Raw genomic sequence first — 55,467 nt, 5'->3', positions numbered from 1 at the left:
GGGCGTCCCGTGGCCACCGCGTAGAAGGCGACCGCTGCCGCCGCGCCGACGTTGAGGGAGTCGACGCCGTGGGCCATCGGGATGCGGACCCATTCGTCGGCGGCGACCAGGGCCTGGGTGGAGAGGCCGTCGCCCTCCGCGCCGAGCATCAGGGCGACGCGGTCCATCTTGTGCGGGGCGGTCTCGTCGAGGGTCTTGGCCTTCTCGTCCGGGGTGAGGGCGAGGAGCGTGAAGCCGGCCTCGCGGACCGACTCCAGGCTCTTGGGCCAGGTGTCGAGACGGGCGTAGGGGACGGAGAAGACCGCGCCCATCGAGACCTTCACGCTGCGGCGGTAGAGCGGGTCCGCGCAGTCCGGTGAGAGCAGCACCGCGTCCATGCCCAGGGCCGCCGCCGAGCGGAAGATCGCGCCGATGTTGGTGTGGTCGTTGACCGACTCCATGACCACCACCCGGCGGGCCGTCTGGAGGAGGTCGGTCGCCGTCGGGAGCGGTTTGCGCTGCATGGAGGCGAGCGCGCCGCGGTGCACGTGGTAGCCGGTGACCCGCTCGGCGAGTTCCGGGCTGACGGCGTAGACCGGCGCCGGGAGCTCGTCGATGACGTCGCGCATGACGTCGACCCACTTGGCGGACAGCAGCATCGAACGCATCTCGTAGCCGGCGTCCTTGGCTCGTCTGATGACCTTCTCGCCCTCGGCGATGAACAGGCCCTCGGCCGGTTCGCGCTTGCGGCGCAGCTCCACGTCGGTCAGGCCTGTGTAGTCGCGCAGGCGCGGGTCGTCGGGGTCCTCGACGGTGATGAGATCGGCCACAGGGTGATACTGCCTTGCTCTGGGTGCGGTGCCAACGGCTGGGAACGAGTTGTGTTACCCGGGGTTACTCGGATGCCCGCGGGCCTACGGTGACGACCTCGCCGATGACGATCACCGCGGGTGGCTTCACGTCCTCGCGTACGGCCGTCTCGCCGACCGTCGCGAGGGTGGCGTCCACGCGGCGCTGGGCGGCGGTGGTGCCCTCCTGGACCAGGGCGACCGGGGTGTCCGGGGACTTGCCGTGGGCGACCAGCGTCTCGGCGATCCTGCCGATCTTGTCGACGCCCATGAGGATCACCAGGGTGCCGGTGAGCTTGGCCAGGGACGCCCAGTCGACCAGGGAGCGCTCGTCGTCAGGGGCGACATGGCCGCTGACCACCGTGAACTCGTGTGCGACACCGCGGTGGGTGACCGGGATGCCGGCCGCGCCCGGGACCGAGATCGAGCTGGAGATGCCGGGGACGACGGTGCAGGGGATGCCGGCCTCGGCGAGAGCGTGCAGCTCCTCCATGCCCCGGCCGAAGACGTAGGGGTCGCCGCCCTTCAGCCGTACGACGGACTTGCCCTGCTTGGCGTGCTCGATCAGCGCGTTGTTGATGGCCTCCTGGGCCATGAAACGGCCGTACGGGATCTTCGCCGCGTCGATCACCTCGACGTGCGGCGGGAGTTCGGCGAGGAGGTCGCGCGGGCCGAGGCGGTCGGCGATGACGACGTCCGCCTCGGCGAGCAGGCGGCGGCCGCGGACCGTGATGAGGTCCGGGTCGCCGGGTCCGCCGCCGACGAGGGCGACGCCCGGGGTGCGGGTGCGGTGGTGGGGGGCGACGAGGGTGCCGTCGCGGAGTCCCTCGACGACCGCGTCGCGGATGGCGGCGGTGTGGCGGGGGTCGCGGCCGCGCGCGTCGGTGGTGAGGACCGCGACGGTGACGCCTTCGCTGTGGCCGGTGGCGGGGGTCCAGGCGGTGGCCTGGTCGGCGTCGTCGGAGCGGACGCACCAGACGCGGTGCGCCTCGGCCTCGGCGGAGGCGGCGGTGTTCGCCTCGGGGTCGCTGGTGGCGATGAGGGCGTACCAGGCGCCGGTGAGGTCGCCGGTCGTGTAGGGGCGCTTCTCCCAGGTGATCTCGCCGGCGTCCGCCATGGCTTCGACGGAAGGGGTCGCCTCGGGGGACACGAGGACGATGTCCGCGCCCGCCGCGATCAGGGCCGGGAGGCGGCGCTGGGCGACCTGCCCGCCGCCGAGGACGACGACCTTGCGGCCGGTGAGGCGGAGGCCTACGGGGTAGGCGGGGTTTTCGGCCATGAGGGTGCGGCTCCTCTGGGGCGTGGCGGGGCCCTGACGTGCAGATTTTAAGGGGCGGGGGGTCTTGGCGGCTCAGGTGTCCGGTGGCTGGGCATCGTGGCCGGGTGCGGGTGCGTGGGGCTGTGCCCACCCGTTCCGCCCTGCGGAACGACGGCCCACAGCCCCACGGCAGCTGACAACGGACCGGGCGCCGGCGTACGCAGCGCCTCCCCGTGTCGGAGCAACCGCTACTTCTCGGTTACCCCCGCCGAGTCGAACGTCGCCACCTCGTGCATCGCTCTCGCCGTGCTCTGGACGAGCGGGAGGGCCAGCAGGGCTCCGGTGCCCTCGCCGAGACGCAGGTCGAGGTCGACCAGGGGCCGCAGACCGAGCTTGTTCAGGGCGGCCACATGGCCGGGCTCGGCGCTGCGGTGGCCCGCGATGCAGGCCGCGAGGACCTCGGGGGCGATCGCACGGGCGACCAGCGCGGCGGCGCCGGCGCTGACGCCGTCCAGGATCACCGGGGTGCGCAGGGAGGCGCCGCCCAGGAGGAGGCCGACCATCGCCGCGTGCTCGAAGCCGCCGATCGCCGCGAGGACGCCGATCGGGTCGGCCGGGTCCGGCTGGTGGACCTCGATGGCACGGCGGACGACCTCGGTCTTGCGGGCGAGGGTCTCGTCGTTGATGCCCGTGCCGCGGCCTGTCACCTCGGCCGGGTCGGTGTCCGTGAAGACCGAGATCAGGGCCGCGGACGCCGTGGTGTTGGCGATGCCCATCTCACCCGTCAGCAGCGCCTTGTTGCCGGCCGCCACCAGGTCGCGGGCCGTCTCGATGCCGACCTCGATGGCCTGCTTGGCCTCCTCGCGGGTCATCGCGGGGCCGGCGGTCATGTCGGAGGTGCCCGCGCGGACCTTGCGGGGCAGCAGACCGGGGGTGGCGGGGAGGTCGGCCGCGACGCCCACGTCCACCACGCAGACCTCGGCACCGACCTGGCTCGCGAACGCGTTGCAGACCGCGCCCCCGCCCAGGAAGTTGGCCACCATCTGGGCCGTCACCTCCTGCGGCCAGGGGGTGACACCCTGCGCGTGCACGCCATGGTCGCCGGCGAAGATCGCGACGGCCGCGGGCTCCGGGATCGGCGGCGGGCACTGCCGGGACAGACCGGACAGCTGGGCGGAGATGATCTCCAGCATGCCGAGCGCGCCGGCCGGCTTGGTCATGCGCTTCTGCCGCTCCCAGGCCTCGCCGAGCGCCTTCGCGTCCAGCGGGCGGATCTGGGCGACCGTCTCCGCGAGCAGGTCGTGCGGCTCCTCGCCGGGCAGCGCGCGGCGGCCGTACGTCTCCTCGTGCACGACCCACGACAGCGGGCGGCGCTTGGACCAGCCGGCCTGCATCAGCTCGGGCTCGTCCGGGAACTCGTCGACGTACCCGACGCACAGGTACGCGATGACCTCCAGGTGCTCGGGCAGGCCCAGGGCGCGGACCATCTCGCGCTCGTCGAAGAAGCTGACCCAGCCGACGCCGAGGCCCTCCGCGCGGGCGGCGAGCCAGAGGTTCTCGACGGCGAGCGCTGCGGAGTACGGCGCCATCTGCGGCTGGGTGTGCCGGCCGAGGGTGTGGCGCCCGCCGCGGGTCGGGTCGGCGGTGACGACGATGTTCACCGGGGTGTCGAGGATCGCCTCGATCTTCAGTTCCTTGAACTGCTTGGCCCGGCCCTTGGGAAGGGACTTGGCGTACGCGTCACGCTGCCGCATCGCCAGCTCGTGCATGCTGCGCCGGGTGTCCGCGGAGCGGATGACGACGAAGTCCCACGGCTGCGAGTGGCCGACGGACGGGGCCGTGTGGGCCGCTTCCAGGACGCGGAGCAGCACCTCGTGCGGGATGGGGTCGCTGCGGAAGCCGTTGCGGATGTCGCGGCGCTCGCGCATGACCTTGAGGACGGCCTCGCGCTCGGCATCGTCGTAGGCGGGCGCGGCCGGGCCGGTGGACTGACGTACTTCTTCCACGGTGGCCGTGCTTTCTTCCTGATCGGCGGCCCGGGTGTCCAGGTCGTCGGCGTTCTGTGCGAGTTCTGGTTCTGCTTCTGGTTCTGCGAGTTCCGGGGCGTCGCCGTCCCGGGGGGCGGGGACGGCGGGCTGGTCCTGAGCCGAGGCGGCCTCGGCCGCGCCGTTCTCGCCGGTTGCGGGTGCCTGCCCGGTCTCTGTGGTCTCCGCCGCTTCGGCGGGGAGGACGAGCGGCTGCGGCGGCGTGGGGGCCAGGTGCGGTGTGGTCGGCACCGAACCCTCCACCGGGACGAACTGGCCCATGGGCTGCTCGGGGTCGGAGGTCCACGGGGCGCCGGACGCGAGGTCCGGGGCGACCGGGGTGTGTGCGGGCGTGGCCTGGTCCATGAACAGGACCTGGGGGCCTGCGGGTTCGTTGACGAGATCCTGCCGGGGCGAGGGCGAGGGCAGGGGCGGCTGGGGGGCGTCCGGCTGTACGGAGGCCGCAGGGGCGGACGCGGCAGCGGGGGCCGGCTCGGAAGCAGGGGTGGGCTCGGAAGCGGGGGTGGGCTGGAGGTCGGCGGAGTGGGATGCGTCCGCCGGGGACGCGGGAGCCGGGGCGTCCAGCGGGGTTGCTGCCGGGGTCTCGGGCTGCGAGGCGTCCGGGGTGTGGGACGGGGCGACCGCGTGGTGAGATGCGGTGGTCTCGTCCGGCTGAGCGGCGGGGGCGGCCGGCTGCTCGGTCTGCGCCTGCGCGAGGTCCGCGGGACCGGGCAACGGCTCGGCGCCGGGAGTGGCTTCGGCCGGCGGTTCTACGACGGTGGCTTCGGCCGGCGGTTCTACGACGGCGGCTTCGGTCGGCGTTTCCACGACGGTGGCTGCGGCGGCGACGGGTTCGGCGGGCGTGGCCGGGGCGGCTTCCGGCTGCGCGAGCTGGTCGGCAGCGGGGGCGGAGGGGGTCGTGGCGGCGGCCTCGGCGGTTTCGGGGGCCGTGGGGTCGGCTTCGGGAGCCGTGGCGAGCGGGGGCTCCGGCGCGGACTGCTCCGCGTCTGCCTCCGAGGGGGCCGGTACGGCCTCGGCCCCGGGCACGATGGCCTCGGGCAGGGCGGCGGCAGGGTCGGAGGTCTCAGCCGCGACGGCCTGTCCCGCGTCAGCGGCAATGTCGGCAACCGGCACCTGCTCGGTCTCGGCCGCCGGTGCCTCGTGAGGCTGCGGCGCAGAGGCCTCGTCGGTCTCGGCAGTCTCCGCTGCGACCGGAGGCTCGACGTCCTGAGCCGCGTCGGCCGTGTGGGCGGCCTCAGCCTCGGGGGCCGCCTCGGCAAGCTGGGCCTGACCGGCGTCCGTGACGGCGGCGTCGACGACGGGCTGCTCCGCGACACCCGCATCGCCGGTCTCGGACACCGCAGCCGGAACCTCCCCGGCCGCCGGCGCCTCGCCACCGTCCGGAACCTCCCCAGAGGCCGCGGAGTTCACAGGAGCCGCAGGAGCTGCGGAAGCGGCAGGAGTGTCAGCGGCCGTAGGGACCGTCTCACCGTCCGTGTCACCCCCTGCACCGGCCACGGGCACACCCTCGCCCTCGACCGGAACGCCTTCTGACTGCACGCCCTCCGGCTGAGCCCCCTCCGGCCGCACACCTTCCGACTGCGCCTCCACCGGCTGTCCCGCCCCACCGACAGCACCCGCCTGTGTGGTCAGGCGGGCGACCGCGGCCTGGGCCGCGCCCACCGGCTCGGGGGCGTGCTGGGCCGTGGGGCCGGCGGCCGGAACAACCGTTTCGGCAGCCTGGGCCACCGCGCCCGCCGGAGCGGGGGCACCCCAGGCGGTGGCGCCCTGTGGGGCCATCTCGCGCAGGGGCTGGGAGACGTCGAGATACTCGGGACCCGTGGTCGGCGGACCCGCGTGACGGGTCGGCGCGCCCGCGGGGCCGCGGTCGGCGAGGGAGCGGACCGGGCTCGCGGAGGTGTCGGGGATGGGCGGGCCGAGGTGCAGGGGCCGACGGGGGGTGATCGGCGGGATCGGCGTCGTCGGAGCCGACGGGGCCGTGGCGACGGGCTGCGGGGCGGGCAGACGGACGCCGCCGAGGTCGACCGAGCCGCTGTCGCGACCGGACATCTCGTGCGGACCGGGCTCGTGCACACCGTCCCCGTAAGAGGCGGCCGGCACCGGCTCCCCGAGGGATGCCTGCGCGGGCTCGGCGAAGGACTGGTGCGTCCCGTCAGCCAGGGGCTGGTACGCCGCGTCAGCGAGGGGCTGGTGCATCGCGTCTGCGGGAGACTGGTGCGTCCCGTCAGCGAGGGGCTGGTGCGCCGGGTCCGCGAGGGGCTGATGCGCCGGGTCCGCGAGGGGCTGATGCGCCGCGTCCGCGAAGGCTTGGTGCGACGGGTCCGCGAAGGGCTGGGGCGTCGGGTCCACCGGCGGCTCCTGTGCGGCGGCCTGCGCCGACGGCTCCTGCACGGTCTCCACGACGGGCTCCGGTGCGGGCGGGGCGACCTCGTTGCCCCACGCGCCCTGGGCACCCGGCAGCAGCAACAGGTCTTCGTCCTCGGCGGTGGTCTCGGAGAGGTAGGTGTACGCACCGTGCGCAGGGACGCCCGGCTGCTCCACCATGCCTGCGTTCTCCGGCAGCCCCTCGCCCGGGACCTGGCCGGTGTCGGTCATGCGTACCCCTCGCCCATCGGTTAGTGCTTCTACGACCAGCTCACCGGGAACGGCGCACCGACCGCCCCCGCAGTGAAGAACGAGCGTGCGTGCCCAGCGGCACGAACGGCCCGCCGAGAAAGACGACAAAGCCATTAACTGGCATTGTCCCGGCCGTTCCCCCGTCGCGACAGGTTGATCCGCGACAGCCCGCTGTGGACTGCGCCACGTTGCGCGTCCTCCGGTTCTGCCGTACCACACCCACCCCAAAACGGGCGCGTTTTCCGGACATTGACGAACGAAAGACCGGGCCACCGGGTGCGGTACAACAGTCCGCCAGCCTACCGCGCGCGGTACGACAACAGGATCACCGGGACGGCGTACAGAGTCACACCGTGCGGTCGGCGAGCGCCCCGCTGAGCAGGAACGCGACGCTCCGTTCCTTCTCCGTCCAGGCCCTGGTGTCGAGTTCGAGGGACTGCAGGAGGGCGCACTCGACGCGGTAGCCGTGCTCCGTCAGGTCGCGGCCGAGGAGTTCGGCCTCGTCGCGTGTCGAGGCGTGGGCGACGATGCGCTGCGGGCGGCGGTCGGCGACGGCGGAGACGACGGCGAGGCCCCCGCCGCCGACGCGGACGACGTCCGGTTCGGGCAGGTTCTCCAGGACGTGCGGGGCGGTGCCGCGGACGATCTGGAGCTGGACGCCGAAGCGGCGGGCGGCGGCGTCGGTGCGGCCGCAGGCGGTGAGGTCGTGGTCGACGGCGATGACGGCGGCGCCGGCCCGGGCGGCCTCGACGGCGAAGGCGCCGCTGCCGCAGCCGATGTCCCAGACGAGGTCGCCGACGCGCGGGCCGAGGCGGGCGAGTTGGGCCGCGCGCAGCAGATCCGTCTCGCCCTCGCCGAGCGGGCCGTCGTAGGCCTCGGCGGGCTGGGTCCAGCCGCGCGGGCCGGTGCCCGGGTCGCGTCCGGAGATCCAGCCGCCGTCCTCCCCCGCGCTGACCGGGCCGCCGATGACGATGACCACGTTGGGGTCGCGCCAGGTGTGGTCGGCGGCCTTGTCGGAGGTGAGGATGGTGACCTGTTCGCGGTCGGTGCCGAGTTCCTCGCAGATGACGAAGGTGCGGTGGACGCCCTCCATGAGCAGGCCGAGTTCGGCGGGGCCCGCCCCGGGCGAGGTGAGGACGGCGACCTTGGTGTGGGCGCGGCACACGTTCACCGCGCGGCGCAGGGTGCGGCGGTGTGCGACGACCACCTGGGCGTCGTCCCAGGGCATGCCGGCGCGGGCGAAGGCGGCGGCGACCGAGGAGACGGCGGGGACGACCTCGACCTCCAGGCCGAACTCGGGTGCGCGCAGGGTCCGTACGACTCCGAAGAAGCCGGGGTCGCCGTCCGCGAGGACGACCGCGGTGCCGCGGTGGCCGGCGATCCGGCGGGCGGCCAGCGAGACGCTGCCGAGGCGGATGCGCTCGGCGGCGGGCGGCACCTCGGGCAGTGCCAGGTGGTGGGGGGCGCCTGCCACCAGCGTGGCGGCGCCGAGCGCGGCGCGTGCCGCGGCCGTCAGGGGCGAGCCGTCCCAGCCGATCACCGTGACCCGGTCGGCCATCTTCGTCAGTCTCCAGGTTTGCGCAGGTCGTCAGCGGCGGGCTTGGTGAGGGTACCTGGTCGACCCGGCGAACGCGGCAGCGGTACCGTCCGCCCCCTGGTTCAGTTCCAGTCGCCGTACGACGTGAAACCGCTGGTGTCGGCCAGCTGCTCCCCGGCGCCCTCCAGGTCCTCCGGCAGCAGGCTCCAGACGATGAAGTCGGTGCGGACGTCGGCCCAGGTGTCGTCCTCGGTGCGGACGCGCGCTATGCAGGCGTTGCGCAGGACGCCCTCGCTGATGCAGCCGATCTTCTGGGCGACCTGCTGGGAGGCGGTGTTGTCGGCGGCCGTGCGGAGCTCTATGCGCTCGAACTTCTGGTCGGTGAACAGCCATTGGGCGGTGGCGAGCGCGGCCTCGGAGGCGTAGCCCTCGCCGCGGGCCCAGGGGGCGATGATGTACGACAGCTCGGTGGACCTGATGTGCCAGTTGGTCTTGGTCAGCTGGACGATGCCGACGAGGCGCTGGGTGAGGAACTCGGTGACGGCGAGGTCGAGGCCGCGGCCCGCGGCGCGTTCGGTGGGCGCGTACTCGGTGATCCAGCCGCGCGCGTTCTCCTCGGTGAAGGGCTGGGGGACGTCGGTCCAGGCGGTGATCTGCTCATCGTTCATCATCTCGGTCAGGGCGGGCACATCGTCCTCGTCGAGGGGACGCAGCACCAACCGCTCCGTGCTGATGGAGATGTTGGGGAAGGTGCTAGTCATGCGCCACTCCGTAACCTTCGGAAAACCTTCAAGTCCTGCCGGGCTCCTGCTGAACTGCCCAGCATGCAGCATGAAAGCACTGGACCGCACTACAGGGTCCACCCGGGGTGAGCGAGTGGACCCTGTGCGTGGCGATACGCGGTATACGCGCCGTCAGCCGGTGGTGACCGGCAGGACGCTGCCCTGGTACTTGTCCTCGATGAACTTCCTGACCTCCGCGGAGGTCAGGAGCTTCGCAAGCTTCTCGACCCGGGGGTCGTCCTCGTTGCCGCGCTTGACGGCGAGGAGGTTGGCGTAGGGGTTGTCCTTCGCCGCCTCCAGGAGGATCGCGTCCTCGGTGGGGCTGAGGCCCGCGTCCTGGGCGTAGTTGTTGTTGATGACCGCGGCGGCCACGTCGTCGAGCGAACGCGGCAGCTGGGCGGGTTCCAGCTCCTTGAACTTCAGGTGCCGGGGGTTGGCCGCGATGTCCGCGGGGGACGCGTCGGTGGCCGCGCCGTCCTTGAGCGTGATGACGCCCTTGGCGGCGAGGAGTTTCAGCGCGCGGCCCTCGTTGGTGGTGTCGTTGGGCACGGCGACGGTGGCTCCGTCGGCGAGCTTCGTGACGTCCGTGACCTTCTTCGAGTAGACGCCCATGGGCGGCAGGTAGGCGTCCACGACCGGAACGAGGTCGGTCCCCTTGGACTTGTTGAAGTCGTCCAGGTAGGGCTTGTTCTGGTAGAGGTTCGCGTCCAGCGAGCCCTCCTGGAGCGCGGTGTTCGGCAGGACGTAGTCCGTGAACTCCTTGATCTCCAGCTTCAGGCCCGCCTTGTCGGCGAGGTTGTCCTTGATGTACGCCAGGACCTCGCCGGCCGGGACGGCGGTGGCGCCGACGACGAGGGTGCCGTCGTCACCACCACCGCTGTCACCGGAGTCCGAGCCGCAGGCGGCGAGCCCGAGGGCGAGTGCGAGGACCGAGGCGGCGGTGAGTGTCTTGCGCATGCCGGGGCCTCAGAAGGACGCGATGACGGAGCCGTCGTACTTGTCCTCGATGAACTTCTTGACCTCGGGCGAGGTGAGGAGCTTCGCGAGCTTCTTCACGCGCGGGTCGTCCTCGTTGCCGTCCTTCACCGCGAGGAAGTTGCCGTACGGGTTGTCCTTGGCGGACTCCAGGACGAGGGCGTCCTTGGCCGGGGACAGGTCGGCCTCGATGGCGTAGTTGCCGTTGATGACGGCGGCGTCGACGTCGTCCAGGGAGCGCGGGGTCTGGGCCGCCTCCAGCTCCTTGAACTTGAGGTTCTTGGGGTTCTTGGTGATGTCGGCGGGCGTCGCCTCGTTGCCCACGCCGTCCTTGAGCGTGATGATCCCGTTGGCGGCGAGCAGCTTGAGGGCGCGGGCCTCGTTGACGCTGTCGTTCGGGACCGCGATGGTCGCGCCGCTCTTCAGCGCGTCGGCGCTCTTCACCTTGTGGGAGTAGAGGCCGAGCGGCTCCAGGTGGACCGTCACGACGGGCACGATGTGGGTGCCGTTCTTCTTGTTGAAGTCGTCGAGGTACGGCTGGTTCTGGAAGTAGTTGGCGTCGACCGAGCCGTCCTCCGTCGCCGTGTTCGGCGTGACGTAGTCCGTGAACTCCTTGACCTCCAGGTCGAGGCCCGCCTTCTTCGCCAGGTGGTCCTTGACGTAGGTGAGGATCTCGGCGTGCGGGACGGGGCTCGCGGCGACGACCAGCGGGCCGCTGGAGTCGGAGGAGCCGGCGGAGGACGAGTCCTCGGAGCCGCAGGCGGTGAGCCCGAAGGTGAGGGCTCCGGCGGCGAGGACGGCGGCGGTGAGCTTTGCGGTGTTACGCACGAAAAGTGCCTTTCCTTTTGGGCAGAGCGACCCCGCGGTTGTGGTGCGGGGAAGTTTTCGGGAGTGAGAGGGCGGGTCAGACGGTCTTGGTGTCCGCCGTCGCGGCCTTCAGCAGCCGCAGCTTCGGCGCCGGTCCCGTCTTGCCGCCGCGGCTGTGCAGCGAGCGGGCCGCGAAGTCGCCGGCGAACTGGATCAGCGAGATGACGACCGCGAGGATCGCGACGGTGATCCACATGAGCTGGGTCTCGAAGCGCTGGTAGCCGTAGCGGATGGCGATGTCGCCGAGGCCGCCGGCGCCGACGGTGCCTGCCATGGCGGAGTAGCCGATCAGCGCCACGATCGTGGTCGTGGTGCTGGCGATCAGCGAGGGCAGCGACTCCGGTACGAGGACCTTGCGGACGATGGTCCAGGTGTTGCCGCCCATCGACTGCACGGCCTCGACGAGTCCGCCGTCCACTTCGCGGACAGCCGTCTCGACCAGACGCGCGAAGAACGGGATCGCCCCGATGGCGAGCGGCACGATCGCGGCCTCACGGCCGATGGTGGTGCCGGTGATGGAGCGGGTGAAGCCCATCAGCGCGACCATCAGGATGATGAACGGCATCGAGCGGGCGACGTTCACGACCTGCCCGATGACCTTGTTGGCGACGACGTTCTGCAGGAGCCCGCCCCGGTCGGTGAGGACGAGGAGGACGCCGAGCGGAAGGCCGCCGACGACGGCGATGACGGTGGACCAGCCGACCATGTAGAGGGTGTCCCAACACGCCTGGGACAGCAGGGGCTGCATCTCGGACCAGGTCACTTGGCACCTTCCTTCACCAGCAGGTCTTCACCGACGACATCGATCTGGAGGCCCTGCTCGCGCAGGAAGCCGACCGGAACGACGTTGTCCTCGTAGCGGCCGGGCAGTTCGATGCGCATCCGGCCGACCTGGAGTCCGCCGACGGTGTCGATGGCGGCGCCGAGGATGGAGATGTCGATGTTGTAGGTGCGCGACAACTGGGAGATGACCGGCTGGGTCGCGGCCTCGCCGTGGAAGGTGACGTCGACGACGGTGCGGTCGGCGCCGGTGGCCTCGCCGCCTACCGGGAAGAGCGCGGTGGCGAGCTCGGAACCGGGCGTCGCGAGCAGCTCGCTCACGGTCCCGGACTCGACGATGCGGCCGTTCTCCATCAGTGCCGCCGAGTCGCAGATCGACTTCACGACGTCCATCTCGTGCGTGATGAGCAGGACGGTCAGGCCCAGCTGCCGGTTCAGGTCGCGCAGCAGCTGGAGGATGGAGCGGGTGGTCTCCGGGTCGAGGGCGCTGGTGGCCTCGTCGGAGAGCAGCACCTTGGGGTCGCCGGCCAGGGCGCGGGCGATGCCGACGCGCTGCTTCTGGCCGCCGGAGAGCTGGGCCGGGTAGGCCTTGGCCTTGTCGGCGAGCCCGACGAGGTCAAGGAGTTCGAGGGCCTTGCGCGAGCGCTCCTTCCCGGACTTGCCGAGGATCTCGAGCGGCAGCTCGACGTTGTCCTGGACGGTCCGGGAGGACAGCAGGTTGAAGTGCTGGAAGACCATGCCGATACGGCTGCGCGCCTCACGCAGTTCCTTGCCGGCCCGCGGGCCGCGCCCGGCGAGGGCGGTGAGGTCCTGGCCGGCGACGGTGACCGTGCCGGCGGTGGGGCGCTCCAGCAGGTTGACGCAGCGGATCAGGGAGGACTTGCCGGCACCGGACTGGCCGATGACGCCGTACACCTCGCCTTCGCGGACGTGGAGATCGACGCCGTCGAGGGCGGTGACCTCGCGGCCGCGTGAGCGGTAGACCTTGGTGAGGCCCGATGTGGTGATCACTGGGATTCCATCACTGTCGAGTTCGTACGCGGGCGTGGGTGTGCCCTGGTACGAGAGGAACGGGTGTGCGCGGGGCAGCACGGTCACGTACGGCGGGGCCGGTACGGACATGCCACAGCTGCTCGCTTCGGGGCGCGAGGCTCAAGGGGTGGTGCGGGGGCCCTCTAGAAGGCGCACATTCGACACATACAGCGAGCACCGGGCGTCATGGTCGCCTCGGTCGCAAAGGTGCGGCAGCTCGTCGTGGTCATGGAATCAGTAAAGCAGACGCATGGTCCTTACCAACCGCCGCTGTCCGCATGCTGGACAGCGGCGGACAGGGGTCAGGCGCGGACGGAGATCTCCACTCCCCCGGCGGTGACCAGTGCGGACAAGGCCGACAGGTTCTCGACCACCAGGTCGGCGTCCAGTTCGTGGGCCTGGTGGGTTGTGGTCAACGCCACGGTGGTCATCCCGGCGGCGCGACCGGCCGCGAGACCGGCGGGGGCGTCCTCGAAGACGACGCAGTCGGCGGGGTCGACGCCGAGTTCGCGGGCGGCGAGGAGATAGGGCTCGGGGTCGGGCTTGCCGCGGGTGATGTCGTCGGCGGTGACGAGGGTCTTGGGGAGGATGCCGACGGCGTCGAGGCGGGCCTCGGCGAGCCGCCGGGTGGCGGAGGTGACGACGGCCCACCGGTCGGCGGGCAGCGCGGCGAGGAAGTCCCGGGTGCCGGGGAGCAGTTGGACGCCGTCGTTGGGTACGTCCTCGACCTCGAGCTTCTCGATCCGCGCGAGGGCCTCGGGCACGATCTCGGCGGGCAGCAGGTCGGCGGCTATCTCGACGGCCGGCCGCCCGTGCAGCTCCACGCGCGCGAAGTCGTCGGCGGTGATGCCGTACTCCTTCGCCCACTGCCGCCAGCAGCGGTCCACGGAGGCGAGGGAGGAGACGAGCGTGCCGTCGTTGTCGAAAAGCATGGCCTGTGCACGGATCTTCATGCCCTCGACCCTACGGGGTCGTGTCCCTTGCTCGAATCTCGCTGCACAAGGGCTCGGGGCGAGGCCGGGGCCGACCCCGGTCTGTCTTCCGCGCCGTAATAAGGTCGCTGCATGCTTGATGCCCTGACGCTCGTGACCGGCGTCGCCGCGCTGCTGCTCGCCGCCTGGTGCGGCTGGGCCGCCTACCGTGACCAGCCGACGAAGGACTGGCACTTCATCGGGATGGGCGTGGTGTCGCTGCTGGCGACCGTCCAGCTGGTCGTGGGGATCGTGCAACTGGCCCGGGGCGAGAAGCCGGAGCAGGGGACGACGATCTTCGTGGCGTATCTGCTGGGCGCGTTCGCGTGTGTCCCCGCGGCGGGGCTGATGTCGCTGACCGAGCGCTCGAAGTGGGGCTCGGTGACGGCGGCCGCCGGCGGTGTGGTGCTCGCGGTCCTTGAGGTGCGGCTCTATGACATCTGGGGAGGCTGAGGTGGCGGCGACCGAGGAGAAGCCGACGCGGCTGATCAGCGGGCCGGGGATGCTGCTGGTCTGGCTGTACGGGGTGATGGTGGTCGGCGCGGTGTCGCGCTCGGCGTACCAGATCGCCACCGAGTTCGACCGCGCGCCGCTCGCCTACTCGCTGTCCGCGGTGGCGGGCGTGGTCTACGGGTTCATCACGTACTCGCTGGTCCGCGGTGGTGAAACGGCCCGCAAGGCGGCGCAGGTGTGCTGCGCCGCCGAGCTCGCGGGCGTGCTGATCGTCGGTACCTGGACCCTGATCGAGCCCTCGGCCTTCCCGGACGCGACCGTGTGGTCGGACTACGGCATGGGCTACATCTTCATCCCCGTGCTGCTGCCGCTGTCCGCGCTGTACTGGCTGCGGAAGGCCGGTAACCCCACCGCTACGCGGTAGCCGCGTACGTCCCCGCCGGCTTCTCCAGGACGATCATCGGTACGCCGTCCTTGCCCTGGGACGTGCCCACCGCCTCGTAGCCGACCTTGCGGTACAGGCGGAGGTTGCCCTCGCTGCGGTGGCCGGTGAAGAGGCGGAAGCGGGTGGCGCCGCGCTCCTCGGCGAGGGCCGACTCCGCCGCCCTCAGCAGCCGGGCACCGATGCCGTGGCCCTGGAGTCGGGGGTGGACGCAGAGCTTGCCGATGGCGGCCGAGCCGTCCTCGGTGACATGGCCGCGGACGGAGCCGACGACCTCCTCGCCGAGCCGGGCCACGAAGACGCAGTCGGAGACGACCTCCTCACGGACCGAGTCCAGGCTCTGGACGAGCGGATCGATGCGGTAGTTGCCGTACAGCGCCGCCTCACTCTGGAAGCACAGGTACTGCAACCTGAAGATCTGCTCCGCGTCCTGCACGGTCGCCGCAGAGATGGTCACGCTCATGCCCATGTGCGCACGCCTCCCGCTCACCTGATCGCCTGTCGTCCCTCACTCCTATCCCCGCGCTCCGCGGGCCGCAACCTCCGGTGTGAGCAAACGACGCAGACATCCCAGGCATCTGGAACGTTCCGGGCCGAGACTGCCCTGTGAGATACCCAACTCCCCCGCGATTTCCCGGTATGTGAGGTCCTTCGGGGAGAGCAGCGCCTCCATCAGCCGGGGACAGCGGCCCGGCAGTCGGCGTACGGCGTCCCGCAGCGCCCGGCGCCGCGCGGCGGCCAGGGCGTGGTCCTCGGGACTGCGGCCGACCTCGTCCGCGGGTTCGCTCTCATACGGCCGTTCGCGTCGGGTCCTACGACGGGAGCGGCGTGCCTCGGAGCGGACGGCCCGGCGGAGCCAGCCCGGCGGGTCCACGGGCGGGCCGTCGGTGTCGAGGCGCTCCAGGAGGCGGAGCCAGACCGCCTGTTCCAGGTCGCCGGGTTCGGCGCCGGCGGCGTGCGCCTCCGCGGAGGCCTCGGCGGTGAGCAGGGGGCGCAGGGAGGTGAGCAGCTCGTGCTGCGGGGCGGTGACCAGGTCGGATGGCGGGGTGGTGAGCAGGTCGCGCGTCATATGGCTCACGACGCGGCCGTCCGGGCGGCGGGTTGCCCGGACGGCCGGTTGTCACCCCGATCGGGGGCGGGCGCTCAGCTGTTGACGAAGTCCTCGCGGGCCAGCAGGCCGGTGTCGGGGTTGTCGGTGAAGACACCGTCGATGCCGGTGGCGAAGTACGTCCGGTAGGCGCCGAAGACATCGCCGTACGCGTCGGCGTCGGTGCCCTTGCGGAAGCTCGTCGGCAGGAAGGGGTTCTCGTTGCGCATGGTGTAGGGGTGCAGGATCAGCCCCACCTTGTGCGCGTCGGCGACGAGGGTGGTCGGCGTGGTGAGGTCGCCGTTCGCGTCCTTGGGGATGACCAGGTCGAGGGTGGGGCCGATGCCCTGGGCGTAGCCGGCGATCTCGCGGAGCCCGGCGGGGGTGACCAGGTCGGCGACGGTGCGCGGGTCGCCCGCCTCGACGAAGTCCCAGGGGCGGCTGGCCGCCGACGACAGCAGGACGACCAGCGGGTTGTCGACCAGGCGGTTGAGGCGCTGGATGCTGCTGGGCTCGAAGGACTGGAGGATGACCGGGGAGTTGCGGCCGTCCTTGCCGTGCTTGCGCAGCAGCTTCGCGACCCGCTCCTCGAGGCCCAGACCGAGCTTGCGGAAGTAGGTGGGGTGCTTGGTCTCCGGGTAGATCCACACCTGCTTGCCGCGCTTGCGGGTCTGCTCGTCCTGCCACTTCAGGACCTCTTCGAAGGTGGGGATCTCCCAGCGCCCGTTGTAGAGGGTGTTGTGCGGACGGTTGGCCGGAATGCGCTCGACGGCGCGCAGGGTCTTCAGCTCGGCGAGGGTGAAGTCCTCGGTGAACCAGCCGGTGACGGAGACGCCGTCCAGGACCTTCGTCGTCCTGCGGTCGGCGAACTCCTTGTGGTCCGCGACGTCGGTCGTCCCGCCGATCTCCGGCTCGTGACGGCAGACCAGGTGACCGTCCTTGGTGGGCACCAGGTCGCCGGCCTCGACGACGTGCGCACCGAGGTCGAGGGCGAGCTGGTACGACCCGAAGGTGTGCTCGGGCCGGTAGCCGCTGGCACCCCGGTGGCCGATGATCGTCGGCACCGGCAGGCTTCTCAGCCCGCCGCCGTGCCGCGCTTCGGCGGTCCCGTCGGCCGTGGCGGCTCGCGCCGTACCGGACAGACCGAGGACCGCTCCCCCGGCGCCGAGCACGGCCGCGCCGAGGAGCGCCCGCCGTCCGGTTACACCCGTCTGCCCGTCCACGGCCTGAGAATCCTGCGATCCCATGAGCGCCCTCCTTGCGTCGGCTCGTCAGTGCGGGCCGATCGTAGGTGCGTGTACATGACTGCGGGGAGACCTGTGGCGGAACACGCCGGTGACTCCGGATGTCGTGCGTGAGACGCAAGGTGACAGCCCGTCAGGCCGTGGGGGCGATGTCCGTCACATGATGGCCGTCCGGTTACGGGCGGTCTTTCGCGCGCCATCGCAGGTAAACCCGCGTCAACACTGCGTAAGACCTCGGTGAACCCGATGTGCAAGACCCCCCGGCCCGCGAGTATCGTCCTCACCTGCACAGACTTAGACCGATTCCCTTGACACCGGAGGGCCCGTTGTCCCGCTTCGCGCTCATCAAGGCAGTGCTCGGACCGATCATGCGCCTGATGTTCCGCCCACAGGTGGAAGGCGCCGAGCACATCCCCGGGGACGGCCCGGTCATCCTGGCCGGCAACCACCTCACGTTCATCGACTCGATGATCCTTCCGCTCGTCTGCGACCGGCAGGTCTTCTTCATCGGCAAGGACGAGTACGTCACCGGGAAGACCCTGAAGGGCCGGCTCATGGCGTGGTTCTTCACCGGCGTCGGCATGATTCCGGTGGACCGGGACGGTGGACGTGGTGGCGTCGCCGCGCTGATGACCGGGCGGCGGGTGCTGGAGGAGGGGAAGGTCTTCGGCATCTACCCGGAGGGGACGCGGTCCCCCGACGGGCGGCTGTACCGGGGACGCACCGGCATCGCGCGGCTGACCATGATGACGGGCGCGCCTGTGGTGCCGTTCGCCGTCATCGGCACGGACAAGTTGCAGCCGGGCGGTGCGGGGATGCCCCGGCCGGGCCGGGTCACCGTTCGGTTCGGTGAGGCGATGGAGTTCTCGCGGTACGACGGGATGGACCGGGACCGGTATGTGCTGCGGGCCGTGACGGATTCCGTGATGACCGAGGTCATGCGGTTGTCCGGGCAGGAGTACGTGGACATGTATGCGACCAAGGCGAAGGAAGCCGCGTAGTTTGTCGGCTCGCGGCCGGTGGGGGTTGCTCGCGCAGTTCCCCGCGCCCCTTAAGGTCGGCCATCCAACCGTTGGCCACGAAGCAGGAACCAGGCTGCAATCGCCGTGGCGAGCAGGACCCCTGCTCCTGCTCCCGCCGCTATCGCCAAGCCGTCCACGAAGGATTCCCGCGCCGCCGTGAGCAGTGCTTCGGCCTGCTGCGTCGGCATTCCTGCCGCCGCCTCCACCGCCGCGCCCAGCGACTCGTGAGCGCCCTCCGGAGTACCTGCCGGAGCCGCGAAGCCCCGGTACACGCCCGTCACGATCGAGCCCAGTACGGCGATGCCCAGGGCCGCGCCCAGTTCGTACGCCGTCTCCGAGACCGCCGACGCCGAGCCCGCCTGCTCCTTCGGGACGCTGGAGAGGATCACGTCCGCCGTCACCGTGAAGGAGAAGCCGGCGCCGATGCCGACGACCAGCAGGGCGGTGCCGAGCAGCGGGTAGCCGGTGCTCTGGTCGATGACCGTCAGCGAGGCCAGTGCCACGCCGACCGCCGCCAGGCCGCCGGAGACCACCGCGCGCACCGACCAGCGGCGGGCCGCCCAGCCCGCGACCAGACCGGCCGCCACCGCGCCCACCGCGGCCGGAAGTTCGGCGAGGCCCGCCTCCAACGGGCGTCGGCCCTGGACGAGTTGCAGGTACTGGGAGAGGAAGAAGACCAGGCCGGACAGGCCGAGGATGGTCAGCAGGTCGGCCAGGACCGCCGCGCTGAAGCCGCGGTTGCGGAACAGTCGCATGTCCAACAGGGGGGTAGGCAGGGTCAGTTGGCGGTGGACGAACCAGTACAGGGCCGCCGCGCCGAGTGCGCCGATGCCGAGGATCTCCCAGCCGAAGCCGTGCGTGGCCGTCTCCTTGACCGCGTACACCACCGCGATCATGCCGACCAGGGACAGGGTCACGCTGATCAGGTCCCACGGGCCCGGGTCCGGGTTCTTCGACTCGGGCAGCAGCTTGATGCCGACGAGGACGAGGACCGCCATCACGGGCAGGTTGATGAGGAAGACCGAGCCCCACCAGAAGTGTTCGAGCAGGAAACCGCCGGCGATCGGGCCGATCGCGGTGCCCGCGGAGGCCGTGGCGCCCCAGATGCCGACGGCGAGGCTGCGTTCGCGCGGGTCGTGGAAGAGGTTGCGGATCAGGGCCAGGGTCGCCGGCATGAGGGTCGCGCCCGCGACGCCCAGGAGGGCGCGGGCGAGGATCATCAACTCCGGTGTCGTGGCATAGGCGTTGAGGACCGATATCGCGCCGAACGCTGTCGCGCCGATCAGGAGGATGCGCTTGCGGCCGATGCGGTCGCCGAGGCTGCCCATGGACACGAGCAGACCCGCGATGACGAAGGAGTAGACGTCACCGATCCAGAGGAGCTGCGAACCGGTGGGGTTCAGGTCCTCGCTGATGTAGGGGGTCGCGAGACCGAGGACGGTCGCGTCGACGGCCACCAGCAGCACGGCGAGCACGAGGACGGAGAGCGCGAGCCAACGGCCCGGGCGCTTGGTCACCGCCTCGGTCGTGGTCGTCGGCTGCAGGGTGCTGGTCATGATTCCTCTCTCCGTAGTGCGCCGCCGAGAAGCAGCTCGGCGATCATGTGGGTGAAGTCCTTGCGGGCCACGCGGCCTTCCGACACGGCCCAGGCGCCGGAGGCCAGCAGGCCGTACAGCGCCTCGGTGAGCCAGACCGGGGTCAGGTCGATACGGAAGTCACCGGCCGCCTGGCCGCGCCGGAACACCGCCGCGATGCGGTCGTCGATCCTCGTCCAACCGGGGTTCTGTCCCTCGCCCTCGAACAGCTGGTTCTCGGTGTAGAGGAAGGCGAGCAGGGCGGCGGCCGGTTCGATCTCGCGGACGAGACGGTGGACGGCGTCCCGCGCCGGGCCCTCGTCGAGGCGGGCCGCGTCCAGCGCGGCCTCGCACTCCTCGATGCCGAGCGCCTCGAGAGCCCGTACGAGTGCGTCGCGCCCCGCGAAGTGGCGGTGCAGCGTGGCCCGGCTGATCCCCGCGGCCTTGGCGACCTCGTCCATGGTCGCGGTGGATTTGCGGGTCAGCAGGGCCGCGGCGCTGCGCAGCACGTGGTCACGATCGACAGCCATGAGACAACAATAGCCCATGTGAGACATTGATGTCTCATAACGGGCACAGGTGTCTCACGAGGGTGGGTGCTGACCAGCGGTTTCCTCAGTGCCAGGGAAGGCTGCCGCGCTTCTCCCAGTACACCTGGGGCTCCTCCGCCAGCTCGGCGAGGCGGGCCAGTTGGTCGTCGTCCAGGTCCACGACGGCCGCGTGCAGGTTGGACGCGAGCTGGTTGGTGGTCGCGGCTCCGGACAGGACGACACCCGCCCAGGGCTGGCGCAGGACGAGAGCGAGGGCGACCGCGTCACACCCGAGAGACGTTTCTGCCGCTACGGCCTTCAGGGCGTCCGGCGCGTACGGGTCCGCGAGCCTGCCGTTGGCCATGCCCTCCTTGACGATCACCGTCAGCCCGGCGTCGTGGGCCTCGGCGAGGGCGGGGGCGGCGGAAGTCTCCAGCACGTTGTACGTCGACTGGACGGTACGGAAGAGGGGGTCGCCGTCGACCGTGACCTCCAGGGCGGCCCGGATGGCGTCCGCCTGTGCGGGGCCGCTGGTGGAGAAGCCGATGCTGATGCCGTCGGCGGCGGCGGCCTCGGCGAGTCTGGCGTGGAGTTCCTTGTCGGTGAGGGCCGGACTGTCGGGGGTCACCGAGTGGATCTGGTAGAGGTCGAGGTGGTCGCCGAGGAGTTCGGCGGTCTCGCGGCGCTGGCGGTCGTAAGTGCCGACGCTGTGGTCCTTGACCTCGTGCTTCTCGGCGTCGGTCGTCCACGCGGCGGTGTACGTGTAGCCCCATTTGCTGCCGATGACCACGTCGTCGATGTCGGGGCGGGCGTTCAGCCAGTCGGCGAGGAACTCCTCCGAGCGGCCGTAGGAACGGGCCGCGTCGAAGTAGCGGACGCCCTGGAAGTAGGCGGCGTCGAGGAGTTCGTGCGTGCGGGTCCGGAGGGCTTCGACGCTCCGGTTGGCTCCGAGGTCGTCTTTGCGGCCGAGGTTGATGTAGCCGGGGCGGCCGACCGCTGCGAGGCCCAGGCCGATGTGGCAGGTGGGGGTGGTTGCGGTGGCCAGGCGGGCGAAGGGCATCGCGGGCTCCGTTGGGTCGGCTCCAGGCTGTTCACCAACTTAACCCGCGATGACCTTCGCTTCAGAGCTCGGGTGATGCGGTGCGTTGTGCGGCTGCGGGTGGTTCGGGGTTGCTCGCGCCCACGCGGCGGAGCCGCAAATCGATACAGCCCCGCGCCCCTAGGGGCGTCGGCCTCAGGCCTTCTTCGCAGTGGCCCAGGCGTGCTGCGCCGCCACGTCCGCCTTCACCTCCGCCAGCTGGATCGCCACCGCGCTCGGGGCCGTGCCGCCCCTGCCGTTGCGGGAGGCCAGGGCGCCCTGGACGTTGATGACCGTGCGGACCTCCGGGGTCAGGTGGGCGGAGATCTTGGCGAACTGCTCGTCCGTCAGTTCGTCCAGTTCCTTGCCCTCGGCCTCCGCCGCCTTGACGCACTCGCCGGCGACCTCGTGGGCCACGCGGAACGGGACGCCCTGCTTGACCAGCCACTCGGCGATGTCGGTGGCGAGGGAGAAGCCGGCCGGGGCCAGTTCCTCCATGCGCTCGCGGTTGACCGTGAGGGTGGCCATCATGCCGGTGAAGGCGGGGAGCAGGACCTCGAGCTGGTCGCAGGAGTCGAAGACCGGCTCCTTGTCCTCCTGGAGGTCGCGGTTGTAGGCGAGGGGCAGCGCCTTGAGGGTGGCCATGAGCCCGGTCAGGTTGCCGATCAGGCGGCCGGACTTGCCGCGCGCCAGCTCCGCGATGTCGGGGTTCTTCTTCTGCGGCATGATCGACGAGCCCGTCGAGAACGCGTCGTGCAGGGTCACGAAGGAGAACTCCTTCGTGTTCCAGATGATGATCTCCTCGGCGATACGGCTGAGGTTCACGCCGATCATCGCGGTGATGAAGGCGAACTCCGCGACGAAGTCACGGGACGCCGTGCCGTCGATGGAGTTGCCGACGCTGCCGTGCTCGAAGCCGAGGTCCTTGGCCACCGCCTCCGGGTCGAGGCCGAGCGAGGAACCGGCCAGGGCGCCCGCGCCGTACGGCGAGACGGCCGTGCGCTCGTCCCACTGGCGCAGCCGCTCCGCGTCCCGGGACAGGGACTGGACGTGGGCGAGGACATGGTGGGCGAAGAGGACCGGCTGGGCGTGCTGGAGGTGGGTGCGGCCGGGCATCGCCACGTCCGGGTGGGCCTCCGCCAGGCCGATCAGGGCGTCCTGGAGGTCGGCGATCAGGCCGCCGATGATCCGGGCGTGGTCCCGCAGGTACATCCGGAAGAGGGTCGCCACCTGGTCGTTGCGGGAGCGGCCGGCGCGGAGCTTGCCGCCGAGGTCCGGACCGAGGCGCTCCAGCAGACCGCGCTCGAGGGCGGTGTGCACGTCCTCGTCGGCGATGGTGCCGACGAAGTCACCGGAGGCCACGTCGGCTTCCAGCTGGTCGAGCCCGGCGATCATCCGCTGAAGCTCGTCCTCGGTGAGCAGGCCGGCCTTGTGGAGCACGCGCGCGTGGGCACGCGAACCGGCGATGTCGTACGGAGCCAGCCGCCAGTCGAAGTGCACGGACGCGGACAGCTTGGCCAGGGCCTCGGCGGGACCGTCGGCGAAACGGCCGCCCCAGAGCCGGACGTCACCGCTGTTGCTGCTCACTTGCGTTGCTCCTCATCGCCGCATTCAAGGTTATGCATGAGTATGCAGACCTCTGCATGATTCGTCAATCTGACTCTCTTTTGGTCTCCCTTTGAACATGGGAAACCGCTTGCTCGTACCTCCCCCCGAACGCAGGCGCCGCGTTTGTACACACCGAGAACTCAACGACACTCCCGACCCTTGTGAGGCATCCGCATGTCCAGGGCTCTTCCTAAGTACAACAAGCGCCGCGTCGCCCTCATCGGCAGCGCCACCGCACTGGTGCTGACCGGAGCGGTGATCGCCGGTTCCGCCCTCGCCGGGGAGAGCTCCAAGAGCAGCGGCGGGACCGACGCCCGCACCCTGGCGAGCCCCGGCACCATCAGCTGCCCGGACGTCGCCTCCAAGCTCCCGGCCATTCCCGCCTCGGCGCAGGCCGAGGTCACCCGCAATCTCACCCTCCTCCAGACCCAGATCAGCGAGGCCAACAAGCGTCTCGTCGACACCGTCGGCCAGGGCGGACCCAACTTCGTCCAGAACGCCATCCTCGGCCCCCTGAAGGACAAGCGGGTCGCGACCGTCAACCGGATCGCCACCGCCATCGGCCGGACCGCCGCCAAGCCCCAGGGCCTGGACGCCCTCGCACCCTGCACCCTGAACGCCGGCGGCGCCACGGGTGCGGGCGGACAGGCGGGCGCGGGCAACTCGGGCAACGCGGCCGGAAACGCGGGGAACGCCGGGAACACGGGGAACACCGGGAACGGCGGCAAGAACACGGGCAACACCAACGCCGGCAACGCCGGTGTCGGCACCATCAGCTGCCCGGACGTCGCCTCCAAGCTCCCCGCCGTTCCGGCCTCCGCGAAGGCCGAGGTGGACCGCAACCTCGCCCTCCTCCAGACCCAGATCAACGAGGCCAACACGCGTCTGGTCAACACGGTCGGCCAGGGCGGACCCAACTTCGTCCAGAACGCCATCCTCGGCCCCCTGAAGGACAAGCGGACGTCCACCATCGACCGCATCGCCATCTCCATCGGCCGGACCGCCGCCAAGCCCCAGGGCCTGAACTCCCTGGCCGCCTGCACGCTCACCAAGTGACGTGACAGGCGCTGTGGCCGCCCCGTGTTCTGCGCCGGCCGGGGCGGCCACGGCGGGTTCCGGGCAAGCGGAGCCCGCAATTCATTAGACAGGCGAAATACCTGCACCCATAATCGTTAGACATGGGAAAGACTTACGAGCGCATAGACGGCAGGCTGCGGACCTTCATCGAGGAGCAGCCCCTCTTCTTCACCGCGACCGCCCCGCTGGCCGGTGACGGCACGGTCAACCTCTCCCCGAAGGGCCTCAAGGGCTCCTTCGCCGTCATCGACGAACTGACCGTCGCCTACCTGGACTTCGCCGGCTCCACCGCCGAGACCGTCGCCCACCTGCGGGAGAACGGCCGGATCACGCTCATGTGGTGCGCCTTTCAAGGCCCGCCCAACATCGTCCGGGTGCACGGCGAGGGCGAGGCCGTGCTGCGCGACGACCCCCGTTTCAAGGAACTGCTCACACACTTCCCGGACATCGACCCGAGCCTGCACGGCCTGCGGGCGATCATCGTGGTGACGGCCCGGCAGATCCGGGACTCCTGCGGCTACGCGGTGCCCTTCATGACGTACGACGAGGACCGGGACCTGCACGCCAGGCGCTTCGCACGCGAGGACGACGAATCCCTCAGCGCCTACTTCGCCAAGAAGGAGCACATCGCGACGAGCCTGGATGGCCTACCCGGGCTGCCGCTGCCGCTGCCGCCCTCTACCGTCTGAGCCATGGGCTCCCCCGCCGTCGCCACGGCTCTCGTGTCCGCGTCCCTCCTCGTGCTCGGCGCCGCGCCCGGCGGCGGGCAGCCGCCGCTTCCCGCCCGGATGGCCGACACCGGCGGCGGGACCCAGCTGATCACCGCGGTGGCCGCGAAGGCCTCCGCCACCTCCGGCACGGTCACCTGGTGGGAGCTCGCCGACGGGCGGTGGGTAAGGCCGGTTCGGCGGCGGCGCGGTTCGGGGCGAAGGGGCTCGTGGAGGGTTCCTCGCGCAAGCAGGGCACGAACACGACGCCGGCGGGGTTGTACGACCTGCCGTACGCCTTCGGCATCAAGGCCGCGCCGAGCGGGACGTCGTACAAGTACCGTCCCGTGCGGGAGAGTTCCTGGTGGTGTCAGGACAACGACTCCCGCGTCTACAACCGTTGGAGCGAGCCCCGCGCCAAGGACTGCCGGGCCGCCGAGTCCGAGCATCTGATCGCGTACGAGAAGCAGTACGCGTACGCCATGGTGATCGGGTTCAACTACGCGAAGCCGGTGCGGGGGCGGGGCGCCGGGATCTTCCTCCACGTCAACGGGCGTGGGGCGACGGCCGGTTGTGTGTCCGTATCGGCGGACGCGATGCGACGGATCCTGAAGTGGGCCGATCCCGGGCAGGCGCCGCACATCGCGATCGGTACGACGGGCGGGCGGACGGCGATCACCCGGTACTGAGCCGGACGGTGAAGGTGGTCGAGCCCGGTGCGCTGCGCAGGCTCACCTCTCCGCCGTGCGCCTCGGCCACCGCGGCCACGATCGACAGGCCCAGGCCCGCGCCGCCGCCCGGGGCGTCGGTGCGGCGGCGGTCGGCGCGGGTGAAGCGTTCGAAGACGCCGGGCTGGATGTCCTCGGGGACGCCGGGGCCGTCGTCGTGGACCGTGAGGACGGCCCACCTGTTCTCGGTCTCCAGGGAGACCGTCACCTTGGTGCCCACAGGTGTGTGCCCACGCGCGTTGGCCAACAGGTTGGCCAACAGCTGTTGCAGTCGGTGGGCGTCACCCGTGACCGTGACCGGCTCCTCGGGGAGCTCCAGCGTCCAGCGGTGATCGGGGCCCGCGGCCCGGGCGTCCGTCACCGCGTCCAGGACCAGCATGGTGAGGTCGACCGGATGGCGCTCCAAGGGGCGGCCCGCGTCCAGCCGGGCCAGCAGCAGCATCTCGTCGACCATCTCGCCCATCCGGGCCGACTCGGCGGCGATGCGCTCCAGCGCCCGGGTGATCTCCGGCGGGACCGGGCCGGGGTGCAGCAGTGCCAGTTCCGCGTGGCCGCGCACCGACGCCACCGGGGTGCGCAGCTCATGGCTGGCGTCGGCGGCGAAGCTGCGCAGCCGCTCCTCGCTCGCGTGCCGCTTGGTGAGCGCGTCCTCGACATGGCCCAGCATGCGGTTGAAGGCGCCGGCGACCTGGCCGACCTCGCTGCGGGGATCGGACTCCGGGGCCCGCGGCGGCAACGCCACCTCGCCGCTGGCCAGCGGGAGTTCGCTGACCCGGGTGGCGGTCGCCGCGACCCGGCTCAGCGGGCGCAGCGACCAGCGCACCCAGAGCGCCCCGGCCACGCCGGTGACGGTGAGAGCGAGACCGAAGACGATCCCGGCGAGCAGTTCGAGCCGGTGGACCGTGGCCTCGACGGGCTCCAGGGGAAGGCCGGTGATCAGGACGTCGCCATCGATGCCGTGCGTCACCAGCACGCGGTAGTCGTCGAGCGCGGAGAGGTCGACGGTGTGGGCCTTGCCGTCGGCCGGGACCCCGGCGAGGCGCCGCTCGTCGCCGCCCGTCAGCGCGACGTTCTCGGTGCCGCTCGGGCGGACGACCGCCGCGTGGGTGGCCGTGCCGTCGACCAGGCGGGCGCCGAAGGTTCCGGTGGCCTGGCGGCGGGTGTCACCGTGCTCGTCACCGTCGTGATCGTCGGGAAGGGGACCGTTGTGCTCCAGGCTCACCGCGAAACGGTTGCCGGCCTCGGTCAGCTGCTCGTCGAGACGGCCGACGAGAAAGCCCTGGAGCCCGACGACGGCCGCCAGGCCGACCGCGGCACAGCTCACCGCCAGCAGCACCACCAGGCCGCAGGTGAGCCGGGCGCGCAGGGTGTGCGGGCGGGGCAGGCGGCGTGGAAGAGCGGGGGTCACGGGGTCACCGGCTTGAGGACGTACCCGGCGCCGCGCACGGTGTGGATCATCGGTTCCCGGCCCGCGTCCACCTTCTTGCGCAGGTAGGAGATGTACAGCTCGACGACATGGGCGCGGCCGCCGAAGTCGTAGGACCACACCCGGTCGAGGATCTGGGCCTTGCTGAGCACCCGGCGCGGGTTGCGCATGAGGAAGCGGAGCAGTTCGAACTCGGTCGGGGAGAGTTCGATCAGCTCGCCCGCGCGGGTCACCTCACGGGCGTCCTCGTCCATGACCAGGTCGCCGATGGTCAGCCGCGGCCCCTCCTCCAGCTGCCGGGCCATGCCGGCGCGGCGCAGCAGTCCGCGCAGCCGGGCGACGACCTCCTCCAGGCTGAACGGCTTGGTGACGTAGTCGTCGCCGCCCGCCGTGATCCCGGCGATCCGGTCCTCGACGGCGTCCCGGGCGGTGAGGAAGAGCACGCAGACTTCGGGCTTCACGGCGTGCAGGCCGCGCAGCACGGCGAAGCCGTCGGTGTCGGGCAGCATCACGTCGAGGACCACGGCGTCGGGCAGCAGCTCGCGGGCCGCGGCGACCGCCGAGGCCCCGTCGCCGGCGGTGCGCACCTGCCAGCCCTCGTAGCGCAGGGCGCCGGACAGGACCTCGGCGAGGTCCTCGTCGTCGTCCACGACGAGGACGCGCAGCGGGGTGCCGTCGGGGCGGGCGAGGGCGGGGCGGCCGGAGCGGGTGGTGTTCATGGCCCTTCACAGGGGTGGTGTGCGTGGCTCTTCCAGGATCACCCCTCGCGCGTCGGAGTCGCGCCCCCGGTTGCTCTGAGTTTCCTCTGAGTCCGCTCTGAGACGGCCGTTTCAGAGGGTTCTGAGAGGTTCGGCCCGCACAGTGGCGTCCTGGCAGGACGAAAGGACGTACAAATGACCACCCTGTACGAGCGGTCGGCGCCGCCCGTGCCGCCCGTGCCGCTCGCCGCCCGGCGCTCCCCCGCTGCCCCGCTGCTCGCCCTGTTGTGGGCCGGGGCGGCGGGTGCGGTGGCGCTGTGGTGGGCGAACACCGGTTCCGTGGTCGGCGCCGCCGGCTGGCTGACGCACGCCGGGCGGATCGCCGGGCTGCTGTGCGGGTACGCCTGTGCCGTGCTGGTGGGGCTGATGGCGCGGGTCCCGCCGCTGGAGCGGCGGATCGGCTCCGACCGGGTGGCGCGCTGGCACGCGATGGCCGGCCGCTACACGATCTGCCTGCTGGTGGCACACATGGTGCTGATCCTGGCCGGGTACGCCGCGCAGGACGGTCAGTCGCTCTGGCACGAGACGGTGACGGTGGTCGTGGACTACCCGGAGATGCTGAAGGCGACCGCCGGCACGCTGATCCTCGTGGCGGTCGGCGTCACCTCCATGCGGGCCGTGCGGCGCCGCGTCGGACACGAGTTCTGGTACTACGTCCATCTGCTGACGTACGGCGCCGTGTTCCTGACCTTCTTCCACCAGGTCCAGCTGGGCTCCGACCTCACGGCCGGTCCCGCACAGGCCGCCTGGTACGGGCTGTACCTGGGCGTGGCGGCGCTGGTGCTGTGGTTCCGGGTGCTTGTGCCGGTGCGGCTGAACCTGCGGCACCGGCTGCGCGTGGAGTCCGTGTACCAGGAGGCGCCGGGCGTGTGGTCCGTCGTCGTGCGCGGGGACGGCCTGGGCGAACTGGGCGCGCAGGCGGGGCAGTTCTTCCGCTGGCGGTTCCTCGTCCGGGGCATGTGGGGGACATCGACGCCGTACTCGCTGTCGGCGCCGCCCCGCGGGGACCGGATGCGGATCACGGTGAAGGCGCTCGGCGACCACAGCACGGCCGTGGCGCTGCTGCGGCCCGGCACCCGGGTGTGGGCGGAGGGGCCCTACGGTGCCCTGACCGCCGAACGGCGCACCGCGCACCGGGCGTTGCTCATCGCGGGCGGTGTCGGCGTGACTCCGCTGCGGGCGCTGTTCGAGACGCTGCCGGGCGAGGTGACCCTGCTGTACCGGGCGCGGACGGTCGAAGACCTCGCGCTGGGCGGGGAGTTGGAGGCCCTGGCGCGGTGGCGCGGGGCGCGGGTGCACTACCTGCTCAACGGTCCGGACGGCGAACGCCCCCGCCTGACGCCGGAGTTGCTGCGAGCGGCCGTACCCGACGGGCTGGCCCGGCACGACGTCTACCTCTGCGGTCCGGACGGCTTCGCCCGCGAGGTGTACGGGGCACTGCGTGCCGCCGGGGTGCCCGACCGCCGTATCCACCACGAGTCGTTCGAGTTGTGAGGCCACGCACGTGCACGCACTGAGGAAGAACCATCCGTTGCGCCGGATCGTGCTGGCGAGCGCCGCCACCGTCTCCGGCATGGTCCTGCTGCTGTCGCTCAAACCGCACGACACCCCGGCCGCCATAGCCGTCACGTCCCCCTCCGCGGCCCCCTCCGCGACCGGGTCGACGACCGGGGCGGGCACGTTCACCGGCGACTCGGTGCAGACCCGCTGGGGGCCCGTCCAGGTCCGGATCACGGTCAAGGGCGGCAAGCTCACCGACGTCACGGCGGTCGCCTATCCGTCGGAGAATCCGCGGGACCAGGAGATCAACAGCTACGCCCTCCCCCGGCTGCGGACCGAGGCCCTCCAGGCGCAGAGCGCGGACATCGACACGGTCTCGGGGGCCACGTACACGAGTGACGGTTACCGCCAGTCGCTCCAGTCCGCCCTCGACTCGGCGACCGGCTGAACACCCAGGCGTCACGGCACGTATCTCAGGGCCAAGGGACCACGCCACCCCCCTTGCCCCGCTCCCGGAGGAATCGTGACCACCACGCTCGCAGGCGGCCGCGCCGCCCGCCGCCAGACGATGCGCCGCATCCGCCCGCGCCGCTCCCCGGCCGTCCCGCTGGTGATCGCCCTATGGGCGGGCGCGGCGGCGGTGCTGTGGCTGTGGTGGGACAACACCCCCTCCCTCGCGGACACCACCGCGAAGATCCTCGCCGCGGGCCGGATCACCGGTCTCCTCGCGGGCTATCTGATGGCGCTGGTCGTGCTCCAGATGGCCCGGGTGCCGGCGCTGGAGCGGCGGGTGGGCTCGGACCGGGTGGCCCGCTGGCACGCGATGAGCGGCCGCTACACGGTGAGCCTGGTCATCGCGCACGTCTTCCTGATCACCTGGGCGTACGCCCGCCAGGCCGGCAAGTCGCTCGGCGACATCGTGCAGCAGTTCACGGACATGGTCACGACCCTGCCGGACATGGGCAAGGCGGCGATCGGCACCGGCCTGCTGGTGGTCATCGCGCTGCTGTCGGTCGGCGGGGTCCGGCGCAGGCTGCCGTACGACACCTGGTACCACGTCCACCTGCTCACCTACGCCGTGGTGTTCCTGACGTTCTGGCACCAGATCACCACCGGCAACGAGTTCGCCGTCCAGCCCACCGCGAAGACCTTCTGGTACGGGCTCTACGGCGCCGTCACCGCGCTGGTGGTCTGGTACCGGATCCTCACCCCGCTCCGCCTCAACCTCAAGCACCGGATGTACGTCGAGGCGGTCATCGAGGAGACGCCGGGCATCGTGTCGGTGCTGATCGGCGGGAAGAAGCTGCACCGGATGGGCGCGGAGGCCGGGCAGTTCTTCCGCTGGCGGTTCATGGCGCCGGGCATGCGGTTCAGCTCCCACCCGTACTCGCTGTCGGCGGCGCCCCGCCCGGACATGCTGCGGATCACGGTCAAGGCGATCGGCGACCACACCGCCCGGCTGCGCGAACTGCGGCCCGGCACCCGCGTGTGGGCCGAGGGCCCCTACGGCGCCCTGACCGCCCAGCGCCGCAGCCGCGGCAAGGTGCTGCTGGTCGCGGGCGGCGTCGGCATCACGCCGATGCGGGCGCTGTTCGAGACGCTGCCCGGGGCGTCCGGTGACATCACCCTGCTCTACCGGGCCAACAGCACCCAGGACCTGGCGCTGTGGGACGAGCTGGCCACCATCGCCGACGAGCGGGGCGCCCGGCTGATGTACGCGGTCAACAGTCCGGACGGCGAGCGGCCCGACATCTCGGCGGAGCGGCTGCGGCAGAAGCTGCCGGACATCGACGACCACGACGTGTTCCTGTGCGGGCCGCCCGGCTTCGCGCAGTCCGTGTACGACTCCCTGCGCGACGCGGGCGTCCCGGCCCGCCGTATCCACCACGAGTCGTTCGAGATGTGAGCCACGCTCCCGTCCGCGCGTCACATCACGGCCCCCCAACTCTGCCGGCAGCCCCAGACTTCAGGAGTTCATTCAGCCATGAGGAAGAGTCATCCGATCCGGCGTGTCGTCCTGGCCGGCGCCGCCACCGTCTCCGGGATCGTGCTGCTGCTGTCGCTGAAGCCGGCGTCCGACCCGGCCTCCGCGTCCGCGGCGGGCGGCGCGGTCCCGCCGGCCGCCGCGCAGGAGTCGGCGCAGGGCGGGGCGCAGGCGGCGGGGACGAGCACGTCCACCGGGGACGCCGTGCAGACCCAGTACGGTGCCGTCCAGGTACGGATCACCGTCGCCGGCAACAAGATCACCAAGTCGGAGGCGGTGCAGGCGCCGCAGGGCGGGACCAGCACCCAGAAGACCGAGCTGGCCGTGCCCAAGCTCAACGCGGCGGTGGTCGCCAAGCAGAGTCCCGACATCGACACCGTGTCGGGGGCGACGTACACGAGTGAGGGCTACAAGAAGTCCCTCCAGTCGGCGATCGACAAGGCGAACGCCGCCGCCTCGGCCGCCCAGCCCTCGCAGGGCGCGTCGGCCCCCGCCCAGGGCGCCGCCTCCAAGACCCTGACGGGCACGGTCGCGCAGACCCAGTACGGTCCGGTCCAGGTCCGGATCACGGTCAGCAACGGCAAGATCACCAAGGCCGAGGCGGTCCAGGCGCCGCAGGGCGGGACCAGCACCCAGAAGACCGAGCTGGCCGTACCGAAGCTCAACGCGGCGGCGGTGGCGGCCGGCAGCGCGGACATCGACTCGGTCTCCGGGGCCACCTACACCAGCGCGGGCTACAAGAAGTCCCTCCAGTCGGCGCTGGACCAGGCCGGTGGCTGACACCGTGGCCGAGTCGGCAGATGCTCCCGCCGCGGTACGTCATGCGGAGGAGGTCATGGGGACCGTCTTCTCCTTTGACATCCGCGGCGGGAACCCCGATGCCGTCCAGGCGGCACTGGCGGAGGCGGTGGCCGGGCTGCACCGGGCCGACGCCGTCTTCAGCACGTACCGCGAGGACAGCCAGATCTCGCGCCTCGCACAGGGTGAGCTGACCGTCGAGGAGTGCGATCCGGAAGTCGGCGAGGTCCTCGAACTGGGCGCGGAGGCCGAGCGGTTGAGCGACGGCTGGTTCAGCCTGCGCTACCAGGGCCGGCTGGACCCGACGGGCATCGTCAAGGGGTGGGCGGTGGAGCGTGCGGCCAGATCCCTGCTGGCCGCGGGCGCGACCGGCGTCAGCCTGAACGGCGGCGGGGACGTACAGCTGCTCGGCACGCCGGGGCCGCAGCGCCCGTGGCGGGTGGGCGTGGCGGATCCCCTGCGGCCGGGGGGACTGGCAGCGGTCGTATCAGCTGCCGGGGCTCCCGAACTGGCGGTGGCCACCTCAGGCACGGCAGAACGAGGCGCCCACATCGTCGACCCCCGCACGGGCCGCTCCGCGGTGACGGATCTGGTAGCCGTCACGGTGGTGGCCCCGAGCGTCACCTGGGCGGACTGCTGGGCGACCGCAGCCTTCGCGATGGGTTCCCGGGAAGGCTTGCGCTGGCTGGAGTCGCTACCCGACGTGGAGGCACTGCTGATCACAGCGGGCGACGAGGTGAGGTGTACGGGCGGCTTGGCAGCAAGGCTGGGGTGAAAGGCTTTCAGGGGCGCGGGGAACTGCGCGACCAGCCCCCACGCACCCGCACCCGCACCCGCACCCGACAACAATCAATGCCCGTTCTGAGCCAACCGCAGCAAATGCTCAGCCAGCGCCTGCCCACCCACCGGATCCCGGCTGATCAGCAACAACGTGTCGTCACCGGCAATGGTCCCCAAGATGTCATGCAGCTCGGCCTGATCAATGGCCGACGCCAAGAACTGCGCGGCACCCGGCGGCGTCCGCAGCACCACCAGATTCGCCGAAGCCTCCGCCGAGATCAGCAGCTCCTGCGACAACCGCCGCATCCGCTCTTCCTTGGCCGACTCCCCGAGCGGTGCCCGAGGCGTACGGAACCCGCCCTCGCTCGGCACCGCGTAGATCAGGTCCCCGTCGGTGTTACGGATCTTCACCGCGTTCAGCTCGTCGAGGTCCCGGGAGAGCGTCGCCTGCGTGACGCTCAGCCCGTCGTCGGACAAGAGCTTGGCCAACTGGCTCTGCGACCGCACCGGTTGCCGGTTGAGGATGTCCACGATCCGGCGGTGCCGCGCCGTGCGCGTCTGCGGCACCGCAGGCCCGCCGGCCCCGTTCTGCTCGTGCTCCTGCGCCTGGCTCATCGACGTCTCATTTCTCCGGATCATCCGTCCCCGTCGGCCGCTTCCGCCGCCTTCGCCGCGTCAAGAACGCCGGGCAGCGCCTGGAGCAGCGCAGCCACCTCGTCGTCGCCGAGGTTCAGCGGCGGCATGAGCCGTACGACATCGGGGGCGGGCGCGTTCACCAGGAAACCGGCGTCCTGAGCCGCCTGCTGCGCCTGGGGCGCGAGCGGCTCGGTGAGCACGATACCCAGGAGGAGCCCGGAGCCCCGGACGTGGTCGATCAGCGGGTGTCCCAGGGACTCGATTCCCTCGTGCAGCGCGGCGCTCTGCCGCTTGACGTTGTCGAGCAGCCCATCACCGGCGATGGTGTCGAGGACGGCGAGTCCGGCGGCGCAGGCGACCGGGTTGCCGCCGAAGGTCGTGCCGTGGTGGCCGGGCTGGAGCAGCTCGGCGGCCCGGCCGAAGGCGACGGTGGCGCCGAGCGGCAGTCCGCCGCCGAGCTGCTTGGCGAGGGTGACGACGTCGGGCAGGACGCCCTCGTGGGCCTGGTACGCGAACCAGTGCCCGGTCCGGCCGATGCCGGTCTGCACCTCGTCGAGGACCAGCAGCGCGCCCTTGGCCGCGGTGATCGCCCGGGCCGCCTTGAGGTAGCCGGCGGGCGGGACGACGACGCCGTTCTCGCCCTGGATGGGCTCGATGACGACGAGCGCGGTGTCCTCGGTGACCGCGGCGGCCAGCGCCTGCGCGTCGCCGTACGGAACGTGCGTGACGTCACCCGGCAGCGGGAGGAACGGGGTCTGCTTGGCGGGCTGGCCGGTGAGGGCCAGGGCGCCCATGGTGCGGCCGTGGAAGCCGCCCTGCGTGGCCACCATGTGGCTGCGCCCGGTCAGCCGGCCGATCTTGAAGGCGGCCTCGTTGGCCTCGGCGCCGGAGTTGCAGAAGAAGACCCTGCCGTCGCGGCCGAAGTGCTGGAGGAGCCGTTCGGCGAGGGCGATCGTCGGCTCGGCCATGAAGAAGTTGGAGATGTGGCCGAGGGACGCGATCTGCTTGCTCACGGCGTCGATGACGGCCGGGTGGGCGTGGCCGAGCGCGTTGGTGGCGATGCCGCCGACCCAGTCGTAGTACTGCTTGCCCTCGGAGTCCCAGACCTTGAGGCCTTCGCCGCGGACGAGGGGGAGGCGCGGGGTGCCGTAGTTGTTCATGAGCGAGCCCTGCCACCGCTGGGTGAGCTCCTGATTGTCGGTCATTCCCCATCCCCCTCTTGCGCGTCCGGCACGACCATGGTGCCGATGCCTTCGTCGGTGAAGATCTCCAGCAGGATCGAGTGCTGGACCCGTCCGTCGATGACGCGGGCGGTGGTGACGCCGTTGCGCACGGCGTGCAGACAGCCCTCCATCTTCGGGACCATGCCGGAACTCAACTCCGGCAGCAGCTTCTCCAGTTGGGAAGCGGTGAGGCGGCTGATCACCTCGTCGCTGTGCGGCCAGTCCTCATAGAGACCCTCGACGTCCGTGAGGACCATGAGAGTTTCCGCTCCAAGAGCAGCAGCGAGTGCCGCAGCCGCCGTGTCAGCATTGACGTTGTAGACATGTCCGTCGTCCTGGCTACGGGCGATCGACGAGACGACCGGGATCCGGCCGTCGGCGAGCAGGGCCTCGATCGCGCCCGTGTCGATCGCGGTGATCTCGCCCACCCGCCCGATGTCGATCAACTCGCCGTCGATCTCGGGCTGGTGCTTGGTGGCGGTGATGGTGTGCGCGTCCTCGCCGGTCAGTCCGACGGCCAGCGGCCCGTGCTGGTTGAGGAGCCCGACCAGCTCGCGCTGCACCTGACCGGCCAGCACCATCCGTACGACGTCCATGGCGTCCTCGGTGGTGACGCGGAGGCCGGCCTTGAACTCGCTGACGATGCCCGCCTGGTCGAGGGCGGCACTGATCTGCGGGCCGCCGCCGTGCACGACGACCGGCTTGAGGCCGGCGTGGTGCAGGAAGACGACGTCCTGGGCGAACGCGGCCTTCAGGTCCTCGTCGATCATGGCGTTGCCGCCGAACTTGATGACGACCGTCTTGCCGTTGTGCCGGACCAGCCAGGGCAGTGCCTCGATGAGGATCTGGGCCTTGGGCAGCGCGGTGTGTTTGCGGGTCACATTGCTCATGAGGAGTAGGCGCTGTTCTCGTGGACGTAGTCCGCGGTGAGGTCGTTGGTCCAGATCGTGGCGGTCTCGGCGCCCGCGGCGAGGTCGGCGACGATGTGGACCTCGCGGTAGCGCATGTCGACCTTGTCGCGGTCCTCGCCGACGCCGCCGTTCTTGCACACCCACACGCCGTTGATGGCGACGTTCAGCCGGTCCGGCTCGAAGGCGGCCTTCGTGGTGCCGATCGCGGAGAGCACACGGCCCCAGTTGGGGTCCTCGCCGTGGATGGCGCACTTGAGGAGGTTGTTGCGGGCGATGGAGCGGCCCACCTCGACGGCGTCCTCCTCGGTCGCGGCGCCCACCACCTCGACCTTGATGTCCTTGCTGGCGCCCTCGGCGTCCCGGATGAGCTGCTGCCCGAGGTCGTCGCAGACCTGCCGTACGGCCTCGGCGAACTCCTCGTGGGCCGGGGCGACTTCGGCGGCGCCCGAGGCGAGCAGCAGCACCGTGTCGTTGGTGGACATGCAGCCGTCGGAGTCGACGCGGTCGAAGGTGGTGCGGGTCGCGGCCCGCAGCGCCTTGTCCAGGACGTCGCTCGGGAGGTCGGCATCCGTGGTGAGGACGACGAGCATGGTGGCGAGGCCGGGGGCGAGCATGCCCGCGCCCTTGGCCATGCCGCCGACCGTCCAGCCGTCCTTGGTGACGACGGACGTCTTGTGGACGGTGTCGGTGGTCTTGATGGCGATGGCCGCCTTCTCGCCGCCGTGCTCGGAGAGCTGGGCCGCGGCCGCCTCGACTCCCGGGAGCAGCTTGTCCATCGGGAGCAGCACGCCGATGAGACCGGTGGACGCTACCGCCACCTCGCCGGCGCCGATGCCCAGCACGTCGGCGGCCTTCTCGGCGGTCGCGTGCGTGTCCTGGAAGCCCTTCGGTCCCGTACAGGCGTTGGCGCCGCCGGAGTTGAGGACGACGGCGGTCAGCTCACCGCTCTTGAGCACCTGCTCGGACCACAGGACCGGGGCGGCCTTCACACGGTTGGAGGTGAAGACGCCCGCGGCGGCACGGCGGGGCCCGGTGTTGACCACGAGGGCCAGGTCCGGGTTGCCGTTCTCCTTGATCCCGGCGGCGATGCCCGCCGCCGTGAATCCCTTGGCTGCCGTGACGCTCACTGTGTCTCCTTGTTCGCTTCTCCGCCCGTGCAGCGCAGCGGTGCGGCCATCGTCGTCGTCTGCGGCCCGGCGGCTGCACGTGCGTCGCTCACGGTGCGACTCCGATCGTGGAAAGCCCGGTGGTCTCGTCGAGACCGAGGGCGATGTTCATGCTCTGTACGGCACCGCCCGCGGTGCCCTTGGTGAGGTTGTCGATGGCGCTGATCGCGATGATGCGGCCCGCGGTCTCGTCGTACGCGACCTGCACCTGAACGGCGTTGGAACCGTAGACGGACGCCGTCGCGGGCCACTGACCCTCGGGGAGGAGGTGGACGAAGGGCTCGTCGGCGTAGGCCTTCTCGTAGGCGGCGCGGACGGCGTCGGCGGTGACGCCCGCGCGGGCCTTGGCGCTGCACGTGGCGAGGATGCCGCGGGGCATCGGCGCGAGGGTCGGGGTGAAGGAGACGGTGATCCGCTCGCCCGCGACCGCGCTGAAGTTCTGGATCATCTCGGGGGTGTGCCGGTGGCCGCCGCCGACGCCGTACGGCGTCATGGACCCCATGACCTCGCTGCCCAGCAGATGCGCCTTGGGCGCCTTGCCTGCGCCGGAGGTGCCGGAGGCGGCGACGATCACGGCCTCGGTCTCGGCGATGCCGGCGGCGTAGGCCGGGAAGAGGGCGAGGGTGGCGGCGGTCGGGTAGCAACCGGGTACCGCGATGCGCTTGGCCCCCTCCAGCGCGGCGCGGGCACCCGGAAGTTCGGGGAGGCCGTACGGCCAGGTCCCGGCGTGGGCGGAGCCGTAGAACTTCTCCCAGTCGGCGGCGTCCTTGAGCCGGAAGTCGGCGCCCATGTCGACGACGAGGACGTCCGGGCCGAGCTGCTCGGCGACCGCGGCGGACTGACCGTGGGGCAGCGCGAGGAACACGACGTCATGACCGGCGAGCACCTCGGGGGTGGTCTCCTGGAGCACTCGGCCGACCAGCGGCAGCAGGTGCGGCTGCAGGGCGCCCAGCTGCTGGCCGGCATTGGAGTTGCCGGTCAGGGCACCGATCTCGACCTCGGGGTGGGCCAGGAGCAGCCGCAGGACCTCGCCGCCCGCATAACCGCTCGCCCCGGCCACTGCCGCACGTACCGCCATGTCACCCTCCTCTTGGGTGGCATGACTATACGCAGTGATGCACGTTTATGCAATCTTGGCTAGGTCCCCCCGGGAGGCGGGGCGCACCGAGGGCCGGCGGGGACGCCGTCGTCGCACCACGCCCACGACCCCGAGCAGCAGGATGCTCGCGAACGCCACTCCCCCGACCGTCATCCCCAGCCTCAAGCCAGGCGGCCGGAAAGTACAGGTGAAGGCGTTCGAGGTGCCGTCGAGAGGCACGGAGATCAACCCGTGGTAATTCCCCGCCGGTACGGCGGCGGAATGGCCGGTGGCGCAGCGCCAGCCTGCGATTCGAGGGGCCGCGACCAGTGCGATTCCCTTGCTGCCGGCCGGAAGCTCCGCCCTGATCGTGCCGTCCGAGACCGTCACCTTCGTGGCACCGGTGGTCTTGAGCCGCTGGACGACGGTGCCCAGCCTGCCGGTGTCCAGGCAGCCGACCGCGCCGACCGGGATCCTGCCCGGGCGGTGGGCGGACAGCGCGATGGTCAGCCGCCCGGACGGCGGGACCGTGCCGAGCGGCTGCATGGCGGCGCGCTTGCTCGCATCGGACCGGAAGCGGGCGGCGGGTCCCGGAGCGCCGGTGAGCTGGGCCGTGCCCGAGAAGTGCGGGGCCCAGAGGTACGCCTCGCTGCCCGCCGGGCACCGGGCGGTGACGGTCTGGGCGCCCACGACGAGCCGAGGCACGGTGTAGACACGGGCGCCGAGCAGCAGTTCCTGGTTGCGGTACGGCGACGGCCCGAAGGCAGGCGAGGGGGCGGCCGTGGGGCGCACGGTCACCAGGGGCGGCACGTCCTGACGGGAGACGGTCACCCGGCCTGCGGGCTCGGGATACCGGCTCTGGTGCGGGTCCGGCGGGGAGTGCACCCGGGCGCCCACGGAGAAGATCGCGTCCGTGACGGCGTTGTCCAGGCTCTGCGGGCTGCGACCGCCCGAGGTCCAGCCGGCGCCGAGGGCGGTGAGCGTCCGGAAGAGCACGTCGGAGGTGTGGCTGCTGTAGTACTGGGCGCCCTGGCCGCCGACGAGCATCGGGTCGTTGGCCACGGTCTGCTCGCGGCCCGGGTCGGTGCGGTAGCCGGGCCAGCCGTCGGCCTGCGCGATCGCCTCCGCCTGTCGCCGCTGCCGGTCACCCCAGGGCGCGTAGTCGTCCAGGTGCGCGAGCCGCAGCCGGGAGGCCACGGCGGAGGTGGCGACGGTCTCGCCGAACTGGGCGCCGAGAAGCAGGACCGCGGCGAGCGCGACCGGCACGGTACGGCGCGGACCGCCGAGGAGACGCCGGCTTCGGTCCCCGAGCGGACGCCACCCGCCCCGCCCGCTCACCCGGCCCAGCAGGACCAGCCCGCTCAGCGCGCCCGCCGTGGCCAGGAGCAGCACCGGCCAGGCGACCTGCCGCACCAGATCGCTCCGCGCGGCGACGGCCACGATCAGGGCGAGGAGACCCGTCGCCGCACCCAGCGCCCGCGGTGCCGGCACACCGTACGAGAGTGTGTGCCAGGCCGCCGTCACCAGCAGCGCGCACACCACGAAGGCCTGCCGGTACGGGCTGCCCTGCGGGGCGGCGAAGGCGTGCCAGAGCAGATGGGTCGGGTCCCACTGCATCGACAGCGTCACCCCGGCCACCAGCAGCGTCCATCCGGCGCGCACCCGCCGGGGAGCCGCCCGGTGGAAGGGCAGGGCGAGGGCGAGCAGCAGGGCCGTGGTGCCGACGAAGAGGGCCGGGGAGCCGAAGCTGTATGTCGTCGGCAGCAGCCGGGCCGGCAGGTCCTCGGCGCCCACCGGCTTGAACTCCGTGAACCTGCCGGGCGAGGCGTGCTGGGTGCCGAAGTAGATCACCGTCACGAGGGGTGCGGCCAGGCCGGTCCCGAGTGCCGCGGTCAGTCCGGCGCGGCCCGCCACCGCCGCCTTCCGGCGCGACGGGAGACCGGACAGGGCCAGCCTGAGGAGAAGGACGAGACCGGCCGCCAGGGTGGCCATGTACGCCGTGTAGAAGTTCGCGATCCAGGCCCCCGCCACGACCAGTACGCCGAGGAGCGGTCGCCGCTGGTGCAGAATCCATTCTCCGGCCAGGCACAGCAGCGGCAGCGCGATGAGGCCGTCGAGCCACATGAGGTTGTAGACCGCCGCCGCCACGGTCCACCCGCACAGGGCGTACGAGGCTCCCAGCAGCCCCGCCGCCCACCAGCGGCCGGGGCGCAGCGTGAGCAGCAGCCAGGCCATGGCGGCGGCTGCGCACGCGACCTTCAGGACGGTGATCACGTACACCGCGAGGTCGATCTCGTCCCGTGGGAACACCGCCACGAGCAGGGCGAAGGGGCTGGTGAGGTAGGTGCCGAGGTCGGGCAGGAAGCTGCTGCCGTACCCGGACTGCCAGTTGACGAGGAGACCGCCGTCGGCGCGGCCGTGCAGCAGGTCCCACAGGTGGGCGTGGAAGGGCACGTACTGGTTGCCGAGGTCGTTGACCGTGCGGGTGCGGGGACCGAAGGGGTAGCTGCGGGCGACGGCGTCGGCGGCGCAGAACATGACGGCGGTGACCAGCGCCGCGAGTCCGGCCGCGGCTCGCCGGGGCCGCGAAATACCGCTGTGCAATTCGGTCCCCCCGTCCGGGGGTTCGTCCCCCGCCTTTAATTCCGTGCGCCCTTTTAGACAGAGGGGGAATCCAGCGGGTTGTGCGTCCGCCGAAAGTGGCGGAATGAATTCCAGCTTATTCGGAGGTTAATGGCGGGTGCGCGCGACTGGAGTCCACTCCAGGCTCTACGGTCTTGTGCATGACTGACGGACGATCCGACATGAGCGGCAGCACCACCCGTGAGGAGCGATTCGCGCAGGGCCTGGAGGTGCTGCGGAGCGTCGACGGCGAGATCGGGCAGCAGGTCATCGACTCGCTCGCCGACATCAGCCCCGAGATGGGCCACCAGATCGTCGCCTGGGGCTTCGGCGAGATCTACTCCCGGCCCGAACTCCAGCCCAGGGACCGCCAGTTGGTGACACTGGGCATGCTCACCGCGCTCGGTGGCTGCGAGCCGCAGCTGGAGGTGCACATCAACGCGGCGCTGAACGTGGGTCTGACGCCCCAGCAGATCGTCGAGGCGCTGCTGCACTCCGCCGGTTACTGCGGTTTCCCGCGCGCCCTGAACGCCACGTTCGTCGCGAAGAAGGTCTTCGACGAGCGTGGGCTGCTGCCGGTCGACCGGCAGCAGCCCACGTCCCGGGAGAATCCGCCTACTTCTGCCTGATCCGCAAGAACGTGACGGAGTTCGCCGGGAAGGTGTACGTGAACGTGTCGGCGACTCCGTCGAACGTGGACCGTACCGGTGCGACCGGCGTCTCGGTCTCGGTGTTCACCGCGTTCGCGTCGGCCGTCAGCGTGGTGACCCGCGCCTTGGAGGCGACCTTCGCGCCACCGAGGTCGATCGCCGTACGGGCCGCGGCGGCCTGGGCGTTGACGACCTTGACGATCAGGTCACCGGTCTTCTCGTCCCGGGTGACGACCTGGCGGAACGGCTCGGCCGGCTTGTCGTCGGTGAAGCTGCCCCACTCCTGGCCGTCGAGGTACAGGGTGACCTGGCGGCCGCGCACCTTGACGTCGATGTCGTAGGCGCGGCCCGTCTCGATGGCCCCGGGCTGGGAGATGAGCGTCGACTTGCCGCCGTCCACGGCCTGTTCGACGGCGGACTGGGTGTTGCCCCAGCCGCCCAGGTTCCACCAGTAGTAGTTGCCGGTGTCCTTGACGCCGAAGGCGACGAGGAAGCCCTCCTTGCCGGACTTCTTGGTGGCCTTCACCTTCAGGTCGTAGTCGTGCCAGTTCGGGTCACCGGCCGACACCATGGTGTTCTCGGCGGCGACGTCAGTCTGCACGTACTGACCGTCCTGGATGCTCCAGCTGCCGCCACCGGTGTGTGTCCACTGGGAGGCGTCACCGGAGAAGTCGTCGCTCAGCAGGGAGTTGCCGTCGGCGTCCGTGACCCGGACGTCGTCGTAGGCGGCGGTGGTCGCCCAGGTGGACAGGCCGACGGCGCCGGTGAGGGGGCCGGTGAGCGCGGGGGTGCCGGTGGCGGCCGACGGGACCACGCGGTCGCCGACGTTGTTCATGAACAGCTTCTGGACCTCGTAGTTGGCGGAGTTCCAGGCCGCGTGGTTGTTGAGCCAGATGAGGTCCGGCTGCCACTGGACGTAGTCCTCGTTGGCGAACAGCGGGGCGTACGAGGCGAGTTTGACGACGTCCGCGTTGCGCTCCAGACCGGTCATGTACGCCGCCTCGGCGAGACCGTTCTTGAAGGCGTTGCCCCAGGAGGCGTATTCGCCGAGGAAGACCTTCGGGCCGTTCCGGTCGTAGGAGTCGTAGCGGTCGTTGTTCTGCAGGAACCACTGGGTGCTGTTGTAGTAGTGCTCGTCGACCATGTCGACCCTGGCGTCCTTGTTGAGCTGCCACGCCGTGTCGAAGGTCGAACCGGAGTCGTCCGGACCGGAGTTGGAGATGACGGTGATGCCGGGATACTTGGCCTGGACGGCGGCGCGGAATTCCTTGAACCGGGCGAAGAACGCCTCAGGCAGGTTCTCCTCGTTGCCGACCTCGATGTGGGTGAGGTGGAAGGGCTTCGGGTGGCCCATCCGGGCGCGCTTTCCGCCCCATTCGCTGGTCACCGGGCCGTTGGCGAACTCGATGAGGTCCAGGGTGTCCTGGATGTGCCGCTTGAGCAGCGCCTCGTCGTCGACGGCCCTGTTCTGGCCGCAGCCCGTCACCAGGGCGGGGACGACGGGCAGCGGCATGGCGCCGATGTCCTCGGAGAGGCGGAAGTATTCGTAGTAGCCGAGGCCGTAACTCTGGTTGTAGCCCCAGAAGTTGGCGTTGGTGGCGCGCTCCTCGACCGGGCCGACGGTGTCCTTCCACTGGTAGGACCGCTTGCGCTGGTAGCCGGAGGCCTCGCTGTAGTCCTCCATGGAGCCGGTGTTGACCAGGCAGCCGCCGGGGAAGCGCACGAAGCCGGGGTGCAGGGCCTCGATCTTCTCGGCGAGGTCCTTGCGCAGGCCGTTGGGCTCGTTGCGGTAGGTGTCGCGCGGGAAGAGGGACACCATGTCGAGCGCGGCCGCGGCGGCGGAGCCGACGGTGAGACGCCCTGCGCTGCTGGTGCGGGTCGCCGTGAACGTCGCCGTGTACTTGGCCCAGCCGCGTTTCGTCACGGCCACCCGGCGGGCGGTCGCGAGGCTGCCGTCGGCATCCTGGAGGGTGACCGTGAGGGTGGTGCCGGAGGCGGCGCGGGCCCACACCGAGAGGTCGTACCGCTTGCCCTTCTCGACGTGGATGCCGGTGTTGTAGCCCGCGTTCGTCACCGATGAACCGGCGCCCAGGGAGAGGTAGTTGCGGTTGCGGGCGTTGAGGCGTCCGGCGTCGTTCACGACCTGGCCGGCGCCGTCGACCGTCCACGCGGTGAGGGGCGTGTACGACGTGTTGTCGGCGGTGGAGTACTCGAAGGACCTGTTCTGCACGAGCTCGGCGTACAGGCCGCCGTCGGCGGCCCGGTTGATGTCCTCGAAGAAGACGCCGTACATGGTGTCGTCGATCTTCGCGCCCTTGGCGGTGGGGTCGACGGTGATGGCGTAGTCGGTGGTGTCCTCGGCGTGGGCGGGGGCGGGGACGAGGCCGGCCGCCGCCAGGAGGGCGGTGGCGGCGATGCCGTATCTCCAGCGGGTGCGTGACATGAATACTCCGCGGCTCGACAGGGGGGAGTCGGTCAAGGCAGGTTCGAGGCGTTCGGGATATCAGACACTGATCAGTACTTCGAACGGCAAGATAGGGAGGGAGATCGAAGAGCGTCAACGGGTCGCGCGGTACCGAAAGTGTCGAAAGGGAGGGGCCGATGGGCGAGTTCTGGCCGGTACCGGACGTGCTGACCTTTCTGGCCGGGAGCTGGCGGGCGGAGCGGACCGTGCGGGACCTGGCGAGCGGGGAGGCGGGCGCGTTCACGGGTACGACGGTTTTCGGCCCGTGGGAGGAGGACGGGCTCCTGCACCACGAGTCGGGCACCTTCACCTGGCTCGGCGTCCCGCGCCCCGCCGAGCGGACGCTGCGGTTCCTGCCGGGTGGGCGGCCGGGCACGGCGGACGTCCGCTTCGCCGACGGCCGGCCCTTCCACGACCTGGACCTGACGACCGGCCGCCATGTCACCGACCATCCGTGCTCGGCGGACCTCTACCGCGGCGAGTTCAGTGTCCTGGACGCGGACCACTGGCGGACGGTGTGGCGGGTGGGCGGCCCGGCGAAGGACCTGGTTCTGACGACCGACTACGCCCGCGAGGGCTGAATCGACTGCGTACGCGGGAGCTGAACCTACGTCCGCGAGGGCTGGGCCGACGCCGCGTCGAAGCGCAGGTTCCAGCGGCCGGCGTGGCCGGTGAGGGTGGTGGTCGACAGGGGGCGGACGTCGATGTTCCAGTACGTCGACGGGGGCGCCTTCAGGGCGTACACCAACGCCGCCCGGACCACCGAGGGTTCGGCGACGGCGACGATCCGGCCGCCGTCCTCGACGGGCCGGGTGTCGAGCCAGCCGCCGACACGCGTGATGAACGACAGCAGCGACTCGCCGCCGTGCGGGACGCCGCTCGGGTCGGCGAGCCAGGCGTCCACCGCTTCCGGCTCCCGCGCCATCGCCTCGCCCAGCGTCAGTCCGCGCCAGCGGCCCATGTCGCAGTCCCGCAGGGCCAGTTGAACGAGCGGGGCGTAGCCGAGGGCGTCGCCGGTGGCGCGGCTGCGCGGGGTCGGCGAGCAGTAGCGCAACTCGGCCGCCGACAGTGGCAGCAGCTCCTGTGCGGAGCGCTGCACCTCGTCCCAGCCGGCCTGATCGAGGGGCCGGTCGTCCTCGAACCGCTCCGCGAGCAGCGGGGAGCTGCGGGCGGCGGCGACGAATGTGACCCGGAGTGCCATGCGGTGATGGTGAGTGGAGAAAGTGCGCAGGTCAAGGGGCGTTACCCGGGAGTTACGCAGGGTCGGTAAACCCTCACAACGAGGTCGGGACGGGTCGGACAAGTCACCTGAAACGATGGGCCCTAGTACAGATACGCCATCCACTGGTCCGGCTGGGCGAGCGGCGCGAACCCGGCCTTCTCGTAGACGCCGTGCGCGTCGTGGGTGGCGAGCAGGATGCGCCGCAGCCCGTACTCCCGCAGGTGCTCGCGCACCGCCTCGACCAGCGAGGTCCCGATGCCCTTCCCGCGCACGGACGGATCGACGTACACATCGCACAGCCACGCGAAGGTGGCCTGATCCGTGATCACCCGGGCGTACGCCACCTGCTCCCCCGAAGCGGAGTCGTACACCCCGAAGTTCAGCGACCCGGCGATGGCCCGGTCCTGCTTCTCCCGGGACCGGCCGAGTGCCCAGTAGGCGTCCTCGGACAGCCAGCGATGCACCCGTTGGGCGTCGATGCGGTCGGGGTCGGTGGAGATCTCGTAGCCGGTGGCGAGGTCGGTCATGGCGGGATCCTCGCAGGGGCGGCGGTCGGGGTCGAACGGTTTCCCGCGCTCCCCCGGAGCACCCCGCCCCGGGCCGACCGTCGTCGTACGACTCCCTCAGAGCACCCCCGTCAGCAGCCGACCGAAGTCCTCGTACGGCTCCCCTACAGCACCTCGTCACAAGCCGTACGAAGCCGTCGTACCCCCTCCGCGATCTCCCCCGCCCCCGCGACCGCCGCGAAGCTCAACCGGATGTGGCCCGCCGGGGGTTCGGCGCTGAAGTAGGGGCGGCCCGGGGTGATGGCGACGCCGGCGCGCAGGGCCGCGGACGTCAGGGCGGGTTCGGGGAGGGGCTCGGGCAGGCGGAGCCAGAGGTGATAGCCGCCGGACGGGATGTGGGGCAGGGCCAGTTCGGGGAGGTGCAGACGCAGCGCCGAGGTCATGGTGTCGCGGCGGGCTCTCAGGTCCGCGGAGATCGCCCGGAGATGGCGGGGCCAGGCCGGGGAGCCGACCAGTTCCAGGGCCGCCTCCTGGAGGGGCCGCGGCACGAAGAAGGTGTCGACGATCTGGATGGCGCGCAGGCGCTCCAGAACCGGGCCCCGGGCGGCGAGCGCGCAGACGCGGAAGCTCGGCGAGGTCGCCTTCGTCAGCGAGCCGACATGGACGACCACCCCGTCCGCGTCCTCGGCGGCCAGCGGACGCGGGAGTTCACCGGCGTCCTCGTGCACGAGCCGTCGTACGAAGTCGTCCTCGACGACGAACGCGCCCGCCTCGCGTGCGATGCGCAGCACCTCGCCCCGGCGCTCGGGGGCCAGGACCGCGCCGGTCGGGTTCTGGAACAGGGGCTGGCAGACGAACACCCGGGCGCCGGTGGCCCGGAAGGCGTCGGCGAGCAGTTCGGGGCGTACGCCGTCGGCGTCCACCGGGACCGGTACCGGGCGCAGGCCCGCCGCCCTCGCGATCGCCAGCATGCCGGGGTACGTGGGCGACTCGACCAGCACCGGCGCCCCCGGTGGCGCCAGCGCGCGCAGCGCGATCGTCAGCGCCGACTGGCCGCCCGCGGCGATCAGCACCTCGGCCGCGCTCACCGCCCCGCCGATGCTCCGCGCGAACCACTCCCGCAGCTCCACCAGCCCCTCCATCGGCGGCCGGCCCCACGCCCCGGGACGCCGTGCGGCCCGGGAGAGCGCAGCGGCGAGGGCCTGCTCGGGCTGGAGGGAGGGGTGCAGATAGCCGCCGGTGAACTCGATGACGCCGGGCGGCGGGGTGTCGAGCGAGACGACGACCCCGGACGCGTCCACGGAGCGCGGCACGAGGTCGGTGGACGCGTCCGCGCTCAGGGCCACCTCCTGCCAGGAGGTGTCACCGGCGGATGCGGCCGTCGTCCGGGGCCGGCTGCGGAACGCCCCGGCGCCGGGGCGGGTCACCACCAGCCCCTCCGCGGCCAGCTGGGCCAGGGCGCGGGAGACGGTCACCGGGCTCACCCGGTACCGCTCCACGAGGGCCCGGCTCGACGGGAGCTTTCCACCTGGCGAGTAGCGGTCGAGCTCCTGCCGCAGACGTTCCGCCAGTTCACCGACGCTGCTACGCTCTTGCATGAGAGTACAGAGTAGCGCTACTGCCCCGGTCGCGATAGCGGTCGACAGCCGACCGTCCCGGGCGACCGGCACCCTCCTCGCCGCGCTCGGTGTCGTCGCCTTCTCCCTCACCTTTCCCGCGACCGCGTGGGGCCTGGAGGGGTTCGGGCCGTGGTCGCTGGTCGCCGTGCGCTCCGTCCTCGCCGCGCTGATCGCCGGGGCCTGTCTGCTGGCTCTGCGCGTCCCCCTGCCGGACCGGCGGCACCGCGCCGGGCTCGCGGTCGTCGCCGCCGGGGTCGTCGTCGGCTTCCCGCTGCTGACCACCCTCGCGCTGCAGACCTCCACCACCGCGCACGCCGCCGTCGTGGTCGGTCTGCTCCCGCTCACCACCGCGCTGCTGTCCGCCCTGCGGATGGGCACCCGCCCGTCCCGCACCTTCTGGACGGCCGCCCTCGCCGGCGCCGCCGCGGTGATCGCCTTCACCGTGCAGCAGAGCGGCGGCGCCCTCACCACCGCCGACCTCTACCTCTTCGCCGCCCTGCTGGTGTGCGCCGCCGGGTACACCGAGGGCGGCCGGCTGGCCGGGGTCATGCCGGGCTGGCAGGTCATCGGCTGGGCGCTGGTGCTGTGCCTGCCGTTCACCCTGCCCGCCGCCGTGCTGGCGTTGTCGTACGAGCCCGTCCATCTGACCTTCCACAGCGTGAGCGGTCTGCTGTGGGTCGCGGCGGGCTCGCAGTTCCTCGGTCTGGTCGTCTGGTACCGGGGCATGGCGGCGATCGGCATCCCCAAGGCCAGCCAGTTGCAGTTGGCCCAGCCGCTGCTCACACTGGTGTGGTCGGTGCTGCTGCTCGGCGAGCACCTGACGGCGGCCGCCCCACTGACGGCCGCGGCGGTGCTGGTGTGCATCGCCGTCACCCAGCGGGCGCGGGGTTGAGGGCGGAACGCACCGGTTCCCACCGGGTCCTCGCGCCGTAAACTCAAGGCCACGGACCGCTGCTCCCGTACATGGTGAGGAGGCCCCGAAGATGCGTGCAACCGTGGGCGACCAGCTCGTCCAGCACGGCAGGGTGGTCGGACAGCACGACAAGGTCGGCGAGATCGTCGAGGTCATGGGACAGGGCGGCAATCCCCCGTACCGCGTCCGTTTCGAGGACGGGCACGAAGGCGTGTGCTCACCCGGCCCCGACACCGAGATCCGGCACCGGCAGCAGACCGCGCCGTAGCCCGGCGCGAGCTCAGCGCGGCGGCTGTGCCGGATCCTGGTAGTGGTCGGCGACCACCCGCGTCATGGCCCCGATCGGATCCGCCGCGACCTCGCGCGCGGCGAAGAAGACATGCCCGCGCACCTGGACCTGGTCGGACGCGAGCGCGAGGTGTCTCGACAGTTCGGCCGGGTCCTGCCAGGCGGCGGGCTGCGCCGGGTCGCCGGCCTTGTAGAGGGCCTCGCCGATGTACAGCTTCGTGCTGCTGCCCCGCGCCTGCTGGGCCCACCAGGGCACGAGCTTGGCGTAGTCGGCGACCGAGAAGCCGATGTTCCAGTAGATCTGCGGGACGATGTAGTCGATCCAGCCCTCCCGCACCCACTTGCGGGTGTCGGCGAAGACGTCGTCGTACGCCTGCATCGCCTTGGTGTCGGAGCCGAGCGGGTCGGTGGAGGCGTTGCGCCACACGCCGAAGGGGCTGATCCCGAACTGGGCGGCCGGCCGGATCTGCTTGATCTTCGCGGCCATTTCCAGGACCAGCTTGTCGATGTTGCTGCGCCGCCAGTCCCCCCGGGTGTCGAAGCCGCCGCCGTAGGCGTCGAAGGCGTCGTCGTCGTCGAAGGTCTGGCCCGCGACCGGATACGGGTAGAAGTAGTCGTCGAAGTGGACCGCGTCCACCGGGTACGTGCGCACCGCGTCCAGGATCGCCTTCTCCACGAAGGCGCGGACCTCGGGCAGCCCGGGGTTGTAGTACATCTTGCCGCCGTACTTCACCACCCACCCCGGGTGCACCCGGGCGGGATGGGAGGCGACGAGCTTCGTCGGGTCGGTGTGGTTGGCGATCCGGTACGGATTGAACCAGGCGTGCAGTTCCAGACCGCGGGCGTGGGCCTCCTCGACCGCCGTGCCGAGCGGGTCCCAGCCGGGTGCCTTGCCCTGGGTGCCGGTGAGGACCTGCGACCAGGGTTCGTACGGCGAGGGCCACAGCGCGTCGGCCGTCGGGCGCACCTGAAGCATCACCGCGTTCAGCCGGCGCTCCACCGCCCGGTCGAGCAGCTTGATCAGTTCGGCCCGCTGCTGCGCGGCGCTCAGCCCCGCCTTCGAGGGCCAGTCGCGGTTGGCGACGCTCGCCACCCACATGCCCCGCATCTCCCCGGGCCCCCGGCGCCGCGGGGAGTCCGATCCGCCCGCCATCGCCACGCCCGCCGCCACCGCGCCACCGCCGGCCACGAGAGCCGACAGGGCGGTCACCGCGAACGCCCGCCTCGACAGCCGCGACTTCCGATGCATCCTCACTCGTACCTCCGTGGTTCCGTCCAGCGGCAGCCTGCCATGCGGACCCCCGGCATTCGATCAATGATCGCCGAAGGGAACGTGCAGATTTTGCGGCAGCAGCCGAGGCGCCCCGCACCGGCCCGGGTGAGCCGCAGGGCACACCCCGGGACCACCGGTCCGGTCGACCTCCGGCGGATCCGCCGTCGAGCATCTCCGACCCGATCGATCGATCATCGATACTTTCCAGTAACGTGCACGGATGGAGCAGGCAGCGAACCACGCGGGTCCTGCCGGATTCGTAGATCTGCGAAGGGGACGATGTGACCGACATCGAGCGCGTCGGAGTGGTGGGCTGCGGCCAGATGGGAGCGGGCATCGCCGAGGTGTGCGCCCGCTCCGGCCTGGACGTGAAGGTCGCCGAGACCACCGGTGAGGCCCTGGAGATCGGCCGGACCCGGCTGCTGAACTCCCTGGCCAAGGCCGCCGAGCGCGGCAAGATCACCGAGGAGGAGCGGGACGCGGCGCTGGCCCGGCTCTCCTTCACCACCGACCTCGGCGAGTTCGCCGACCGCGACCTGGTCATCGAGGCCGTCGTGGAGAACGAGCAGGTGAAGACCGAGATCTTCCAGGTGCTCGACCAGGTCGTGACCCGCCCGGACGCGATCCTCGCCTCCAACACCTCCTCCATCCCCCTGGTGAAGCTGGCGGTCGCCACCTCGCGGCCCGACCAGGTCATCGGCATCCACTTCTTCAACCCCGCCCCGGTGCAGAAGCTCGTCGAGCTGATCCCGGCGCTCACCACCTCCGAGGGCACCATCAGCCGCGCCCAGGGCTTCGCCGAGAAGCTGCTCGGCAAGCACGCGATCCGCGCGCAGGACCGCTCCGGTTTCGTGGTGAACGCCCTGCTGGTGCCGTACCTGCTGTCCGCGATCCGGATGTTCGAGTCGGGCATCGCGGGCCGCGAGGACATCGACAACGGCATGGAGATGGGCTGCGCCCACCCGATGGGCCCGCTGAAGCTGTCCGACCTGATCGGCCTGGACACCATCGTCTCCATCGCCAACTCGATGTACGAGGAGTACAAGGAGCCGCTGTACGCCGCTCCCCCGCTGCTCCAGCGCATGGTCGACGCCGGCCGCCTGGGCCGCAAGACCGGTTCCGGCTTCTACACCTACGGCTGACAGATCCCGGCCGGTCGCACAGTGCCCGTTTCAGGGTGCCGATTACACAGTGCGACGAACACGGGCCCGGCACTCTTCGGAGCGCCGGGCCCGCCGTATTCACACACCGTGTGCGCACCGGGCACGCATATGCCCGTCGCACACGCTCCCCACGCGCCCACCAGGGGGGGTTGACTCTTCATGCGCATGCAAGGGATGTGATGACTACGGAAAGGAGCGGAAAAGTGACCGCCGACCCGGAGCATCCCGTGGTCCATGGAGAACTCGCAGAGTTACGCCGCCGCCTCGATGTCGCGTACGCGCGTGTCGAGGGAGGGCTCGCACTGCTCAGTCATCGCACGGAGGAGACGGACAAGGAAGTCGACGACCTGAGCGCACGGATCGTCGCGCTGGAGCACGCCCGTTGGCCGCTGCCCGCGGTCGCGGCCGTCACGGCCGTGGGCGCGCTCGTCGTCGCGGTCTGGCAGGCCCTCGGGCACTAGCCCGGGACGTGGTGGGGATCAGGGCAAGACGTCCTGCCCGAGCCTGAGATGGTGCAGCAGCAGGAGCGCGGCCGCCATGTTGGCGGCCGGGACCTCGCCGCGGGCGACCATGTCGGGGACGAGCTTGAGGGGCACCCATTCCCGACGGTCCGACTCGAAGTCGTCCACGGGGTGTCCGACGTACTCGCCCTCGTCGGCCCAGTAGATGTGGTGCCGGGCGTCGGTGAGCCCGTTGGACGGTTCCACGCTCATGAGGTGGTGCAGCGGGCCCGGCCGCCAGCCGGTCTCTTCCTCGAGTTCCCTGGCGGCCGCGCTCGCGACGTCCTCACCGTCCTCGACGACGCCCGCGGCCAGTTCCCACCCCCAGCTGTCGGTGATGAAGCGGTGGCGCCACAGGAGCAGGACCTCGTTGGCCTCGTTCACCACCGTGGCCACGGCGACGGGCCGCAGCCGTATCAGAAAGTGATCCAGGTGCCGCCCGTCCGGCAGTTCCACATCTGCCAGATTGACGGTGAACCAGCGGTTTGCATACACAGTTTGTTCGTACTGTTTCGTCCACTGCACGGTTCTGCCACCTTCCGTCGAGTAAGTGGCAATATCGCAGCAGGGACTGTGGCTGTCCGCGTTCGGGAACCCGCCTACAGCGGTACGCGCAGTGCTCCGTCGATGAGTTCGGCCGCCTCGGACGTGCCCGCGCAGCCGCTGCGGACCAGGTGTTCGCGCACCGCCCGGAGTCTGTCGCGCAGTCGCTGCGACTCCATCCCGCGGGCCTGCTCGGCCATCTGCACCGCGGTGGCCACCGCCTTGTCGGCGTTGCCCCGGCGCAGCTCGATCGTGCTGAGCATCGCCAGGCGGTGCACCCGGCCCCGGTCGTGGGCCGGGTTGTCCACGGCCGCCGCGGCATGCTCGCCCGCGGCCACCAGTTCGCCGAGACTGAGCAGTGCCTCCGCCACCTGGACGTTGACCAGCCCCGGCTGGACATAGCCCGTTTCGTCGGGTTCGTATCCGCGCCGGATGCGTTCGGCGGCCTGCTCGGCACGCCGGATGCAGGACAGTGCGCTCGTACCGTCACCGAGGTGTGCGTACGCCTTCGCCTGCATCGCGTACAGGTCGGAGGCGAGGGCGGGGGTGATGTGCTTGCCGGCGGCGCGCAGCGCGGCCTCCGCGAAGGCGACGGCCTGCCGGTGCTCGCGCATGAACAGCGCCTGGTTGACGAGCAGCGCGATGATGTAGGCGCCGAGCCCCCGGTCCCCGCTGGCCTTCGCCAGCCGCAGCGCCTGGTGGAAGTAGCGCTGCGCGAGTCCGTGCGCGTCGGAGTCGTACGCGCAGATCCCCGCGATCGCCACCAACCCGCCGGTGGCCCGGTGCAGTTGGCGGCCGGTGGCGTCGGTGTAGCTGCCGCGCAGTAACGGCGCCGCCTCGGCGTTCAGGAACCCGACGATCCTGGTACGGGTCGCTATGCCGCCGGCCTTGCGGTACATCTGCTCGTAGTGCGTCCGGGCGGCCCGCAGCATCTCCAGGTCGCCGGGGGTCACCCGATGCCGGCCACCACGCGACACGTCGACGTCCTCGGGCGGGTTCTCCCACTCCCACACCGGCATGACGGCCGGTGTGCCGGTGACCGCGGGGGCGCCCAGGATGTGCGGGCGCTGCTGCTCGTCGGAGCGCCACAGGGCGGTGGCCCGCTCCACGAACCCGGACAGCGAGGTGGTGTGCGGGGTGGCGGGCTCGCCGGGGACGCCGAGGCCGATGTCGTCGAGCGTGACCGTGCGGTGCAGCCGGCCGGCGAGCACCTCGCAGATCAGGTCCGGCACCTGGCCGCGGGGCCGCTGCCCCTTCAACCAGCGTGCCACGGCGGTGTGTTCGTACCGGAGCGCGAGCCCGCGCGCCCGTCCCGCCTGGTTCACGTGTGCGGCCAACCCCGCGTGCGAGATCCCCGCCTCGTCCAGGATCGCGTCGAGCAGAGTATTGGGCTGCATATATGCCCCCCGGGTGGCTCGGTGCCGTCAGAGTAGTGGGTGTGTCTTCACACGGGGTGTGAACGGAGTGCTCGAATCCGCAGCGTGCGCGCACTGTCGCGGAGAGTTTCCAACCGGTTGACTGAAATGCCTCGCAAGAGGCCGGCCGGGCCGCCGGCTCCCCCTCGTACAGTGCGGCGGCCCGATTCCGCGCCGTCCGCCCAGCTGCCTGCCCGACACTCCGTGGCGGGGCGGACGGCTGCCGGTGCGCTGCGCTGGCCAACGCCGGGTGACTGGACGCCGTTGCGCTAGAGGTGCGTTGTCGGCTGCGGGTGCGATGTGGCTGGTCGCGCAGTTCCCCGCGCCCCTGAGGGGCGTCTGTGTGGGCGGTCGTTTCGCAGGACCAGTAAGGCGATGTCGTCCTTCGGCGTTCCCGAGTGTCGTAGTAGTGCCGTGAAGACCGAGCCCAGCAGGGACTGAGGGGGCTGGTCGGCGGCCTTCTCCAGTGCGGCCGGCAAGGGGAAGAAACGGCCATGTGCGTCCCTCGCGTCCTCGGCTCCGTCCGTGTGGAGGACCAGGGTCTCGCCGGGGAGGAGGTGACCGCAGGACACCGGGGGCAGATGGGGCGGGAGCGGGAACGGCCCGAGCGGAGGGAGGGGATCCGCTCGGGTCAGGGGGGCCACCTGGGGGCCGCTGAGGAGATACGGCCACGGGTGACCGCAGTTCAGCGCGTACAGCGCGCCGTCCTGACGGATCTCCAGGAGCAGTACGGTGACGAACTCCTCGGCGACCGGATGCTCCGGCTCCGCCCCGCTGGACGGGTGCTCGGCCCGGGCCCGCTCGCGCAGGTGCCGGGCGTGTGCCCGCTCCAGCCGCCTTAGGACACAGCCGAGTTCGGCCTCGTCGTGCACCGCCTCGCGGAAGCTGCCCAGGACGGCGGCGGCCGTGCCGATGGCCGTGAGCCCGTGGCCCCGCACATCGCCCATGACCGCGCGCACCCCGTGCTCGGTGGCGATGACCTCGTAGAGATCGCCACCGACGGACGCACCGCGGTCCGCGGACAACTGGGCGGCGGCGACGGTCAACCCGTCGATCCGCGGGGGCAGGGGTCGCAGCAGCGCGCTCTGCGCGGCCCCGGCGACCTGCCGGATCTGCCGCAGCTCACGCAGCAGCGCCTTGCGGACGTGGAGTATCAGCCCGGTGCCGACGGCGAAGAAGACGGCACTCGTGGCGAGCCGCGCCTCGAACCCGGTCTGCTGGGCGAGCGGGCAGGCCATCTTGTACGAGATCGCCACGGCACCCCACGCGGTGGGCAGCCCCAGCGCGAGCACCTTGCGGGGAACCCGACCCCTGATACGGATCATGCCGATGGCCCCCCATATAGGCCCAGACAGCAGAATCGGACCGACCCCGAAAGGCCGGTCCGATTCTGTCGAGCCATGGCCCGGATGGACCAGATCACTGGGAGTTCTCACTCAAACGAGTGAGGTGACGGATTCCTCAACCGCGCAGCACGGCTCCGGTCCGCTCCCCCGCCAGGGCGACCGCCGCATCCCGCGCGGCCGAGGCCTCGTCCACGGTCAGCGTCCGGTCACCGGCCCGGAACCGCAGCGCATAGGCCAGCGACTTCTTGCCGTCGCCCAGCTGCTCGGCGTTCTCGTAGACGTCGAACAGCCGGATGCCCTCCAGCAGTTCACCCGCGCCCTCGCGCAGCGCCGCCTCGACGTCCGCGTGCGGGACGAAGCGGTCCACGACCAGCGCCACGTCCTGCGTCGCCACCGGGAACGTGGAGATGGCCGGCGCCTGGGGCGTGTCGTCGCCGACGGCCTCCAGCGCGTCCAGGTCCAGCTCCATCGCGCAGGTACGGGCGGGCAGGCCGAAGGCCTTCACCACGCGCGGGTGCAGCTCACCGGCGTGACCGACGACCTTCTCGGCGCCCTCCGCCACGACCACGAGCTCGGCGCACCGGCCCGGATGCCACGGTCCGTACTGACCGCCACGGACGATCAGCTCGACCCCGGCCTCACGGGCGACCGCCCGCGCCGCCTCGATGGCGTCGGCCCAGTCGGCCGGACGGCCCTTGCCCCACCAGCCGGCCTGCTCGCGCGCCCCGGCGAGGACCGCGGCGACATGGCGCGGCTGCTCGGGCAGCGCGGCGTTCAGCTCGGCGATCTCCTCGTCGGTGGGACGCCGGTCCACCGGCAGCGCGGCGGCGATCTTCTGCTCGGCGCGCGGCAGGAACACCAGGCCCGTCTCGAAGAGGGCCAGGTCGTGCGAGCCGCGGCCGTCGTTGCGCCGCAGCGCGCCGAGCAGCCCCGGCAGCAGCGTCGTACGGAGCGCGGGCTCCTCGTCGTTGAGCGGGTTGGTCAGCTTCACGACACGGCGAGCCGGGTCGTCGGCCTCCAGGAGGAGCTGGTCGAAGACCTGCTCGCCGATGAAGGGGTAGTTGGGCGCCTCGACGTACCCGGCACCGGCCAGCGCCCGGCCGACCCGGCGGTGCAGGCGCTGCCGGTGGGTCAGGCCGCGGCCGGACGGGGGCTTGGGCAGCGTGGAGGGCAGGTTCTCGTACCCCTCCAGGCGGATGACCTCCTCGGCGAGGTCGTTGACCTCGGTGAGGTCGGGACGCCAGGACGGCACGGTGACGATCAGCTCGTCCTGCCCGTACACGTCACAGCCGACCTCCTGGAGACGGCGTACGACGGTCTCGCGGCCGTACTCCACACCCGCCACCCTGTCGGGGTGGTCGGCCGGCATGGTGATGGTGTGCGGCGCGGACGGCGCGACGACCTCGGTGACCCCGGCGTCGGCGGTGCCGCCGGCGAGGAGGA

General features: G+C 71.3%; 50 protein-coding genes and 1 pseudogene (2 of these 51 cut by a window edge). 17 read left to right on the top strand and 34 right to left on the bottom strand.

From position 1 onward, the window contains the following. The 10 genes from ACFUO4_RS37230 to ACFUO4_RS37185 form a co-directional block, all read right to left on the bottom strand. Positions 1-809 carry the 5' portion of a TrmH family RNA methyltransferase gene (locus tag ACFUO4_RS37230; protein WP_383493264.1) on the bottom strand. Its footprint begins 10 nt before the window's first position, so the window shows 809 of its 819 coding nt (coding positions 1-809); it begins with the start codon at positions 807-809; its stop codon lies beyond the left edge, outside the window. Between the two features lie 64 nt (positions 810-873). Further along, positions 874-2,106, bottom strand: a complete 1,233-nt coding sequence (cobA, locus tag ACFUO4_RS37225; RefSeq protein WP_383493261.1) for a uroporphyrinogen-III C-methyltransferase — start codon at positions 2,104-2,106, stop codon at positions 874-876. Between the two features lie 227 nt (positions 2,107-2,333). Then, complete coding sequence (gene cobT / locus ACFUO4_RS37220) at positions 2,334-6,725, bottom strand: nicotinate-nucleotide--dimethylbenzimidazole phosphoribosyltransferase (RefSeq protein WP_383493258.1); 4,392 nt, start codon at positions 6,723-6,725, stop codon at positions 2,334-2,336. A 367-nt stretch (positions 6,726-7,092) separates the two neighbouring features. Further along, complete coding sequence (gene cbiE, locus ACFUO4_RS37215) at positions 7,093-8,304, bottom strand: precorrin-6y C5,15-methyltransferase (decarboxylating) subunit CbiE (protein WP_383493255.1); 1,212 nt, start codon at positions 8,302-8,304, stop codon at positions 7,093-7,095. A 101-nt stretch (positions 8,305-8,405) separates the two neighbouring features. Further along, positions 8,406-9,044 carry a GNAT family N-acetyltransferase gene (locus ACFUO4_RS37210; protein ID WP_383493252.1) on the bottom strand — a complete coding sequence of 213 codons (639 nt, stop codon included), beginning with the start codon at positions 9,042-9,044 and terminating at the stop codon, positions 8,406-8,408. Between the two features lie 153 nt (positions 9,045-9,197). After that, positions 9,198-10,022 carry a MetQ/NlpA family ABC transporter substrate-binding protein gene (locus ACFUO4_RS37205; protein WP_383493249.1) on the bottom strand — a complete coding sequence of 275 codons (825 nt, stop codon included), beginning with the start codon at positions 10,020-10,022 and terminating at the stop codon, positions 9,198-9,200. A 9-nt stretch (positions 10,023-10,031) separates the two neighbouring features. Beyond that, entirely contained in the window at positions 10,032-10,868 is an 837-nt protein-coding gene (locus ACFUO4_RS37200) for a MetQ/NlpA family ABC transporter substrate-binding protein (RefSeq protein ID WP_383493246.1), read from the bottom strand. A gap of 76 nt (positions 10,869-10,944) precedes the next feature. Next, complete coding sequence (locus ACFUO4_RS37195) at positions 10,945-11,670, bottom strand: methionine ABC transporter permease (protein WP_079311824.1); 726 nt, start codon at positions 11,668-11,670, stop codon at positions 10,945-10,947. Continuing rightward, positions 11,667-12,698: a methionine ABC transporter ATP-binding protein gene (locus ACFUO4_RS37190; RefSeq protein WP_059196734.1), complete on the bottom strand. Its 1,032-nt coding sequence runs from the start codon at positions 12,696-12,698 to the stop codon at positions 11,667-11,669. Before ACFUO4_RS37190 ends, ACFUO4_RS37195 begins: the two co-directional genes overlap by 4 nt. Positions 12,699-13,021: 323 nt before the next feature. Next, a complete protein-coding gene (locus ACFUO4_RS37185) occupies positions 13,022-13,672 on the bottom strand; it encodes an HAD-IA family hydrolase (protein WP_383493242.1) in 651 nt (216 codons plus the stop codon). A 111-nt stretch (positions 13,673-13,783) separates the two neighbouring features. Between ACFUO4_RS37185 and ACFUO4_RS37180 the strand changes: the two genes are divergently transcribed. Further along, a complete protein-coding gene (locus ACFUO4_RS37180) occupies positions 13,784-14,143 on the top strand; it encodes a hypothetical protein (protein ID WP_079311822.1) in 360 nt (119 codons plus the stop codon). Further along, positions 14,124-14,567, top strand: a complete 444-nt coding sequence (locus ACFUO4_RS37175; RefSeq protein WP_383493239.1) for a hypothetical protein — start codon at positions 14,124-14,126, stop codon at positions 14,565-14,567. Before ACFUO4_RS37180 ends, ACFUO4_RS37175 begins: the two co-directional genes overlap by 20 nt. On the opposite strand, the gene ACFUO4_RS37170 is transcribed toward ACFUO4_RS37175, so the two are convergent. The 3 genes from ACFUO4_RS37170 to ACFUO4_RS37160 all read right to left on the bottom strand — a co-directional run bounded on the left by ACFUO4_RS37170 (position 14,557) and on the right by ACFUO4_RS37160 (position 16,919). Then, complete coding sequence (locus ACFUO4_RS37170) at positions 14,557-15,054, bottom strand: GNAT family N-acetyltransferase (RefSeq protein WP_079311820.1); 498 nt, start codon at positions 15,052-15,054, stop codon at positions 14,557-14,559. The two genes, ACFUO4_RS37175 and ACFUO4_RS37170, sit on opposite strands and share 11 nt — an antisense overlap. A gap of 45 nt (positions 15,055-15,099) precedes the next feature. After that, positions 15,100-15,654: an RNA polymerase sigma factor gene (locus tag ACFUO4_RS37165; protein ID WP_383493426.1), complete on the bottom strand. Its 555-nt coding sequence runs from the start codon at positions 15,652-15,654 to the stop codon at positions 15,100-15,102. A gap of 74 nt (positions 15,655-15,728) precedes the next feature. Then, positions 15,729-16,919 (bottom strand): glycerophosphodiester phosphodiesterase, encoded by a 1,191-nt coding sequence (locus ACFUO4_RS37160; protein WP_383493236.1) that lies wholly within the window; start codon positions 16,917-16,919, stop codon positions 15,729-15,731. Positions 16,920-17,242: 323 nt separating this feature from the next. Here ACFUO4_RS37160 and ACFUO4_RS37155 point away from each other — a divergent pair, with 323 nt between their 5' ends. Further along, entirely contained in the window at positions 17,243-17,917 is a 675-nt protein-coding gene (locus tag ACFUO4_RS37155; RefSeq protein WP_383493423.1) for a lysophospholipid acyltransferase family protein, read from the top strand. Positions 17,918-17,967: 50 nt separating this feature from the next. Here the strand turns inward: ACFUO4_RS37155 and ACFUO4_RS37150 are convergent, their stop codons facing one another. The 4 genes from ACFUO4_RS37150 to argH form a co-directional block, all read right to left on the bottom strand. Next, a complete protein-coding gene (locus ACFUO4_RS37150) occupies positions 17,968-19,494 on the bottom strand; it encodes an MFS transporter (RefSeq protein WP_383493234.1) in 1,527 nt (508 codons plus the stop codon). Further along, entirely contained in the window at positions 19,491-20,042 is a 552-nt protein-coding gene (locus ACFUO4_RS37145; RefSeq protein ID WP_383493231.1) for a TetR/AcrR family transcriptional regulator, read from the bottom strand. The genes ACFUO4_RS37150 and ACFUO4_RS37145 overlap by 4 nt, the downstream gene beginning before the upstream one ends. 85 nt (positions 20,043-20,127) lie before the next feature. Continuing rightward, positions 20,128-21,102, bottom strand: coding sequence for an aldo/keto reductase (locus ACFUO4_RS37140; RefSeq protein WP_383493228.1), 975 nt, complete (start codon positions 21,100-21,102; stop codon positions 20,128-20,130). 174 nt (positions 21,103-21,276) lie between these two features. Beyond that, positions 21,277-22,707, bottom strand: a complete 1,431-nt coding sequence (gene argH, locus ACFUO4_RS37135; protein WP_383493226.1) for an argininosuccinate lyase — start codon at positions 22,705-22,707, stop codon at positions 21,277-21,279. Between the two features lie 195 nt (positions 22,708-22,902). Between argH and ACFUO4_RS37130 the strand changes: the two genes are divergently transcribed. The 3 genes and pseudogenes from ACFUO4_RS37130 (at position 22,903) to ACFUO4_RS37120 (ending at position 25,201) form a co-directional block, all read left to right on the top strand. Beyond that, a complete protein-coding gene (locus ACFUO4_RS37130; RefSeq protein ID WP_079311813.1) occupies positions 22,903-23,784 on the top strand; it encodes a hypothetical protein in 882 nt (293 codons plus the stop codon). 122 nt (positions 23,785-23,906) lie between these two features. Then, entirely contained in the window at positions 23,907-24,494 is a 588-nt protein-coding gene (locus ACFUO4_RS37125; protein ID WP_079311812.1) for a pyridoxamine 5'-phosphate oxidase family protein, read from the top strand. 3 nt (positions 24,495-24,497) lie between these two features. After that, positions 24,498-25,201, top strand: a pseudogene (locus ACFUO4_RS37120) (L,D-transpeptidase). On the opposite strand, the gene ACFUO4_RS37115 reads toward ACFUO4_RS37120, so the two are convergent. Together ACFUO4_RS37115 and ACFUO4_RS37110 are read right to left on the bottom strand one after the other, a co-directional pair. Beyond that, positions 25,188-26,648 carry a sensor histidine kinase gene (locus ACFUO4_RS37115; RefSeq protein WP_383493221.1) on the bottom strand — a complete coding sequence of 487 codons (1,461 nt, stop codon included), beginning with the start codon at positions 26,646-26,648 and terminating at the stop codon, positions 25,188-25,190. The pseudogene ACFUO4_RS37120 and the gene ACFUO4_RS37115 sit on opposite strands and share 14 nt — an antisense overlap. Further along, positions 26,645-27,385 carry a response regulator transcription factor gene (locus ACFUO4_RS37110; RefSeq protein ID WP_383493218.1) on the bottom strand — a complete coding sequence of 247 codons (741 nt, stop codon included), beginning with the start codon at positions 27,383-27,385 and terminating at the stop codon, positions 26,645-26,647. The genes ACFUO4_RS37115 and ACFUO4_RS37110 overlap by 4 nt, the downstream gene beginning before the upstream one ends. A gap of 174 nt (positions 27,386-27,559) precedes the next feature. On the opposite strand from ACFUO4_RS37110, the gene ACFUO4_RS37105 reads away from it, so the two are divergent. The 5 genes from ACFUO4_RS37105 to ACFUO4_RS37085 all read left to right on the top strand — a co-directional run bounded on the left by ACFUO4_RS37105 (position 27,560) and on the right by ACFUO4_RS37085 (position 32,481). After that, on the top strand, positions 27,560-28,918 hold the full coding sequence (locus tag ACFUO4_RS37105; RefSeq protein ID WP_383493215.1) for a ferric reductase-like transmembrane domain-containing protein: 1,359 nt from the start codon (positions 27,560-27,562) through the stop codon (positions 28,916-28,918). Positions 28,919-28,928: 10 nt separating this feature from the next. After that, positions 28,929-29,372 carry an FMN-binding protein gene (locus tag ACFUO4_RS37100; RefSeq protein WP_079311808.1) on the top strand — a complete coding sequence of 148 codons (444 nt, stop codon included), beginning with the start codon at positions 28,929-28,931 and terminating at the stop codon, positions 29,370-29,372. Between the two features lie 75 nt (positions 29,373-29,447). Then, positions 29,448-30,830 (top strand): ferric reductase-like transmembrane domain-containing protein, encoded by a 1,383-nt coding sequence (locus ACFUO4_RS37095; protein WP_079311807.1) that lies wholly within the window; start codon positions 29,448-29,450, stop codon positions 30,828-30,830. Between the two features lie 78 nt (positions 30,831-30,908). Continuing rightward, positions 30,909-31,688: an FMN-binding protein gene (locus ACFUO4_RS37090; protein WP_383493211.1), complete on the top strand. Its 780-nt coding sequence runs from the start codon at positions 30,909-30,911 to the stop codon at positions 31,686-31,688. Between the two features lie 55 nt (positions 31,689-31,743). Then, complete coding sequence (locus ACFUO4_RS37085; protein ID WP_383493420.1) at positions 31,744-32,481, top strand: FAD:protein FMN transferase; 738 nt, start codon at positions 31,744-31,746, stop codon at positions 32,479-32,481. A 74-nt stretch (positions 32,482-32,555) separates the two neighbouring features. On the opposite strand, the gene ACFUO4_RS37080 is transcribed toward ACFUO4_RS37085, so the two are convergent. The 6 genes from ACFUO4_RS37080 to ACFUO4_RS37055 all read right to left on the bottom strand — a co-directional run bounded on the left by ACFUO4_RS37080 (position 32,556) and on the right by ACFUO4_RS37055 (position 40,104). Further along, entirely contained in the window at positions 32,556-33,101 is a 546-nt protein-coding gene (locus ACFUO4_RS37080) for an arginine repressor (protein WP_059196460.1), read from the bottom strand. A 20-nt stretch (positions 33,102-33,121) separates the two neighbouring features. After that, the gene (locus ACFUO4_RS37075; RefSeq protein WP_079309933.1) at positions 33,122-34,327 is read right to left on the bottom strand and encodes an acetylornithine transaminase; all 1,206 of its coding nucleotides are present in this window, start codon (positions 34,325-34,327) and stop codon (positions 33,122-33,124) included. After that, complete coding sequence (gene argB / locus ACFUO4_RS37070; RefSeq protein ID WP_079309932.1) at positions 34,324-35,235, bottom strand: acetylglutamate kinase; 912 nt, start codon at positions 35,233-35,235, stop codon at positions 34,324-34,326. Before argB ends, ACFUO4_RS37075 begins: the two co-directional genes overlap by 4 nt. Continuing rightward, positions 35,232-36,383 carry a bifunctional glutamate N-acetyltransferase/amino-acid acetyltransferase ArgJ gene (argJ, locus tag ACFUO4_RS37065; protein WP_383493206.1) on the bottom strand — a complete coding sequence of 384 codons (1,152 nt, stop codon included), beginning with the start codon at positions 36,381-36,383 and terminating at the stop codon, positions 35,232-35,234. The genes argB and argJ overlap by 4 nt, the downstream gene beginning before the upstream one ends. An 88-nt stretch (positions 36,384-36,471) precedes the next feature. Beyond that, positions 36,472-37,500, bottom strand: coding sequence for an N-acetyl-gamma-glutamyl-phosphate reductase (argC, locus tag ACFUO4_RS37060; RefSeq protein WP_383493202.1), 1,029 nt, complete (start codon positions 37,498-37,500; stop codon positions 36,472-36,474). A 45-nt stretch (positions 37,501-37,545) separates the two neighbouring features. Then, a complete protein-coding gene (locus tag ACFUO4_RS37055; RefSeq protein WP_383493198.1) occupies positions 37,546-40,104 on the bottom strand; it encodes a YfhO family protein in 2,559 nt (852 codons plus the stop codon). A 200-nt stretch (positions 40,105-40,304) separates the two neighbouring features. Between ACFUO4_RS37055 and ACFUO4_RS37050 the strand changes: the two genes are divergently transcribed. Next, positions 40,305-40,751, top strand: a complete 447-nt coding sequence (locus ACFUO4_RS37050) for a carboxymuconolactone decarboxylase family protein (RefSeq protein ID WP_383493417.1) — start codon at positions 40,305-40,307, stop codon at positions 40,749-40,751. On the opposite strand, the gene ACFUO4_RS37045 is transcribed toward ACFUO4_RS37050, so the two are convergent. Further along, positions 40,738-43,215: an alpha-L-arabinofuranosidase C-terminal domain-containing protein gene (locus ACFUO4_RS37045; RefSeq protein ID WP_383493195.1), complete on the bottom strand. Its 2,478-nt coding sequence runs from the start codon at positions 43,213-43,215 to the stop codon at positions 40,738-40,740. The two genes, ACFUO4_RS37050 and ACFUO4_RS37045, sit on opposite strands and share 14 nt — an antisense overlap. Positions 43,216-43,373: 158 nt before the next feature. Between ACFUO4_RS37045 and ACFUO4_RS37040 the strand changes: the two genes are divergently transcribed. Beyond that, positions 43,374-43,817 (top strand): DUF6314 family protein, encoded by a 444-nt coding sequence (locus ACFUO4_RS37040; protein WP_079309927.1) that lies wholly within the window; start codon positions 43,374-43,376, stop codon positions 43,815-43,817. Positions 43,818-43,843: 26 nt separating this feature from the next. Here ACFUO4_RS37040 and ACFUO4_RS37035 read toward each other — a convergent pair whose 3' ends face one another. From ACFUO4_RS37035 to ACFUO4_RS37025, 3 genes are all read right to left on the bottom strand, one after another. Next, positions 43,844-44,437, bottom strand: a complete 594-nt coding sequence (locus ACFUO4_RS37035) for a histidine phosphatase family protein (RefSeq protein WP_383493192.1) — start codon at positions 44,435-44,437, stop codon at positions 43,844-43,846. A gap of 122 nt (positions 44,438-44,559) precedes the next feature. Next, positions 44,560-44,985, bottom strand: coding sequence for a GNAT family N-acetyltransferase (locus tag ACFUO4_RS37030; protein ID WP_383493189.1), 426 nt, complete (start codon positions 44,983-44,985; stop codon positions 44,560-44,562). A 143-nt stretch (positions 44,986-45,128) separates the two neighbouring features. Beyond that, positions 45,129-46,562 carry a PLP-dependent aminotransferase family protein gene (locus ACFUO4_RS37025; RefSeq protein ID WP_383493186.1) on the bottom strand — a complete coding sequence of 478 codons (1,434 nt, stop codon included), beginning with the start codon at positions 46,560-46,562 and terminating at the stop codon, positions 45,129-45,131. Between ACFUO4_RS37025 and ACFUO4_RS37020 the strand changes: the two genes are divergently transcribed. Together ACFUO4_RS37020 and ACFUO4_RS37015 are read left to right on the top strand one after the other, a co-directional pair. Next, the gene (locus tag ACFUO4_RS37020; RefSeq protein WP_383493183.1) at positions 46,561-47,475 is read left to right on the top strand and encodes a DMT family transporter; all 915 of its coding nucleotides are present in this window, start codon (positions 46,561-46,563) and stop codon (positions 47,473-47,475) included. The two genes, ACFUO4_RS37025 and ACFUO4_RS37020, sit on opposite strands and share 2 nt — an antisense overlap. A 91-nt stretch (positions 47,476-47,566) precedes the next feature. After that, on the top strand, positions 47,567-47,764 hold the full coding sequence (locus tag ACFUO4_RS37015; RefSeq protein ID WP_079309925.1) for a DUF1918 domain-containing protein: 198 nt from the start codon (positions 47,567-47,569) through the stop codon (positions 47,762-47,764). A gap of 12 nt (positions 47,765-47,776) precedes the next feature. Here ACFUO4_RS37015 and ACFUO4_RS37010 read toward each other — a convergent pair whose 3' ends face one another. Further along, positions 47,777-49,033 (bottom strand): glycoside hydrolase family 10 protein, encoded by a 1,257-nt coding sequence (locus ACFUO4_RS37010; RefSeq protein WP_383493180.1) that lies wholly within the window; start codon positions 49,031-49,033, stop codon positions 47,777-47,779. Between the two features lie 305 nt (positions 49,034-49,338). Between ACFUO4_RS37010 and ACFUO4_RS37005 the strand changes: the two genes are divergently transcribed. Next, entirely contained in the window at positions 49,339-50,199 is an 861-nt protein-coding gene (locus ACFUO4_RS37005) for a 3-hydroxybutyryl-CoA dehydrogenase (RefSeq protein ID WP_079309924.1), read from the top strand. A gap of 224 nt (positions 50,200-50,423) precedes the next feature. Next, positions 50,424-50,681 (top strand): hypothetical protein, encoded by a 258-nt coding sequence (locus ACFUO4_RS37000; RefSeq protein WP_079309923.1) that lies wholly within the window; start codon positions 50,424-50,426, stop codon positions 50,679-50,681. 18 nt (positions 50,682-50,699) lie between these two features. On the opposite strand, the gene ACFUO4_RS36995 is transcribed toward ACFUO4_RS37000, so the two are convergent. The 4 genes from ACFUO4_RS36995 to pheT form a co-directional block, all read right to left on the bottom strand. Further along, positions 50,700-51,245, bottom strand: a complete 546-nt coding sequence (locus tag ACFUO4_RS36995; protein WP_079309922.1) for an NUDIX hydrolase — start codon at positions 51,243-51,245, stop codon at positions 50,700-50,702. Between the two features lie 74 nt (positions 51,246-51,319). Continuing rightward, positions 51,320-52,660 (bottom strand): transcriptional regulator, encoded by a 1,341-nt coding sequence (locus tag ACFUO4_RS36990; RefSeq protein ID WP_079309921.1) that lies wholly within the window; start codon positions 52,658-52,660, stop codon positions 51,320-51,322. Between the two features lie 287 nt (positions 52,661-52,947). Further along, positions 52,948-54,003, bottom strand: a complete 1,056-nt coding sequence (locus ACFUO4_RS36985; protein WP_383493175.1) for a PP2C family protein-serine/threonine phosphatase — start codon at positions 54,001-54,003, stop codon at positions 52,948-52,950. A gap of 136 nt (positions 54,004-54,139) precedes the next feature. Continuing rightward, positions 54,140-55,467, bottom strand: the 3' portion of a protein-coding gene (gene pheT, locus ACFUO4_RS36980; RefSeq protein WP_079309920.1) for a phenylalanine--tRNA ligase subunit beta. It continues 1,183 nt past the right edge of the window; 1,328 of the gene's 2,511 nt are visible here — the last part of the coding sequence; its start codon lies beyond the right edge, outside the window; its stop codon occupies positions 54,140-54,142.

The organism is Streptomyces sp. NPDC057280 (assembly GCF_042668605.1).
GTDB lineage: Bacteria > Actinomycetota > Actinomycetes > Streptomycetales > Streptomycetaceae > Streptomyces.
Note: the sequence above shows the minus strand (reverse complement) of the source record. Positions and strands in the feature narration are given on the sequence as shown.

What these genes read in the sequence shown, in the direction of transcription:
- cobA (WP_383493261.1), bottom strand. Translation starts at nt 2,106, where the DNA reads ATGGCCGAAAACCCCGCCTACCCCGTAGGCCTCCGCCTCACCGGCCGC.
- cobT (WP_383493258.1), bottom strand. Translation starts at nt 6,725, where the DNA reads ATGACCGACACCGGCCAGGTCCCGGGCGAGGGGCTGCCGGAGAACGCA.
- cbiE (WP_383493255.1), bottom strand. Translation starts at nt 8,304, where the DNA reads ATGGCCGACCGGGTCACGGTGATCGGCTGGGACGGCTCGCCCCTGACG.
- ACFUO4_RS37210 (WP_383493252.1), bottom strand. Translation starts at nt 9,044, where the DNA reads ATGACTAGCACCTTCCCCAACATCTCCATCAGCACGGAGCGGTTGGTG.
- ACFUO4_RS37205 (WP_383493249.1), bottom strand. Translation starts at nt 10,022, where the DNA reads ATGCGCAAGACACTCACCGCCGCCTCGGTCCTCGCACTCGCCCTCGGG.
- ACFUO4_RS37185 (WP_383493242.1), bottom strand. Translation starts at nt 13,672, where the DNA reads ATGAAGATCCGTGCACAGGCCATGCTTTTCGACAACGACGGCACGCTC.
- ACFUO4_RS37180 (WP_079311822.1), top strand. Translation starts at nt 13,784, where the DNA reads ATGCTTGATGCCCTGACGCTCGTGACCGGCGTCGCCGCGCTGCTGCTC.
- ACFUO4_RS37175 (WP_383493239.1), top strand. Translation starts at nt 14,124, where the DNA reads ATGACATCTGGGGAGGCTGAGGTGGCGGCGACCGAGGAGAAGCCGACG.
- ACFUO4_RS37170 (WP_079311820.1), bottom strand. Translation starts at nt 15,054, where the DNA reads ATGGGCATGAGCGTGACCATCTCTGCGGCGACCGTGCAGGACGCGGAG.
- ACFUO4_RS37165 (WP_383493426.1), bottom strand. Translation starts at nt 15,654, where the DNA reads ATGACGCGCGACCTGCTCACCACCCCGCCATCCGACCTGGTCACCGCC.
- ACFUO4_RS37160 (WP_383493236.1), bottom strand. Translation starts at nt 16,919, where the DNA reads ATGGGATCGCAGGATTCTCAGGCCGTGGACGGGCAGACGGGTGTAACC.
- ACFUO4_RS37150 (WP_383493234.1), bottom strand. Translation starts at nt 19,494, where the DNA reads ATGACCAGCACCCTGCAGCCGACGACCACGACCGAGGCGGTGACCAAG.
- ACFUO4_RS37145 (WP_383493231.1), bottom strand. Translation starts at nt 20,042, where the DNA reads ATGGCTGTCGATCGTGACCACGTGCTGCGCAGCGCCGCGGCCCTGCTG.
- ACFUO4_RS37140 (WP_383493228.1), bottom strand. Translation starts at nt 21,102, where the DNA reads ATGCCCTTCGCCCGCCTGGCCACCGCAACCACCCCCACCTGCCACATC.
- ACFUO4_RS37130 (WP_079311813.1), top strand. Translation starts at nt 22,903, where the DNA reads ATGTCCAGGGCTCTTCCTAAGTACAACAAGCGCCGCGTCGCCCTCATC.
- ACFUO4_RS37125 (WP_079311812.1), top strand. Translation starts at nt 23,907, where the DNA reads ATGGGAAAGACTTACGAGCGCATAGACGGCAGGCTGCGGACCTTCATC.
- ACFUO4_RS37110 (WP_383493218.1), bottom strand. Translation starts at nt 27,385, where the DNA reads ATGAACACCACCCGCTCCGGCCGCCCCGCCCTCGCCCGCCCCGACGGC.
- ACFUO4_RS37105 (WP_383493215.1), top strand. Translation starts at nt 27,560, where the DNA reads ATGACCACCCTGTACGAGCGGTCGGCGCCGCCCGTGCCGCCCGTGCCG.
- ACFUO4_RS37090 (WP_383493211.1), top strand. Translation starts at nt 30,909, where the DNA reads ATGAGGAAGAGTCATCCGATCCGGCGTGTCGTCCTGGCCGGCGCCGCC.
- ACFUO4_RS37085 (WP_383493420.1), top strand. Translation starts at nt 31,744, where the DNA reads ATGGGGACCGTCTTCTCCTTTGACATCCGCGGCGGGAACCCCGATGCC.
- ACFUO4_RS37080 (WP_059196460.1), bottom strand. Translation starts at nt 33,101, where the DNA reads ATGAGCCAGGCGCAGGAGCACGAGCAGAACGGGGCCGGCGGGCCTGCG.
- ACFUO4_RS37075 (WP_079309933.1), bottom strand. Translation starts at nt 34,327, where the DNA reads ATGACCGACAATCAGGAGCTCACCCAGCGGTGGCAGGGCTCGCTCATG.
- argB (WP_079309932.1), bottom strand. Translation starts at nt 35,235, where the DNA reads ATGAGCAATGTGACCCGCAAACACACCGCGCTGCCCAAGGCCCAGATC.
- argC (WP_383493202.1), bottom strand. Translation starts at nt 37,500, where the DNA reads ATGGCGGTACGTGCGGCAGTGGCCGGGGCGAGCGGTTATGCGGGCGGC.
- ACFUO4_RS37050 (WP_383493417.1), top strand. Translation starts at nt 40,305, where the DNA reads ATGAGCGGCAGCACCACCCGTGAGGAGCGATTCGCGCAGGGCCTGGAG.
- ACFUO4_RS37045 (WP_383493195.1), bottom strand. Translation starts at nt 43,215, where the DNA reads ATGTCACGCACCCGCTGGAGATACGGCATCGCCGCCACCGCCCTCCTG.
- ACFUO4_RS37040 (WP_079309927.1), top strand. Translation starts at nt 43,374, where the DNA reads ATGGGCGAGTTCTGGCCGGTACCGGACGTGCTGACCTTTCTGGCCGGG.
- ACFUO4_RS37035 (WP_383493192.1), bottom strand. Translation starts at nt 44,437, where the DNA reads ATGGCACTCCGGGTCACATTCGTCGCCGCCGCCCGCAGCTCCCCGCTG.
- ACFUO4_RS37030 (WP_383493189.1), bottom strand. Translation starts at nt 44,985, where the DNA reads ATGACCGACCTCGCCACCGGCTACGAGATCTCCACCGACCCCGACCGC.
- ACFUO4_RS37020 (WP_383493183.1), top strand. Translation starts at nt 46,561, where the DNA reads ATGAGAGTACAGAGTAGCGCTACTGCCCCGGTCGCGATAGCGGTCGAC.
- ACFUO4_RS37025 (WP_383493186.1), bottom strand. Translation starts at nt 46,562, where the DNA reads ATGCAAGAGCGTAGCAGCGTCGGTGAACTGGCGGAACGTCTGCGGCAG.
- ACFUO4_RS37015 (WP_079309925.1), top strand. Translation starts at nt 47,567, where the DNA reads ATGCGTGCAACCGTGGGCGACCAGCTCGTCCAGCACGGCAGGGTGGTC.
- ACFUO4_RS37010 (WP_383493180.1), bottom strand. Translation starts at nt 49,033, where the DNA reads ATGCATCGGAAGTCGCGGCTGTCGAGGCGGGCGTTCGCGGTGACCGCC.
- ACFUO4_RS36990 (WP_079309921.1), bottom strand. Translation starts at nt 52,660, where the DNA reads ATGCAGCCCAATACTCTGCTCGACGCGATCCTGGACGAGGCGGGGATC.
- ACFUO4_RS36985 (WP_383493175.1), bottom strand. Translation starts at nt 54,003, where the DNA reads ATGATCCGTATCAGGGGTCGGGTTCCCCGCAAGGTGCTCGCGCTGGGG.